The sequence below is a fragment of the Nocardia sp. NPDC057663 genome, assembly GCF_042799895.1.
GTDB lineage: Bacteria > Actinomycetota > Actinomycetes > Mycobacteriales > Mycobacteriaceae > Nocardia.
The window spans coordinates 52,887-109,947 of record NZ_JBHVHX010000019.1; the positions used below are offsets into that span (position 1 = coordinate 52,887).

Consider the following 57,061-nt stretch of genomic DNA (forward strand, 5'->3'; position numbering starts at 1 on the left):
TTTTTTTTTTTTTTTTTTTTTTTTAAAATTTTTATTTTGTTTTTTTTTTTTTTTTTGTTTGTTGGTTTTTTTTTTTTTTTATTCTTTACCACTTACTCGGCGTGTGTGTGGGTGCCGCCGCCCCCCGCCTCTCTCAGCCGTGCGGGTTCCGCGGTTCGACGCGGAAACCCCAGCTCATATCACTTCAGGGCGCGAGCCAGGTTCACGTCCAGCGCGCCCAGGAATTCCTCGGTGCTCAGGTAGCCCTGGTCGCCGCCGACGAGCAGCGCCAGGTCCTTGGTCATCTGCCCGCCTTCGACGGTCTTGATGACGACGTCCTCGAGTGCCTGCGCGAAGCCGATCACCTCGGGGCTGTTGTCCAGCTTGCCCCGGTGCTCCAGGCCACGGGTCCAGGCGAAGATCGACGCGATCGGGTTGGTCGAGGTCGGCTTGCCCTGCTGGTGCTGGCGGTAGTGCCGGGTGACGGTGCCGTGCGCGGCCTCGGCCTCACAGGTCTTGCCGTCCGGGGTGAGCAGCACCGAGGTCATCAGGCCCAGCGAGCCGAAGCCCTGCGCCACGGTGTCGGACTGCACGTCGCCGTCGTAGTTCTTGCAGGCCCAGACGTAGCCGCCCTCCCACTTCATGGAGGAGGCGACCATGTCGTCGATCAGGCGGTGCTCGTAGGTCAGGCCCGCCGCGTCGAACAGGCTCTTGAACTCGGTGTCGAAGATCTCCTGGAAGGTGTCCTTGAACATGCCGTCGTAGGCCTTCAGGATGGTGTTCTTCGTCGACATGTAGACCGGGTAGTTCTGCTGCAGCCCGTAGTTGAGCGAGGCGCGCGCGAAGTCTTCGATCGACTTCTTGAAGTTGTACATACCCATGACGACACCGCCGTCCTCGGGCATCTTCACGACCTCGTGCACGATCGGCTCGCTGCCGTCCTCCGGGGTGAAGGTCAGCGTGACGGTGCCCGCCTCGTAGACCTTGAAGTCGGTGGCGCGGTACTGGTCGCCGAAGGCGTGGCGGCCGATGATGATCGGCTTGGTCCAGCCGGGCACCAGGCGGGGCACGTTGGAGATGATGATCGGCGCGCGGAAGATGGTGCCACCCAGAATGTTACGGATGGTGCCGTTGGGCGAGCGCCACATCTTCTTGAGGCCGAACTCCTTCACCCGCGCTTCGTCGGGGGTGATGGTGGCGCACTTCACACCGACGCCGTGCTTCTTGATGGCATTCGCCGCGTCGACGGTGACTTGGTCGTCTGTCTTGTCGCGGTACTCGATGCCGAGGTCGTAGTACTCGAGGTTCACGTCGAGATACGGGTGGATCAGCTTGTCCTTGATGAACTGCCAGATGATCCGGGTCATCTCGTCGCCGTCGAGTTCTACGACGGTACCTTCAACCTTGATCTTGGACATGGATCTTCGTGTCCTCCTAGGATGGTGCCCTCATTGCACGGCCAGGCGAACACGCTTGTGAGCGGACCCCAGCTGTTCCAACAGACAACGTATATGCCCCGCGTTGTCTGCGGGACGTGTGGTGCAAACAAGACGAGCGTACTGCTGCCCTCTACCTCACCGCGATGGGAGGGCCCGCTGTGCGGGACTCCGCCGGGTAGCGGACGGCAAACAGGTCACAAGTGACCGCGGGCACTGTCGGGTCATGACCGACATACGCTCGACTCCCAACCTACTCGGCATGCGCCTGGCCCATCGCGCAATGCTCGCCGATACCGCCCGGTTCGCCGTCCTGGCCGGGGAGCTCGCCACCACCCGGACACCGTGTCCGCCACGGCGGGCCCGCGCGATCGCCGACTATCTCGGCCTGCTGTGTGACTCCATCCACCATCACCATCGCATCGAGGACGAGGTTCTCTGGCCGACGCTGACCGCCGCCGCGGGCGACGCGGTCGAGCTCAGGGAGCTCACCGACGACCACGCCCAGCTCGACCCGGTGCTGGCCGAGATCAGGACGACCTGCGCCGAGCTGGTCGCCCGGCGCCCGGGAGCCGCCGCCGACCTGGCCGAGCGGCTGACCCGGCTGCACACCGTGCTCGACGAGCACATCGCCGACGAGGAGCGGACGATCTTCCCGATCGTCACCGAGTACGTGACCACCGCGCAGTGGGAGAAGGTCGAGGCGGCGGCCCGCGGCGGCGCGGTGATGAGTTTCGAACTGCCGCGCATGGTCGCGGTCTGCACGCAGGCGGAACTCGCCGAGGTGATGGCCGACGGTGGACTGCCGTTGCGGGTGATGCTGACGGTGTTCGGTATCGGATACCGCCGTCGGGAACGTGTGCTGGCAGGTAGGTGAACCGGTGGGCTACGCGGTCGCCGACGGCCTGCTGGTAGAGATCGGCGCGGTGCCGATGTCGTCGAGAGCGGCCAGTTCGGCCGCGATGGCGGCGAGTACGCCCTCGGCCGCGGCGCGGTGCGCGGTTGCGGCGGCGTGGTCACCCAGCCGGTCGGCCAGCTCGGCGAGGACGGTGTCGACCGGGCCGAAGGCGACCGACCCGGAGTCCATACCCGCGATGGTGCCCGCTCTCGGCAGCAGGTCCTGATAGAGCCGCCGGGCCGCCTCGACCGTGCCGATCCGGGTGACCACCCTGGCCTCGAACACCGACATCGCGCACCAGTAGTAGTCACGCAGGACCGGGGTGCCCGCGCCGAGCACAGCGGCCGCTCGCTCGGTGTCTCCCGCGTCGAGCAGGGCCAGCATGTACGCGGACCGGAGCGCGTGCGGTGCGGCCGCGTTCAGCGCGGCGTATCCGTCGAGGCCGGGTGCGAGGTCGCCGAGCGCCCAGCCGGTCATCATCTCGGCCAGCAGGGTCAGTTCGGCGCCGTTGGCGTGGCCTGCCGCGATCATCTTCGCGCTGAGGTCGGCATCGATTGCTTTGGCGGTCGCGAAGTCGCCGCGCAGTGCGGCGAGCACAGCCAGATGCGCGGTGGAGACGACCAGCAGCGGGCCGAGCTGGCCGCCCTCGGCGCAGTCGAGTGCCTTGGCGATCTCGGCCCGCGCGGCGACGAGCCGGCCCGCACCCGAGGCGACGAGGAAGCGCAGAAAATGCGCGACCGCCTGGTACTCCGGCAGACCAGCCTCGGTCGACACGCGCAGCAGTTCGTCGGCCAGGTCGCCGCGTTCCGGCCACAGGTCGGGACCGAGCGCGACGAAAGCCCTGGCATTGAGTGCGGCGCACAACAATTCGGGATCATCGAGTTCGCGCGCTGCGCGCAAGGCCTCGGCGGAGCAGGCGAAGGCGTGCGGGTTGTCGAAGCCGACGACTTCGAAGGCGGTGGTGACGAGCAGTCGGATCCGCAGGTCCGGCGCTGTCGTGCGCGTCGACGCGGAGGCCAGCTCGGCCCACATGCCACGGTCGGGAAGGCCGCGTTCGCGGCTGGTCCAGATCGTGGGGGCGCGCCAGCAGGTGAGGACGGCGACGACGGGATCGGTGATGATCTGGGCATCGTCACCGCGCGCGGTAGCGGGGTGAGTGTCGGTGCCGGGCATGAGGGCGCGGGCTGTTGCCAGGGCTTCGATGCGCAGGATGCGGGCCTGTTCGTCGTTGCCGCCGTAGGCGAGGGCGTTGACCAGTGCGCAGGTGGTCGACAGGGCCGCCAGGCGGTCCGCACGCGGCGCCGTGGCGTTGACGTGTCCTGCGCACATGTGTAATTCGAGGGCGGAGCGCCACAGTGGCTCGGCGTCCTGGTGGGCGCGGCGGGCCGTGCGCCTGCGGGCAGCGGCGAGGACGTAGCGCAGCGCACGGGCGGCGTTCGCGGTGCCCGCACCGGCGATGGCGTGGTGGGCCATGGCGTCGAGGTCGACTGTGCTGGTATCGGATTCGAGGTCGGCCGTGGTCACGCCGGTGCGGCGTTCGAGGAGTTCCAGGGCCGACCAGTGCAGCCGGGCGCGACGCAGGGCGGGGATGTCGCCGTAGACCGCGTCGCGAATGAGCGCGTGGGCGAACGTGATTCGATCGGTGCCCGCGATTCGGACGAGCCCGGCCACGGTGACGGTGTCGACCAGGTCGACCAAGGTGTCTTCCGGCTCGGCGGTCAGTTCGAGCAGGGTGTCGAAGTCGATGTCGTCGCCCCACACCGCGGCTAGGCGCAGCGCCCGGGCCGCGCCCGCGGGCAGCCGGGCGATTCGGCGGCTCAGCACATCGCACACACCATCCGGCACGGCATGCAGATCGCCCACCGCCGCAGCGAGTTTGGCGACCTCGCGGACGAACAGTGGGTTTCCACCGGTCCGCTCGCGCAACCGCTCGGCGGTGTCGTCATCGATGGACCCCAACCCGGCACGGGCCGCGACCGCGCGCACGGCCGCGGTATCCAGACCACCCAGCTCCAACCGGCGACCGGTCGTGGCCGCCAGCGCCGCAGCCGTAGCCCGCACCCCCGCGTCCGCCTCGGACCCACGAGCGGTGACCAGGACCAGCACCGGCCGATGTGCCAGCCAGGCCACCAGCTGCCGCAGGATCTGCAAGGTAGCGCTGTCGGCACGATGGACATCTTCGAGAACCACCAGCACAGGCCCGTCGGCCAGTCGCTGCCCACACGCCCGGGCCACCGCCTGCGCGATGGCGAACGGCCCCGCCTGCGCGCCGAACCCATCCGGCACCGGACCTGCCGACGCCCGCGCGCCAAGCCCATCGAGCAGATGTACCCAAGCCCAGGCGGCGGGCGCGCCGTCGACTTCGGGACACGCCGCGCTCACGACGGTCCACCCGTCGGCGGCGAGTGCCCAGGCCAGCGATTCGGCCTGGGTGGTCTTGCCCGCGCCCGCTTCCCCTTCCAGCCACACCACCCTGGCTCGCCCGTGCGCCACCACCTCTCCCGCCTCGGCGAGCAGCGCCGCCCGTTCGGCGTCATAACCGACCGCCGCGCCCGCGGATCGCGACCGCGTGCCGGCCAGATCCGCGCGACTGCCGTCCCCGGGCCGATCCACCGCCGCACCCACGCCGGCACCATGCACGCCGACAACCGGAGCCCCATCGCCGACTGGACCCGTGGACCGAGCAGCTGCCACCCGACCGCTCGCCGACCTGGCCGATTCCCCTCCGTCGGCAGCCCGCGCAGACTCCGCAATCCGGTCAGCGGCATCGGCAAGGTGCTGGTTGGGGAACGCCGGATCGGACTTCGGTGAGACGGTGATCGATGTTGTCGGCGCCTCTGGCCGCGTCGAACCGGGCGATCGGGGCGGGTCGGCTGGTACCGGGGGCTGATCCAATTCTGGTGCGTGGGTGAGGATCGCGGTTTCCAGTGCGCCGAGGGCGGGGCCGGGGAGGACGCCGAATTCGGTGTCCAGGTAGGTGCGGACTCGGCGGAGAGTGGCCAGGGCGTCGAGTTGGCGACCGAGGCGGTATTGGGTGAGGGCCAGTAGGCGGGCGGCGTTTTCGCGGTCCGGGTGGTCGGCCGCGTGGGGGTGCAGGAGGGCGAAGGCCTCGTCGGGGTGGCCGAGGGCCAGGGCCGCTTCGGCGCGGCGTTCGACGGCGAGGCGGCGGAGTTCGTGCAGGCGGGCCGCTTCCGGGATGACCCAGTGGGCCGTCACGAAGGGGGCGTACGGCTCGCCGTGCCAGCACGCGAGTGCGTCGCCGAGGACGTGATAGCGCCGGCCGGGGTCGGGGTCGCCGTCGGCGAGCAGGCGCTCGAACTGCCACGCGTCGACCGCGGACCGGTCGAGGCGCAGGGCGTAGCCGGGGGCCTCGGAGATCAGGACGGTGGCGGGCGCGCGGGGTGGGCGGTCGGGTTCGATGGCGCGGCGCAGGTAGGAGATGTGGGCCTGGAGTGCGCCGAGGGCCTTCGGTGGTGGGTCACCCGCCCAGAGGTCGTCGATCAGGCGATCGGTCGACACCACCTCGCCGCCCGCGAGTACCAGGCGGGCCAGGAGCGCGCGCTGACGCGGTCCACCCAGATCGGCGGGCCGGTCACCCACCTCGACCCGCAAGGGGCCGAGTACTTCGATACGTACGGCGGGCGTGCCGCCGTACGGTCCTTCGTGTTCGATGCGGTCAATTTACCTGGCGATACGCACTCCCGCGATGCCGATCGCGAGACCCTGGGCGACGGTTCCGGGGATGATCCACCACCCTTCGGCACCCGGCAGCACCCCGGGCAGCATCGCCGCGACCGTCATGGACAGCGTGCCGAGGATGATCAGCACACCCGACCAGCGGCCGAACACCGCGGCGGGCCGGATCAGCGCGTACACCGCGAGCAGCACGAACCCGAGCAGCAGCGCCAGCGACAGCGGCGCGAGCACCGCGGCCGAGGCGTCGGAGATCTCGGCCGCGGTGTGGTGGTCGAGATGGGTGCTGACGAACACCTCGTGATAGGCCCCGATCGGGATCACCACCGCCAGCCCGGCGAACAGCAAACCGTGCGCGAGGGTGAGGATCTTGCCCGCCCGGTCGTCGCCCGGCCCGCGGATGGCGCGGACCAGCGCGGGTAGCCCGACCGCCATCAACACCGCACCGACGGCGAAGGTGAGATGCGCGGCTTCCCAGGTCGGCGCCTGCTCGGACGACTCGGCGTGTTCCAGCGGATGCAGGAGGTTACCCACCGCCCACAGGGCCGCGCCGACGGCCAGGACCCACGCCCTGCCCCGGTCCCGACTCCCCGGCGGGACGAGGCTCGACGCCGGATCGACTGGATGCGGCGCGGCCGCGACGGTGTTGTTCGCCTCATCGGCGGTCTCGATAGTCATGAGCCGAGGGTGACCGCGACCGATTGGCTCCCACTTGCGAACGAATTGCGGCCGCCTCGAACCGGCGGTCTCCGCGGCGTGATCCGCCGAACGGCCCGCTGTGGCGCGATCACAGGCGAGGCAGCCCCGCACGCCGGAAAGGCATGCGGGGCTCGGCGATCCGGCACTCAGACCGCGATCGGCACCCGGGTGGCGTGCTCGTCGCCTTCGATCAGGTTCTCCGGCTTGTCCCTGATCATCAGCGCGATCACCACGGCGGCGACCAGGAAGAACCCGGCGCCGACAGAGAACGCCACGTCGTAGCTGTAGATCGACGCGCGCTCGACGAGATGGTCGACAGCCGGATTGTCGGTCGCGTAGTTCTTCGCCGCCTGCACCGAGATCGTGGTGAGCAAGGCGGTGCCGACCGCGCCGCCGACCTGCTGGGCGGCGTTGAGCAGGGCGCTGGCCACGCCGGAGTCGTCGGCGTCGACCTGGTGCAGGGCGACGGCCTGCATGCCGACGAACAGCGGGCCCATGCCGAGCGCGATCAGCAGCTGGGCGGGCAGCACGCTCAGCGCGTACCCGTCGCCGTAGCCGAGCTGGGCCAGCCACAGCAGGCCGACGGTGCCGAGCAGCGCGCCGACGACCATCAGCGGACGCGGGCCGAGCTTGGGCATCAACGCGCTGGTGACACCGGCCGAGACCGCGATGCCGACCGGGAACGGCAGGAACGCGACACCCGCTTTCAGCGGCGAGTAGCCGAGGGTGTTCTGGTAGTAGAAGCTCAGGAACAGGAACATCGCGAACATGGCGATCGGGATCAGCAGCGCGGCCAGCAGCGCCCCACCGCGGTTGATCTCCCCCGGAATCCGCAGCGGCAGGAGCGGATTCGCCGTGCGCGCCTCGATGACGACGAAGGCGATCAGCAGCGCGAAGCCCGCGCCGAGCAGGGTCAGGGTGCTCCCGGCCAGCCAGCCGTCTTCGGCGGCGCGGCTGAATCCGTAGACGATCGACACCAGGCCCGCCGTCACCGTGACGGCGCCGGGCAGGTCGTAACCGCCGACCCGCGGCACCGGCACATCGCGCACGATGACCGCCAGCGCGCCCAGCAGCGCGACGATCGCGACCGGCGTGTTCATCAGCAGCGTCCAGCGCCAGGACACGTACTCGGTGAGCGCGCCGCCCACGATCAGCCCGAACGCGACACCACCCGCCGAGATGCCGGCGAACACGGCGAACGCGCGGGCCCGCTCCTTGACGTCGGTGAAGGTCACCGACAGCAGCGACAGCGCCGAGGGCGCGAGCAGCGCGGCGAACGCGCCCTGCAAGCCGCGCCCGAGGAACAGCTGCAACCCGTCCTGAGCCAGCCCCGCCAGCGCCGAGGCGGCGGCGAAGCCGACCAGGCCGATCAGGAAGATGCGCCTGCGCCCGAGGTAGTCGGCCATCCGGCCGCCGAGCAGCAGCAGGCCGCCGAAGATCAGGGTGTAGGCGGTCAGGGCCCACTGTTTGTCGCCCTCGCTGATGCCGAGGTCCTTCTGGGCGAACGGGAGCGCGATCGTCACGACGGTGGCGTCGAGGATCACCATCAGCTGTGCGGAGGCGAGCACGGCCAGCGCCCACCAGCGTCTCGAATTCGATTGCTTATCAGTTGGTTTCGCGTCTGTCTCGATGCCGGTCACCACGGACTCCTAGTTACTCGAAGGCTCGCGCTCAATCCTGGCACCATGGGACAATTGGCGTCAAGAGAAAAATGTCTGACTGCGCCATTTGGCGCAAAAAGACAGGCAAATCGGAGGGGGCGGTAGGCTGGAGAGATGCTGGACTCGACCACTCCGATCACCGGCGACCGGATGACCGAACCGGCAGGCCCGATCGCGGCCCGCCACGCGCCGACGGGCCTGCGCGAACGCAAGAAGCGCCAGACCAGGGCAGCGATCGTCGAGGTCGGGCTGAGCCTGTGCGACGCGCAGGGATTCGACGCCACGACGGTCGAGCAGATCGCCGCGGGCGCCGACGTCTCCCCGCGCACGGTCAACCGGTACTTCCCGATGAAGGAAGACATCGTGCTCGCCCCGATCGACGACTTCGGGCTCACCGTGGCCGAGGCGCTCGGCGAGCAGCCGCGCACCGGCGACGAACTCGGCGCGCTGTGCGGCGCCTACCTGCAGGTCGTCGATACCGAGGCCGACGCCGACGGCGTGCGCTTCCTGCGCCAGTTCCTGCAGATGCAGCGGATCATGCGGTCCAGCCAGGCCGTGAACGCGCGGGCGCTCGAGTACGCCGAGAAGAAGAACATCGCGGTCTGCGCCCAGCTGGCCGAGCGGATGTCGACCACGCCCGACGACTTCTCGGTCCGGCTGGTGGCGGGCACCTGGCAGATGCTGTGCCACCTCTCGATCGCCGCGGTCGAGGACGGGCTGCTGAGCTCGACCCCGGAGGCCGCCGCCCAGGTCACCAAGGACGCCGTGCTGCGCGCCTACCACGAGCTCCGCCGCATCTGCGGCGCCCGGCCCGAGGCCGACACGCCAGGGATCGGCACACCGACGGCGGAGTGATCCAGGCGACGAAACCGGGGGAAGTTTCCGCGCGGACGCAATGGCCGGTTAACATGACGGCAAGGTCATGAGTACCAGCGCCAAGCCCCGGCTCGCTGGTCGGCAACCCTCCAGCTGCGGTGGGGTGCTCCGGGTGATGACCGGGCTCTCGAAGGTCGAGAGCAAGCGCGCACTGCAGGAGGCCCCCATGTGTTGTTGTCCGTCGATCCGACCCAGCTGACGCGATACACCGGCGAACAACCCTGGAGCATTTCATGACCGACTCTGCCCTGCCCGAGAACTGGTCCTTCGAGACCAAGCAGATCCACGCGGGCCAGGCCCCCGACGCGAGCACCAACGCGCGGGCACTGCCGATCTACCAGACCACCTCCTACACCTTCCGCGACACCGACCACGCCGCCGCGCTGTTCGGCCTCGCCGAACCGGGCAACATCTACACCCGGATCATGAACCCCACCCAGGACGCGGTCGAGCAGCGCATCGCCGCGCTCGAAGGTGGCGTCGCGGCGCTGCTGGTGGCCTCCGGCCAGGCCGCCGAGACCTACGCGATCCTGAACCTGGCCGGCGCCGGTGACCACATCGTGTCGAGCCCGCACCTCTACGGCGGCACGTACAACCTGTTCCACTACTCGCTGCCCAAGCTCGGCATCGAGGTCTCCTTCGTCGAGGATCCCGACGACCTGGCGCAGTGGCAGGCCGCCATCCGGCCCAACACCAAGGCCTTCTACGGCGAGACCATCGCCAACCCGAGCAGCGCCGTGTTCGACATCCCCGGCATCGCCGAGGTGGCGCACACGGCGGGCATCCCGCTGATCGTCGACAACACCGTCGCGACCCCGTACCTGATCCAGCCGCTGGCCCACGGCGCCGACATCGTCGTGCACTCGGCCACGAAGTACCTGGGCGGGCACGGCGCCGCGGTCGCGGGCGCGATCGTCGACGGCGGGACCTTCGACTGGACCGTGCGCGACGCCGACGGCAACGCCCGCTTCCCCGGTTTCACCGAGCCCGATCCCAGCTACCACGGTGCGGTGTTCGCCGACCTGGGCGCGCCCGCCTTCGCGCTGAAGGCGCGCGTGCAGCTGCTGCGGGATCTGGGTGCGGCGGTGTCGCCGTTCAACGCGTTCCTCATCGCCCAGGGCATCGAGACGCTGAGCCTGCGGGTCGAGCGGCACGTGTCCAATGCCGAGGCCGTGGCACAGTTCGTCGCCGCGCAGCCGGGGGTCGAGGCCGTGCACTACGCCGGGCTCGAGACCTCGCCCTGGTACGCGCGGGCCAAGCAGCTCGCACCCAAGGGCGCGGGCGCGATCGTCGCGTTCGAGCTGCATGGCGGTGTCGACGCGGGCAAGAAGTTCGTGGACGCGTTAACCCTGCACAGCCATGTCGCTAACATCGGTGATGTGCGTTCTCTCGTGATTCACCCGGCGTCGACCACGCACTCGCAGTTGACGCCCGAGGAGCAACTGGCCTCCGGCGTCACCCCGGGGCTGGTTCGGCTCGCCGTGGGCATCGAGGGAATCGACGACATCCTGGCCGATCTGCGCGCAGGTTTCGCGGCGGCGACGACGTGACTGTGAGCACCGAATCGCCGATCACTCGTCCCGCAACCGGTGTGGCCCTGCTGCCACCGCCGGACGGGCGACTCGGCGTGGTCGCCATCGGGGACGTGTCGCTGGAGAACGGCGCCGTGCTCCCCGATGTGCGGCTGGCGGTGCAACGCTGGGGCGAGCTCTCGCCCACGCTCGACAACGTGGTGCTCGTCGAGCACGCGCTGACCGGTGACTCGCATGTCATCGCGAGCGCGGACAACGCGCAGCCCGGCTGGTGGGAGGGCATGGTCGGGCCCGGCGCGCCGATCGACACCGACGAGTGGTGTGTCCTCGCGACCAATGTGCTCGGCGGTTGCAAGGGCAGTACCGGGCCGTCCTCGCTCGCGCCCGACGGCACGCCGTGGGGCTCGCGTTTTCCCGATCTGACCATCCGTGACCAGGTGACCGCCGAGGCGCAGCTGCTCGATCTGCTCGGGATCGAGCGGCTGGCCGCCGTCGTCGGCGGGTCGATGGGCGGCATGCGGGTGCTGGAGTGGATCGTCGGTCAGCCCGAGCGGGTCGCGGCCGCGCTCGTGCTGGCCGTCGGCGCCCGCGCCACCGCTGATCAGATCGGCACCCAGACCACCCAGATGGCCGTCATCACCGCCGACCCGGATTGGCAGGGCGGCGACTATCACGGCACCGGCCGCGCCCCGATGACCGGCATGGGCCTGGCCCGGCGCATCGCGCACCTGACCTACCGCACCGACGGCGAGCTCGATCACCGCTTCACCAATCGGCCCCAGGGCGACGAGGACCCGTGGACGGGCGGGCGCTACGCGGTGCAGAGCTACCTGGAGCACCAGGCCGAGAAGCTCTGTCAGCGGTTCGATCCGGCCACCTATGTGCTGCTCAGCGAGGCCATGAACCGGCACGACATCGGCCGGGGCCGGGGCGGGGTCGCCGCGGCGCTGGCCGCGACGACGGTGCCGGTCGTGGTGGGCGGCGTCGACTCCGATCGGCTCTACCCGCTGCCCACCCAGGCCGAGCTGGCCGAGGGGCTGCCGGGCTGCGCCGGTCTCGAGATCGTGCACTCACGCGACGGGCACGACGGTTTCCTCACCGAGGCCGCCGCGGTGTCCAAGCTGCTCACCGAGACGATGCGGCTCGCCCGCGAGAACCGCTGACCGTTCAGCTTTTCGTCGTGCCGGCCAGCAGGGTGACGATCGAGCGGACGTAATCCTGGAGCCGTTCGCGCGGATACTCCTGCGGCTCGCTGACCGCGAGCCTGCCGAGCATCTCGGCGACGGTGAGCGTCGAGTTCGCGAGCAGTCCCGCGTCCATCGCCGACCACCGCGGTGACATTGCGATGCCGACGCGGACAAGGGATTCCGCGCGGTCCAGGATGTCGGCGCGGGCCGCGCGCAGCGCGGCACGGTATTCGTCGGGAGCGCTGGCCGGGGTCGCCAGGATCAGGCGCCAGCGCGTCGGATTCGCCAGTGCCACACCGACGAACGCCTCGACCGTGGCCGAGGCGGCGGCGATCGGATCGGTGTCGAGCAGGTTTTCCGGCAGGGTCTCGGCGATCTGGTCCAGGCCACGTTCACGTTCGCGTTCCAGCAGCGCCTCGACGAGTTCGGCGCGGGTCTTGAACACGGTGTAGAGCACCGGCTTGCCGACGCCCGCCTCCTGCGCGACGGCCTCCATGCTCAGCTCGTGCAGTTCCATCCGGCCGAGCACGGTGAACGCGGCATCGAGGAGCTGGGCCCGCCGCTCGTGCGGCGGCAGGCGCGGGGCATAGCGGCGCCGCGGCCGTTGCTCCTGCGTTGCGGTCACGCCCGCACCTCCTCCGTTTCCTGGACGATACCCCGGCGGTGGACTCTCGGCATCAATCCTACGCAACCGTTGTATTCGTTGTGCACCATTGCTACGGTGGCGTTGTATTCACCGACGAGGTTCGCCTCGGCACTGCAAAGGAGCATGTGCAATGGCTTTCGATCCGTCCACCCTGCGCCGCGACGACTACGGTTTCTTCGGGCCGGGCTCCCCCAGCTGGAAGGTGTGGGCGTCGCCGACCGCGCTGATCGGTTTCCAGCGCGCGGTCACCCTCGAGCACTTCGACCCGTTCCTGACCGCCGCAGTCGCCGACTCACAGGGCATCTACGACAACCCGGCGACCCGCCTCGACCACACGCTGGCCTATTTCGTGCTGGTCGCGCTCGGCGACGGCCGCACCGCCATCGAGGCTGCCGAGCACCTGATGCGGGTGCACGCGCCGATGACGGGCATCGAACCGATCAGCGGCAAGCGCTACAGCGCCAACAACCCGGAATCCCAGCTGTGGATCCACGTCACCGGCTGGCATTCGGTGCTCAAGAGCTACGAGATGTACGGACCGGGACCGCTGAGCGCCGAGGAGGAGGACCGCTACTGGGCCGAGTGCGCGATCGCCGCCGAATTGCAGACCTGCAAGCCGGCCGACGTGCCGCGCAACCGCGACGAGGTGCACGCCTACTTCGAGCGGGTCCGGCCGCAACTGTGCGTGTCCGAGCGCGCGATCGAGGGCATGCACTACCTGCTGTGGACGCCGCCGAGCAAGGGCTGGCATTTCGCGATCGGCAGCAGGCTGCTCTCGCTGGCCACCATCCCGTCCCTGCCGATGTGGATGCGCAAGCTCGGCCGCTTCGCGCTGCCACGCGTCGTCGATCCCCTGGTCCGGATCCCGGCGAAGGTGATCGCCTGGACCGCCGCCCGCCGGGACAACTGGGTCCTGATCAAGGCAGGCCCGTTCATCGCTCCGATGACCGGCGCGATCTTCGCCGCCCACGCCCACTCCGCGCCGCCGCAGACCCTGTCGACGATCACGCCGCAGCAGGCCCGTGAGCTGTACGGCAGCCAGGCCGGCCGCAGCCTGTGGGAGCAGCGCACCGCGATCACCGAATCCGCCTGACCCGCACGCGAAGCCGGCCACGTCGACGATGCCGTGGCCGGACTTGCACAGTCAGGACGACCTGCGCACCCGGCCGTATCCAACGCACTTTCGGGTGCCCACTTCCCATTGGAGAGTTACTCTCCGATAGTAGATTTCATGATCACGCAGACGCTGTCAGTCACCGAAGCCATCCGCACCCGTCGCACCGTCCGCCACTATCGGCCTGATCCGATCGCTCCCGAACTGCTCGAGGAACTGCTCGACCTGGCCGTGCAGGCACCGAGCGCGTGGAACATGCAGGACCGCTCGATCGTCGTGGTGACCAGCGACGAGGGCCGGAAAGCCTTGTCGGCGGCCGCTTTCGGTCAGCCGCAGCCGCTGGAGGCGCCCGCCGTGCTGGTGTTCGTCGCCGATCCGGCGGCCTGGTCGGCGACCAATGCCGATATCGCCGAACAAGCGGTGGCCAGCGGCGCGTGGAACGAGCGATTCCAAGCGATGTTCGACTCCAGGGCCGAGTACCACGCGCTCCGCGAGCACGGGCTGCTGCGGGAGAACGCCGTGAAGAACGCGATGATCGCCGCCACCTATGTGATGCTCGCCGCGACCGGTCTCGGACTCGCCTCGGCGCCGATGAACGGGTGGGACGCCGAGCTGGTGAAGCAGGCGATCGGCATCGATCCCGACGCCGATCTGGCGATCGCGGTAATGGTCACCGTCGGCTACGGCACGGGTACGCCGCCGCATCCCGGCCGCAGGCCGCGGGAGCGCGCGGTGTTCGCCGAGCGCTATCTCAGCTGACGCCGAGGGTGTTGATGGTGGCGGCGAGGAAGACGATGGCGCTGCCCAGCGCGGTGAGGGTGGCCACGTCGAAGGGACGGCTGCGGACCGCGAGCAGGCCGACCTGCACGGTCGGCAGGCACAGCCGGAACGCCGCGGCCACCAGGGCCGCGCTGCCGAAGATGATCGCGCCGCGCCGCCACCGATCCCAGGCGACGAACACGACGGCGACCAGGATCAGTGCGCTCACCACGGTCATCGGCAGATGACTGCGCAGGTACTGCTGCCCCGCGCTCAACCGCACGACCCGATGCTTCCCGGTCGTCTCCGCCTTGTTCACGGCCCCGATTGTTCCAGATGCCGCGGGCGCGCGGGCGTCGCGGCATGAGAGAGTGGTCCGCTGTGCTGCACCTGATCTTTCACGAGCCCGTGATTCCGCCCAATACCGGTAATGCGATCCGGCTCGCCGCGGGGACCGGTTGCGCGCTGCATCTGATCGAACCGCTCGGCTTCGACCTCTCGGAGTCGAAGCTGCGCCGGGCCGGACTGGACTATCACGACCTCGCGGTGGTGACGGTGCATCCCGACCTGGCGACGGCGTGGGCGGCCATCGCGCCGGGGCGGGTGTTCGCGTTCACCACCCAGGCCACCACCCGCTTCACCGATGTCGCCTATCGCGACAACGACGCCCTGCTGTTCGGCACCGAACCCACCGGTCTACCCGCCGAGGTCCTCACCGACCCTCACATCACCGACCAGGTCCGCATCCCGATGCTGCCGGGGCGCCGCTCGATGAATCTGTCCAATGCGGCCGCGGTGTCGGTGTACGAGGCGTGGCGCCAGCTGGGGTTCCCCGGCGCGGTATGAGCTGTCGTCGCCGTCGTCCACGCCGTACAATAAGACACGTATCGCACGTAATACGTGTCTTTTCTGTCGCTCCCTAGAACGAGGTGGTGCGCGGTGCGCTTGAACAGCAAGGGACAAGTCACGATTCCCGCCGAGCTCCGACGAAAGTTCGCTTTCGAAGAGGGCGATGAGGTCGAGGTCATCGAGGTCGGCAACGCACTGCAGATCGTGCGCCGCGAGGGCGCGCAGCGCCGCGGGAAGCGGCTGACCGGACACATGCGCGGCCGGGCGACGACGAGCATGAGCACAGACGAGCTCATGGAGCTCTTCCGTGGCGACTAGCGGTCGCGGAGCAGGTCGTACGCTGCGAGTGGCTGATGAGCAGCCCATCACCTTGGTGGACTCCTGCGTCCTACTCGATGTGCTCACCGACGACCCCCAGTGGGCGGATTGGTCGGATGACGCACTGGCCGAAGCAAGAGATGCCGGACCGACGGTCATCAATCCGATCATCTATGCCGAGGTCGCCGGGGGTTTCGACACCATCGAGGACCTCGACGAAGCCATTCCGGAGACCGACCTCGAGCGAATCCCACTGCCGTTCCAGGCAGGATTCGTGGCCAGTAAGGCGTTCGTCGCCTACCGACGGCGCGGCGGGGAGAAACGCAGCCCACTCCCGGACTTCTACATCGGAGCGCACGCGGCGTATTCGGGCTACCGACTGCTCACTCGCGACGCTGCCCGATTCCGCACCTACTTCCCGCGGGTGCCGCTGATCACTCCCGACGGGGAGTAGTCAGAGATCGACGTCGAAGCGTTTGAAGCGTGAAGTCGCGCCCGCCGACAATCGCACAGCAGATTTGGCCACGCCGAAATGCTCGGCGAGGAGTTCGATGGCGGCCTTGTTCGCCTTGCCCTCGACGGCAGGAGCGCGGACGTAGAGGGTGAGGGTGCCGTCGTCGGCGATCTCGACCAGCGGGCCTTTACGGCTGTTCGGTTTGATCGTCGCCCGTACCGTCGGCACCGGTCTGCTCCTTCGTCGGATCCTGTTCCGCGCCTGCGGTCTTCGCAGCAGCGGGCGGCGCACCCGCGGTGCGCGCCCTGCCACGCCCGCGCAGCACACGCACGACCGCCCAGAGCACGCCGCCGATCACCGCGAGGAAGCCGAGCCACGGGACCGCCTTGCCCGCGAAGACGACCGCGTCGCGCAACCAGTCGACGAGCGAATTCCAGCCCGCGACGATGCCGTCCCAGAAGTTGTCCGGGTCGCCGGGCGCCTTCTTGTCGTCGGCGGTGAGAGTGATGGTGAGCGTGGACAGCGCGACCTGGTCGTCGAGGGAACGCTTCTGCGCGGTGAGGCTGTCGAGCTCGCCCTGCCTGCTCGACAGCGCCTCCTCGGCGGCGATCAGGTCGGCGGTGTTGGTCGCGCCCGCGATGAGCGCGCGCAACCGGTCGACGGAGGCCTGCAGTGCGCGGATGCGGGCGTCGAGGTCCTCCCACTGCATGGTGACGTCGTCGCGGTTGGTGCTGACTTCGGTGACGGTGCCGATCCCGCCGAGCCCGGTGATGAAGGCATCGGTCTTGTCGGCGGGCACCCGCACGCTGAGCACCGCGCGCGCCGTGCGGTCGTCGGTGCCCGGCTGTTCGGTGCGGCTGTCGATCCGGCCGTCCATGGCGCGCACCTGCTCGGTGACAGTCGCCGCGGCGCCGATCGGATCATCGGCAGTGACGTCGACCGACCCGGTGATCACCTCTTTCCGGTTCACCGAATCCGACGGCGCAGGACCCTCTTTCGACGGCGCCCCCTCCCGGAACCCCGGAGCCACCGCGGCAGCCGGGCCCGAAACACTCGGCGAGGACGCGTGATCGGCCTGACTCTCGCTCGCGTCCTCCCCGCACCCGGCCAGGAACAACAGCCCGAACACCCCGACCATTACCACGGCAAGCTTGCGCATGTTCGCAGCGTAGTGCGCCGACGCCGCGAGCGGGCGCAGCTGCTGGAGGTCGGCCGGAAGGATGCGGAACGCATCGACGCCGGGGGTGAGCGGTTCGATCGCGCGGAAGTCGCGCTGGTCCTCCAGCTCGGTCAGGACGAGCGGGTTCGGTGGGCGTAGCGGTCGAGTGCAGCGAGGCGGTCGTCGAGGCGGGGATGGGTGGAGAGCAGGGTGGGGACCTCGGTGGCGTGGGCGGTGGAACCGGGAACCTTCGAACGGTCGTACACGAGTTGCAGGACGTAGCGGAAGTCGTCGAGGTAGCCGAGGTCGACGACAACGCGGTCGGCCAGGTATTCGAGGCGGTGTGACAGCCGGGGCCGGGTCACCAGCTGGGTGGCGGCCAGGGCCAGGGCGAGTACGGAGCCCCAGGGGCCGAGGAGGAGGGCGAGTGCCGCGAAGAGCAGGCAGGCGGCGGTGCCGTAGGCCAGGACGGCCGGGGCGACGAGCAGCGTGGTCGCGGCGGCCGCGCCGAGAGAGGAGTAGCGCAGGGCCGCCATCACGCGGTTCGAGAGTCGCAACAGGCGCGGGTGCAACGGAACCATCAACCAGTCCGCCGGCGCGAAAACAGCGCGTACCAGCAACTCGAAGGGCCACCGATACCACCGGATCACCGACCGCCAGGTGGCGGTGCCCTGCAGGCGATGTCCGAGCTCGTGGGCGATCAGCGCTTCGAGCTGACGCTCGGTGAGTGCCTCGACGGCAGACCGGGTGACACTGATATAGCCGCTGGCGTTGACGGCTCCGTTGACGGCATCGGAACGCATGACCCACACCGTGGTCGTGGCGGCGGGCAGACCGGCGGCATCGGTGACATTCGCCCACGCGCGATTCACCCGGTCGTGTTCGTCCGGCAGGTTCCGTTCGGACGACAGCGCCATCGCCCCCAACATGAGCCGTTGCCAGCCCAGCACCACCGGACCCGACGCGGCCCACAGCACGGCGACCAGCACCGCGGCCCAGTTCGCCGGCAGCGCTGCGGTTCCCACCAGCAGCCAACCGCTCAGCACGAGCGATGGCAGCGATGCCAGCAGATCCACCACGGCCCAGTGGTAACCCTGCCGGTAGGTCACCGACAGTGTGTTCAGTTCGGAGTGCGACATGTGGCCCCCACGATTCGATGCTCCACTTCCCTTGATACCGCAGCGTCTCCCGGATGTCCGGCATCGATTCGGCTACTGATCAACGGAAGTCGCGAGAGCGGGCGGCGATGGTGAGGTCGAGGTGTTCGAGGTGGTCGGCGAGGACACTAGCCGCGCCCTCGGCGTTCTGGACGCGGCCGCGGATCAGCAGGGCGGTGGCGTTCTGGGCCAGGCGGCGGTAGCGGGCCCAAAGACCCACCGAGCAGACGACATTGACCATGCCGGTCTCGTCCTCCAGATTGAGGAAGGTGACGCCGGCCGCGGTGGCGGGGCGCTGGCGGTGGGTGACTGCGCCTGCGACCAGGATGCGAGTGCCGTCTTCGACGAGCAGCAGGTCGGCGGCGGGGATCACGCCCAGCGAGTTCAGGTGTGCGCGCAGGAATTCGGTGGGATAACTGCCGGGCGAGATGCCGCTGGCCCAGACGTCGGCGGCGGCGAGTTCGAGTGCGCTCATGCCGGGGAGTGACGGGGCGACGGTCGCCGGGCCGGTGCCGGGCAGGAGATGCAGACGCTCGCCCGCCGCAGCGCCGGCAGCCCACAGCGCGGCCCGGCGCACGCTACTACCGCGACCGGTGACCGGTGGTTCATCCGCCCGATCGGCCGGGTTCGGTGATACGCGCGTTCGCTCCACCGGCGTGACATCGTCGACCAGGCGGTTCAACGCACCGGCGGTGGCCAGCGATTCCGCCTGCGCGACAGTCAGTTCCACTCGCCCGGTCAGGTCGAGCATCGAGGTGTACGGACCCGACGCACCGCGCTCGGCGACGATGCGGTCGGCGAGATCGGCGCCGATGTGGCGGACGCCCGACAGGCCGAGCCGGATCTCGGTGCCCACGTTCTCCAACGTGGGTTCGGCGCGGCTGGCATTGATGTCGGGGCCGTGCACGCGCACACCGTGGCGGCGGGCGTCGGCGACCAGCGACTGCGGTGAGTAAAAGCCCATCGGCTGGGCTCGCAGCAGTCCCGCGCAGAACGCGGCGGGATGGTGCAGCTTGAACCAGGACGAGTAGAACACGATCGAAGCGAAGCTCTGCGAATGGCTTTCCGGGAAGCCGAAATTGGCGAAGGCATAGAGCTTCTCGTAGATGCGGTCGGCGACCGCGCCGGTGATGCCGTGCAGGTCGCGCATACCCTGGTAGAGGCGGTCCTTGAGCCGTTCCATCTTCTCCGGTGACCGCTTGGAGCCCATGGCCCGGCGCAGCTGATCGGCTTCGGCGGGGGTGAACCCGGCGACGTCTACGGCCATCTGCATCAGCTGCTCCTGGAACAGCGGGACGCCGAGGGTGCGTTCGAGCGAATTCGCCAGCGCCGGATGGTCATAGACGACCGGCTCTTTCCCGTTGCGCCTGCGGATGTAGGGATGCACCGAGCCGCCCTGGATGGGACCGGGCCGGATCAACGCCACCTCGACCACCAGGTCGTAGAAGGTGCGCGGCTTCAAGCGCGGCAGGGTCGCCATCTGCGCGCGGGACTCCACCTGGAACACCCCGATCGAGTCGGCGCGCTGCAACATCTCGTAGACGGCCGGTTCGGCGAGGTCGAGCGCGTGCAGTTCGACCGTCTCACCTTTGTGCTCGCGCACCAGGTCGATCATGTAGTGCAGCGCCGAGAGCATGCCGAGGCCGAGCAGGTCGAACTTGACCAGGCCGACCGCGGCGCAATCGTCCTTGTCCCACTGCAGGACACTGCGCCCGGCCATCCGCGCCCACTCCACCGGGCACACGTCGGCGATCGGCCGATCGCAGATCACCATGCCGCCGGAGTGGATGCCCAGATGCCGTGGCAGGCCGTCGAGTTCACCGGCGAGTTCGAGCACCGGCGCCGGGATATCGGTGCCGGTCTCCGCCGACACCCCGGACCAGCGGCTCACCTGCTTGCTCCACGCGTCCTGCTGACCAGGCGAAAAGCCCAGTGCCCGTGCGGCATCGCGCACCGAGGACTTGCCGCGATAGGTGATCACATTGGCCACCTGGGCGGCGTAGTCGCGGCCGTACTTGGCGTAGACGTGCTGGATGGCCTCCTCGCGCCGGTCGGATTCGATGTCGACGTCGATGTCGGGCGGTCCGTCGCGCTCCGGCGAGAGGAACCGTTCGAACAGCAGTTTGTTGCCCACCGGGTCCACATTGGTGATGCCGATGGCGTAGCAGACCGCGGAGTTGGCCGCCGAGCCCCGGCCCTGGCACAGGATGTCGTTGTCCTTGCAGAACCGGACGATGTCGTGCACCACCAGGAAGTAGCCGGGGAAGGTCATCTTCTCGATCACGGCGAGCTCGTGCTCGATCTGCCGGTACGCCTGCGGATTCCGCTCCGGTGGGCCGTAACGCTCGGCGGCGCCGCGCAGCGTCAGCTCGCGCAGCCACGAGTCCTCGTCATGCTCGGCGGGCACGTCGAACGGAGGCAACTTCGGGGCGATCAGGCGCAGGTCGAACGCGCATTCCCGGGCCAGGGTCACGGCATTGGCCACCGCCTGCGGATGGTCGGCGAACAGCTGCGCCATCTCCGCACCCGAGCGCAGATGCGCACCGCCGGTGGGCGCGAGCCAGCCCGCCATCTCGTCGAGGCTGCTCCTGGACCGGATCGCGGCCAGCGCCATCGCGCGACGGCGCTGGGACGGGCCGGCGAAGTGCGCGCCGGTGGTGGCCAAGACCGGCAGACCGAGGCGATCGGCGAGCGCGATCAGCGACGCGTTGCGTTCGTCGTCGGTGGCGATGCCGTGGTGGGTGAGCTCGACACTCACCCGGTCGTCGCCGAAGCGCTCGATCAGATCACGCAGGGCCGCTTCGGCTTTCGGCAGATTCGTCGCACCGTCGTGTAGATCCTGCGCCAGCGCGCTGCGCAGGTGGCCCTTCCGGCAGCCGGTGAGGATGTGCCAGTGTCCGCCCGCCGTCGCGGTGAGCGTGTCGAAGTCGTAGCGCAGCACGCCCTTCTCCCCCGCGGCCAGGTGCGCGGCCGCCATCTCCCTGGACAGGCGGCGATAGCCCTCTTCCCCGCGCGCCAGCACCAGCAGGTGCGGGCCGCGTGGGTCGGGAGAACCGGTGCGCGGCACGGAATCCGGGGCGCCGACATGACCGATCGCGTCGCTGTCCGCCGCGAGGCCGGCGATATCGGCGCGCAGGCCGCCGCGGGGAACAGAACGGCGCCTGACCGCATCCCCTCGGCCAGGCGCCGCCTCCGCATCGGTTCCCAGTGACAGTTCGGCACCGAAAACCGTTGGCATTCCCCATTCTCTGGCCGCCTCGGCGAACCGGACGGTCCCGTAGAACCCGTTGTGGTCGGTGAGCGCGAGCGCCGACAACCCCAAGCGCACCGCCTCCTCCACCAGCTCCTCCGGCTGACTCGCGCCGTCGAGGAAGCTGTAGGCGGAGTGGGCGTGCAGCTCAGCGTAGGGCACCGTCGGCGCGGCGGGCGGTTCGATCGAATCCGCCTCGTAGGCACCGCGCTTGCGTGACCACGCCGGACTGTCGCCGCCGTCGCCCGGATGCATGTCCGCCGCAGGCCGGCGACTCGGCTTGCCCGAGAGCACCCGCTCCAATTCCGACCAGGTCGGCGGACCGTTGCTCCAGCCCACGCGCCTCTCCTCTCACGACCCCCGCATCACATCCACCTCCCACTCGATTGCGATTGCCCGACCCCTCAACTCGCGGGCAATCGCTCCATCGACCGCGATTCCAGCGCGGCCTCCACATGCCCCAGACCCGACCGGATCACCGCGCCGTAGGCATCGTTGGCGAGCACGTCCAGGTGCCCGCGCGCGATGGCCAGCTGCATCCGCGCCATCTCGAAGTCACCGACGCGGCGGTGACTGTCGGCCAGGTTCAGATACAGCGAGGGCAGAAACCCGCGCAGTCCCTCGTCCAGCGGGATGCCGGGCCCGAACACCGCGCCCAGCGCCCGCTGATCCCAGAGCAGCGCGCCCTCCGGCAACTCCTGCACATCCGCCAGGTGATGTGCGATCACGCAGCGATGCAACGGGTCGCCGCCTTCCCCTACCTCGTCCCAGAGCCTGGTCAGCGCCGCGCGCGCCGCATCCGGGTCGCCACCGCCGAGCCGCACCGCGGCATAGATATCCGCCATCCGATCGTCCGCCATGGGCAAAGTATCGCACATACGTTCGAACATTGGCGAGAGGTGTTCGAACATATTTTCGAGTTTCTCGCCAGGCCTGGTCCCAGAACTTACTTTGGAGTAAGTTCGAGGGAACGAGCTGCAAAGGAGCAGTGATGTCACAGGTTTCTTCCGGTGCGCACGGTCGTCGCGGTCGGCGGCGGCGCGATCTGACCGGCAGCCATGTCGTGATCACGGGCGCGTCGTCCGGGATCGGGCGGGCCGCCGCGCTGGCGGTCGCCGACAAGGGCGCCGTCGTCTTCCTCCTCGCCCGCCGCGGTGACGAACTGGCCGCCGTGGTCGCCGAGATCGTCGACGCGGGCGGCCAGGCCCACGGCTACCAGTGCGATGTCACCGACGCCGAATCCGTCGAGTCGACCGTCAAGGCGATCCTCGATCAGCACGGTCACGTGGACATGCTGGTGAACAACGCGGGCCGCTCCATCCGGCGCGCCATCCACCGCTCCACCGACCGCATGCACGACTTCGAACGCACCATGGCGGTCAACTACTTCGGCGCGCTGCGGATGACCCTGGCCCTGCTACCGCAGATGCGCGAACGCGGCTCCGGCCACATCGTCAACATCTCCAGCGCCGGCGTCCAGGTCGCCACCCCGCGCTTCTCCGCCTACCTCGCCAGCAAGGCGGCCCTGGACAAGTTCACCGAGGTCGCCGCCATCGAAACCCTCGCCGACGGCGTCACTTTCACCACCATCCATATGCCACTCGTGCGCACCCCGATGATCGCCCCGAGCGGCGACCAGGGCCCCTCCAAGCCACCGGAATGGGCCGCGGCCACCATCGTCCGCGCCCTCACCGAACGCCCCAAGCGCATCGACGTCCCCCTCGGCACCTTCGCCGAATACGGCGCTCTGCTCACCCCCAAACTCCACGACCGCCTCATGCACCGCTACTACCGCGCACTGCCGGATTCCCCCGCGGCCAAGGGCGAGTCGGTCGACCCCACCGAAGAGCCCGCGAAACCCCCACTCCCCCACCGTGAACCGAAACCGAAGTCGCCCGCCCGCAAAGCCACCGGCAACGCCCTCCGCCGCGCCGCCCGCTGGGTACCCGGCACCCATTGGTGAGGTAGTCAGCTGGACCGTTGATCACCACGCTCTGGTGTGAGCATCACCCGAGAGCAGACCGCCACCAGCGCGTGGTGATCTTGAACTAGGCATGCGTACCCGGCGTGGATCCTCAGGCTTGTCTACCGCAATCGGCGAACGCGGGGAGTTGTTCCACCGCGGCGGGTTCCAGGTAGGTGGCGGGTTTGGGGGCGGCGCCGCAGCTCGCCTGGCGGGGGGTGGCGGCGACGGTGCGGGCGGTGACGCGCCAGCGGCGGCCGTCGTGGTGGGTGACAATGGCGGCGCCCGCGAGGGTCGGGTCGGCGGTGGGGGTCGGGTCGGGGGCGACGGTGAGGGCGTCGGCGGGGAGGGGCGGGAGTTGTTCGCGGACGGCCACTTCGGCGAGTTGGGCAATGGGGTCGTAGCAGCTGCGGCCGCGCAGGCCGGTCAGGGAGACCTCGCCGGTGTCGGCGGCGGCGAGGAGAGCCGCGGCGGCGGGGGTGTCGACGCGGCCGTAGGTGAGGCCGGACGGGAGCAGGACTACGGCGGGGGCGAAGCGGTGGCCGCCGGTGTGGGAGGCCTCCCAGACGCGGCCGGGGTGGGCGGCGGCGAGCGCGGCGGCGATGGGGCGGCCGAGCAGGGCGCAGCACTGGTCGCGTTTGCCGTGCGCGCAGACCAGGACGAGCGGATCGTCCACGCGCGCACCGATTCCCGGCGGTGGACCGTCGACGAGGTGCAGATCGATGTCGAAGAGCTGGCGCAGGTCGGTGATCTCGAACCGCTCGCACCACGAGCACTCGGGACGTGAGCTGACCAGCAGCACGGTGCGGGTGCCGGTGAACTCGTGGCGGCCGGGACGGCGGATCAGCGTCGGACGGACCTTGGCCGCCGTGGTGCGCGCCGCCAGTTCGGCGGTGATCTCCGGACCGAGCACCTCGTCGCCGATCACGTCGCGACCCCACGCGCCGGGATGCTCGATGCACAACCAGCCGGTGACGTGGGCCGCGGTACCGAGCAGCGGGAGGTCGGTCGCGGCCGCCGAGCACGGCATGCCCTCGAACGGGTTCATGACGGCTCCCTCCGCGACCGTACCGTCCGGCCGATCCGGAACAGACATCGTTTCACTGTAGAACCGGCGCTGCGGTCAGTGGTGGGGAAACCCTGTGACCTGGGCCGCAGCCCGGTACGCCTGCCTCATTCGTAGACGCCCTCCGCGTGCCAGGCGGCGGCGTCGTAGACGAGCAGGACGGCCCTGATCTCGGTCGGTTCGGCATCGAGCTGGACCTGGGCACGGGCGGCGGGACCCGCCTGCTCGACAGCGGCCCACCAGCGCTCGTCCACCGGCCACGGGCCCGCCCAGCCGAGCAGCGCCCACTGCCTGCGGCCCCAGTGCAGGCGGACCGGGTCGGCGGTGAACAGGCCACGGTCGGTGACCTCGACGGCGGTGCCGTCGGCGGCGGTCAGGTGCACGGTGGGGCGGTGCAGGAGCAGCAGGGTCGGCGCCGGTTCGGGGAGCCTGCCGGGCCAGGGCTGGGACGGGTCGGCGGCCGGGGTGAGCTCGTCGCCGAGGGCGATCATGGTGATGCGTTCGGCGGGGCCGCGGCCCCCGCTGAGCACCCCGACGCGCACCGCCTCGCCACCGAGCAGGCCCTGCACCCGGACCAGCGCGCGGCGGGCGCGTTCGGTCTCTTCACCCTCCCCGCCCCACAGCCCGAGCTGCAGCGCGCCCGCGGCGACCACCTCGACCGGCTCCAGGCGCAGCGCGACGATCGGGGCGGTCGGCCGGTCACGGTGGGTGAGCCAGCCGTCGAGTTGCCAGCGGATGCGGTCGGCGGTGTCGGGTGGGGTGAGCGGGCGGGCACACCGCCAGATGCGCGAGAGCTCCTCCCCCGCCTCGGTGCGCGCGGTGACGGCGAGGCGGGTGCAGGCGACACCGGCGGCGGTGAGGGCGGTGTGCAGCCGGGTCGCGAGGGTGCGACCCGCGAACGCGGCGGCGTCGACCCGATCGATCGGCGGATCGCAGTCGAGTTCCACGCTCAGTTCCGGCGGTGGCTGCCGCGCCGACGGCGGACGCTCCGGCAGCGCGCGGGCGAGGCGATGGGCTCCGACCGCGTCGGCGCCGAAGCGGGAGGCGACTTCGGCGGGGGTGAGCCGGGCGAAGTCACCGATGCGGCGTAATCCCAAGCGGTGTAACAGGTCGACCAGCTCGGCGCGTTCCGGTGGGGCCAGAGCCGGTTCGGCGGCCAGCTCGGCCACCGGCAGCGGCGCCAGGTAGCGCGCGCCCTCGCCGACCGGAACGAGCGCGGCGCGGCGAGCGGCAAGCACCGCGGTCGACATGGTGTCGGCGATGCCGATCTGCGCCTCGGCGCCCGCCACGGCCACAGCGTCGATCAGTTGCACCGCTGCCGCTTCCTCGGAGCCGAAAAACCGGGTGGCGCCACGTGCTCCGAGGACCAGGAGTCCAGGGCGCAGCACTTCTACGCCGGGCACCGTCGCGTCGACGGCGCCCGCGACCGGTTCGAACAGGCGGGCATCGCGGTCCGGATCAGCTTGGGCGACAACCAGGTCGGGGCAGCGCGACTGCGCCTCCCTGCGGGTCACACCCGTTCGCACTCCCTCGGCACGGGCGATCGCCGAGCACGACACCACCCGATTTCCGTGCAACACCGCAACCGGACGATCCGCGGGCACCCCGGCCACGGCGGCCGCCGCCACCGCGGACCAATCAGGGCACAGCAGTGCCAGTACGCGATCCTTGCTCGTCATCGCCCGTCACCGGAACGGGTGCGAACACCGCCTACCGACGACACTGCCGGCCCACGGTCACCGCGGGTCGGCGACCACCCGCATCGGGCCACTCGTCGCGCAGACCCGTCATCCGGCCCCCGGAAGGCCTCCCCGGCGACGAGTTGAGCCCGACATCTCCTGGCACCCACCGTGATCGGCGGGGCAGCCGCCCGGTGACCCGTCGTTGGCGGTGCCGTCGGACAGGCGATCGGCACCTGACCGGATGGCCACCGCCGGCCGGTCACGACACAGCCTCCCTGAGGTCGGCCACCTCGGCGACGCGCGTCTCCGCTTCGCGCGCAAGCCATTCGGTGCGACCGGCCTGGGCGCAGAGGTCGATGCGCCCGTGCCGGGGTGGGCCCGCCTTGGCGCTGACGCGCACGTCCAGGCAGACCGAGCGCAGACGGCCACGGCCCGCGCCGAGGCCGCGGTAGCCGGTGACGCGGGTGTCCAGGCGCAGCGACGGATTGGTCCAGGTCCCGCCCGCGACGACCAGGGTGGCGCCGCGGTTGCGGGCGCGGGCGGCGAGGACCCGGCAGCGGGCGGGTGGGACGGCGAGGCCACCGAGGCCGAGGACAACCAGGTCGAGCCCGTCGAGCAGGACGGCGGCCACTTCGGCCGGATCGGGACCGGGGTCGGCGATCACCGCCAGCCGGGACAGCTGAGCGCCCATCTCGGCGGCGGCCAGCAAACCAAGCCTGGGCAGCCCGACCACCGCGGCGTGACCACCGCTGCCGGTCACCGCGGCGAGCAGGCCCGAGAGCATCGAGTGCGCGCCGGAGTAGGCGACCACGGCACCTTTGGGCAGTCCGCCGTCGGGCAACAGTTCGGCCAGCGGTTCGGGCACCGGCAGCAGATCGCGACATAGCGGCTGCTCACGCGGTATGTGACCGGTGGCAGACTCGCCACGTCCCGGCACCGTCGCCATCCGCCGACGCAAGTCGTCGAGCGTGCGCTCACGGGCCGCCACCTCGGGCGACAACGCATCCGAACCCATCAACACCACCTACTTCCACGATGGACCCGCGAGCGGAGAACCGCCCAGCGCCGGAACGGCAGCACCGTTCCAGCTATCGATCGTATTCGAATATACGTTCGATCGCGACCGGGGTGGCATCCACCCCCATCTCGTGTCCACAGCGGGGCCCCCTTATACCCGTGCGTCGGGATACCGGCCAGTCATCGGCATATTCGACTACCCTCGCACCCGTGACCGAACGTGCTCGTCCCCATATCGGCCCCGACTACCTCGTCGCGGGTCGCTACCGCCTGCAGTCGAAATTGGGCGGCGGTGGCATGGGTGCGGTCTGGCTCGCGACGGACCGGCTGCTGAACCGGGAAGTCGCGATCAAGCAGGTGCTCTCCACGGCCGGGCTGAGCGAGGCCGAGGCCGAGCGGATCCGCAGCAGCATCGTGCACGAGGGCCGGGTGGCGGCGAAGCTGTCGCACGAGCACGCGATCGCCGTCTACGACGTGGTGATCGAGGCGGGCGAACCCTGGCTCGTCATGGAGTACTTACCCTCGCGCAGCGTGGCCAAGGCGCTCGCGCTGGCCGATACGCTGCCCGCGGTCGAGGTCGCCCAGATCGGCGCGCAGGTGGCCGACGCGCTCGCCGCCGCACACGCCGCGGGCATCGTGCACCGCGACATCAAGCCGGGCAACATCCTCGTCGCCGATCGCGGTCCCGATCTCGGCAAGGCCAAGCTCAGCGACTTCGGCATCTCCCGCGGCGCGGGCGACACCCACGGCGAGGACCCCGAGGGCACCATCACCGGCACCCCCGCCTACCTGCCGCCCGAGGTGGCCCGCGGCGCCCAGCCCACCGAGGCCAGCGACGTGTTCTCCCTCGGCGCGACGCTCTACACCGCGCTCGAGGGCCAGCCGCCGTTCGGTTTCGACGAGGACGAGAACGACGTCGTCACCCGGGCCGCGATGGGCCGGATCATCCCGCCCAGCCGCAGCGGCGTCCTCACCCAGCCGCTGCTGCACATGCTCGAGCCCGCGCCGCAGCGCCGCCCGACGATGGCCCAGGCCCGCGACGAGATCCTCGCCGCGGCTTTCGGTCCCGGCACCGCCGCCTACATCCTCGGCGTGCCGCTACGCACCGAGGACGGCACCATTCCCTCCTGGGCGGCCCGCAACTCCGCCAGCGGCCTGCGCAGCCCCCACGCCGCACCGCTGCCGCGCCCGCAGCGCGCGCCCCTCACTGCCCCGCCCGCGCAGCAGCGTCAGCAGCGCACCGGCAGCTTCGTGGACAACCTGCCCAACGGCGCCCCGCTGGCCATCGGCGCCGGTGTGCTGATCGGCCTGGTCATCCTGATCGCGCTCATCATCGCGGTGATGTAGGACCCGCTCACTCGATACGGCGGCGATGTGCCCATCGGGTCAGAGCGTTGCGGTTGGACTGCTGGGTTTTGCGGAGCACGTTGGACGCGTGGGTTTCCACGGTCTTCACCGAGATGAACAGGGTTTCGGCGATCTCGCGGTAGGTGTAGCCGCGGGCGAGCAGGCGCAGGACCTCGAGTTCGCGCGGGGTGAGCGAGTCCAGCTCGGGATCGAGCGGCGGTTCGGGGACCGGGGAGCGGCCGGTGAACGAGTCGAGGACGAAACCGGCCAGGCGGGGGCTGAATACGGCGTCACCGCCGGCGACGCGGCGGATGCCGTCGGCCAGTTCGGCGCCGGAGATGGTCTTGGTGACATACCCGCGCGCGCCCGCCCTGATCACCGCGATCACGTCCTCGGCGGCATCGGACACGCTCAGCGCCAGGCACACCGGACCGTCGGCGATCCCGGTCAGCACGGCGACGCCGCCGCCGTCGGGCATGTGCACATCCAGCAGCACCACATCGGGACGCGCGGCATCGATCCCGGCGACCGCCTCGGCCACCGCCCCCGCCTCGCCGACGATCTCCATGTCGGCCTCGCGGCTCAGCTCGGCGCGCACGCCCGAGCGGAACACCGCGTGATCGTCGACCAGGAACACCCGAACACTCACTGACAGCTCTCCTCATCCCACCCGTGCGATCGACTTGCTCATCGGTACCACAGTTCTCGCGCGGGTTCGCGCGTCGGCACCGCGCTCAGTGCTGCCCGTGCGCGTTGTCGCGCGTTCCTCGGCGGGCGGCCTGCGGGTCCGGTCCGCCGACGCCCTGGTCGGCGCTCTCGGCGGGCGCGACATCATCGGACGTGACCTCGTCGATGCTGCCGGAGTCGGTGCGCGGCATCACGATCCGCACCTCGGTGCCGCGGCCGATCGTGGAGTCGATCTCGGCGGTGCCGCCGCGGCGTTCGATTCTGGCGCGGATGGATTTCGCGAGCCCGCGCCGATCGTCGGCCACCTTCGAGACGTCGAAACCGGCGCCGCGGTCGCGGACGAAGATGCTCACCTGATGCGCCTCGGCCTCGGCGAACAGATCGATCTCGGGGACGCCCGCGTGCTTGGCCGCGTTGACCAGCGCCTCCCGGCTCGCGCCGAGCAGGGCGGTGAAGTGTTCCTTGGGCAGGCCCGCGCCGGTCTCGCCGGGGTCCATCGCGACATCGCCGACCGTCACCGGGGTGACCTTCACGCCGTGCTGGTCCTCCACCTCGCCCGCGATGGTGCGCAGCGCCGCGGCCAGGCTGGACTGGGCGGGGGCGGTGTCGTCGAACAGCCATTTGCGCAGTTCGCGTTCCTGGCTGCGGGCCAGTCGCAGCACCTCCTGCGGGTCCTCGGCCTGCCGCTGGATCAGGGCGAGGGTCTGCAGCACCGAATCGTGCAGGTGCGAGGCGATCTCCTCGCGTTCCTCGTTGCGGATGCGGGCGCCGCGCTCGGCATTGAGCGCGCGGACCATGCGCAGCCACAGCGGCACCGTCAGCAGGCCCGCGCCGACCAGCGTGACCGCGACCGCGATCAGCGCCGAGCCGAGTGAACTCAGATCGATCCTGGCCAGCACGACCACGCCGAGGCCGACGACGATCAGCGTCGCCCCGGCCACGATCCGCGACCAGGTGACCACCGACGGTCGCGCGGGCAGCCCGAACAGCGCGCGCGGACCCGGCGCGGCGACGTCGTACTCGCGCCAGACCAGCGCGGCGCCGACCGCGATCACGACGATCGGGGCGATCACCTTCGCCGCGGTGCCCTGGAACAGCCACGACACCGTCACGGCCAGGCCGAGGCCGAGCAGGGCCAGCCCGATCGCCTGCCTGCGCTCGTCACCGGTCGGCTTCGCCGCGTCGCCGCCGGCCGGGGTGAAGATCCACAGCAGGCCGTAGGCCACCAGACCCGCGCCGACCAGCGCGGACAGCAGCACGAACGCCATCCGCACCTTGAACACGTCGACACCGAGATGATCGGCCAGACCACCCGCGACACCACCGACCACCCGGCCACCGGTCCGGCGGACCAGCCGCGGGGTCTCGGGCAGCGGTGCGCCGACCGGCTCCGGACCCGGCGTGGGCAGCATGCCGGGCCGGTAGCCGCGCGGGACACCGTAACCCGTCGGCGGCGCGGCACCCGGATAGCCGGGGTACGGCCCGTACGCCTGGGCACCGCGGTACGGGGGCTGCGGGATATAAGGCTGTGGTGTCCCGTAGACGGCACGCCCATTGCCGAGCGCGCGCGCGACGAAACGCTGCGGCCCCTTCGGCCGGTGCCCACCGCGCGGATCCACCGCGGCGCCGGGCCCACCCACACCGCCGTACGGTGCGACATTGCCGAGCGGGCGGTTGCCACCGTTCGATGCGAGCCGCCCGTTGGGCGTGACGCCCTGGTTGGGCGGGGCATAACCGTTGGGCGGAGCCCACGAGCCGAGCGCGACGTAGCCGTTGGACGGACCGAGCCGTGCGGGGTTGCCGTGCGGCGCGGAACTGCCCTGGGCAGGGGTGTGTGGAGCGGCGTTCCCGGCGGTAGCGCCGGACCCCGGTGGGGTGGCGGGCCCCTGGGCGGGGCCGCGAGTGGGAACAGACGGATCCATCCTTCGATACTGGCACGCATGACCCGGTGCCGACATCAGGAAACTCCCTGATCTCCTCCCCGAAGTGCACGATTCGCCGCCGACCTGGGGTGTGACGTGTCCGGTCCGGACGGAAAACACGCTCCACCAGGGCATTCGCCGACCTCGCCGATCGGCGGAACCGGCGTGCTGCGGCGCCGGACCGGATAACCGGTCACAGCGCTCTCACCTGCGATTCTCAGCTCTTCAACAAGGAAAGCACCAGCTCACTCCAAGGCCGATTTCCTACGTTGATGTCGGGCCGGAACTCACGGCCTCACTTCAGGGGAGGAAACATTGAACGTCATCACCACCGTGCTGGGTGCCACCGCTGTCGCACTGACCACCGTCGGGATCACCCCCGTCGCGTCGGCGACACCGATGGCCCCGCACGAGACGACCTATCTCGGGCCCGCCGGCTTCGAGCTGACCCTCGGCCACACCGATCAGTCCTACCGGCAGGTCCCCGCACTCAATGCCATGCCGACCAACCGCGAGGTGTTCCTGAACAACACCGCGTACGTCATGGCGCCGGCCGAGGCGACCGGCACGCTCGAGTCCGGCTATCTCGTCGCCTGCGCGGTGGACGTGACGCTGTCGGTCGGGCTGGACGGCGGGATCTCGGTCGGCGCGGGGGCCACCGTCGGGTTCGGTTCGTCGGGGCCGGATGCGTCCGCCGATATCGGTCCGTCGATCTCGGCGGGGATGGATCTGAGCCTGTCGCTGGCGCCCGGCGAGATCAAGAAGATCGATGTCGGGAGCATGCCGCTGAGCTCGGGCACCACCTACCTGGTGAACCGCGACTTCCATCTGATGGTCGGCAACTGCGGCGGGCCGCTCAACATCTACTCCTGGGCGACGGTCACCGCGACCACGCCACAGGTGAGCGCGACCAACTCGGTCTTCGGGGACACCATGTTCCTCTGAGGCGGATCGGGACCCGGCCTCGTGCCGGGTCCCGATCGACCAAATATCATTCCCCTCGGTCGTTTTCATCGAACGGGGGGTTCCTTGACCATCACCGAGCCGGAAAGTGCTTCGCCGCGTGCGATTTTCGCCCAGAGATTCGCCGAACTCTATGCCGCGGCAGGCAATCCGACCCTGCGCCGGGTCGCCACGGCTACCGAGCGGCGCATGCGAAATACCCAGGCGGGCACGCCGTCACCCCAGCGGATCAGCGACTGGAAGGCCGGGCGCAATGTGCCCGCCCGCTTCGAATCACTACTACCGGTGGTCCTGACCCTGGTCGACCTGACCGAGAAGGCACAGCGTGAACTCCCCCGCAGACTCGCCGATCCGCACGAATGGCGCCGCCTGTGGCAGGAATCGGTGACCTGGACCGCGGCGGCGGGCGAAGGCGACACCTGCCCCTACCCCGGCCTGCGCGCCTTCCGGGCCGAGGAACGCGCCCTGTTCTTCGGCCGGGAACAGGCCACCACCGAATTCGTCGACCTGGTTCGCGCCACCACCGGCATCGTCGTGCTGATCGGCGTGTCGGGCGCGGGCAAGTCCTCGCTGCTGGCCGCGGGCCTGCGCCCCGCCCTCGACCTGCCCGCCGCCGCCATGACACCGGGCACGACGCCGACCGCCGCCCTCGCCGCCGCACTCACCGACGACCTCCGGATCCTGATCGTCGACCAGTTCGAGGAACTGTTCACCCTCTGCCCCGACGAGGCCGAACGCTCGGCCTTCCTCACCGCACTCGCCGATCTGACCACCCGCCCACACGATCCGCTCACCGTCGTCCTGGCGCTGCGCGCCGACTTCTACGAACGCTGCCTGCACCACCCGGTGCTGCGGGACAGCTTGCAGCACAACAACTATCTGCTCGGCCCGATGTCGCTGGACGAGGTGTCGCGCGCGATCACCGGACCATCGGCGGCCGCCGGACTCGCCCTCGAACAGGGCCTGGAAGAACTGGTGCTGACCGAACTGCGCGGGCTCGGCGGACACACCAACGCCGACGCCTACGATCCCGGCACGCTGCCGTTGCTGTCGCACGTGATGGCCGCGACCTGGCAGCAGCGCGAAGGTCGCAAACTCACCGTCGCCGGTTATCGCAAGGTTGGCGGGGTGGCGGGCTCGGTCGCCGAGACCGCCGAGCTGGCCTGGAGCGAGCTCTCCCCAGCCCAGCAGGCCACCGCCCAGGAGATGCTGGGATCGCTGGTCACCGTCGGGCAAGACGCACGCGATACCCGGCGCATCGTCGACCGCACCGAATTGCTCACTCGCAGCAGCGATCCCGATGGCGCCATGGAGTCGCTGGAAGTTCTGGCCGCCAGCCGCCTGATCGCGCTCGACGCGGACTCGGTCCAGTTCTCCCACGAGATCGTGCTGACCGCCTGGCCCCGGCTGCGCGGATGGATCGAGGCCGATCGAGTCGGACACCTGGTGCGGCAGCGGCTGGAGAGCGACGCCACCGAATGGGAAACCGCCGCACGCGATCCCGCGCTGCTCTATCGCGGTACGCGGCTCGACAGTGCCGGTGCGCACGCGCGCGCCGCCGCGAGCCCACGCGCACGCGCCTTCCTACACGCCTCCGAACGGTCGGCACGACTCGGCAGACACTGGCGAGCCGGGGTGGGCGTGGTTGTAGCCGCGCTCCTGGCCACCGGTGTGGTGGCCTTCGACCGCAGCAGACTCGCCGATCAGCGCACCGCGGACCGCGACTACATCGAGTTGGTCGCCGCCGCACAGCGGACCAGGAGCAGCGACCCGTCACTGTCGGCGCAGTTGTCGCTGGCCGCGTATCGGATGCGGCCCGACGACTCGGCGCGCACCCAGCTGCTGAACAGCCAGGACCTGCCGCTCGCGGTGACCATGCCGATGCACGAACGGGGAATCACCACGCTGGTCACCCGGCCGCAGGACGACCTGCTCGTCGCCCTCGATAACGCAGGCGAAGCCATCTTCTGGAACGTCAGCGATCCCATGCAGCCACGGCGCGTCGGTGCCGACTCCGCACTGCGGGCCGAGCGCCTGGTTTTCGTCCCCGGTACCACAGACGCGGTCACCGACGGAGCATCGGGAATCCAGCTCTGGGATCTCGCGCGGCCGGAATCACCGCGGCTGACACACACTTTCGGAACCAGCCGACGGCAATCTATCTCGGTCAGTCCGGACGGAACCCGGCTCGCCGAGACAAGCACGTCAGCTCTGACGGTCTGGGACATCAGCGACCGGGCCAACCCCACGCGCCCGGTGACCATCGCACTGCCGACCGGACAGCAGCAACACACTGTCATGTTCAGCCCCGACGGGAACATGCTCGCCGTCGGCCGCGTCGCCTTCGATGCCGGTGACTCGGACACGGTGCAACTATGGGACGTCCGTGATCCGGCCGCGCCGCGTCCGGTTGGGCCTCCGATCACGACTGTGCCAACCGAACACCTCAGAAAGTTCGCGTTCAGCCCGAACAGCGCCACTATGGCGGTGGCCACCTACGGATCGCGCGATGCCCAGAGTGCGCAGTCGAGCCGAGTGGAGCTCTGGAATATCGGCGATCCGCACAACCCGCGGCGGTACGGCAGCCCGATCCGGGTCGACAACGACCTGCTGAACTCGATCGCCTTCCATGAGGACGGGAACATTCTCGCGACGAGTTCCCATATGGCGGGACGATTGTGGAACATCACCGACCCGACCCAGCCGACTCAGGCCGGGCCCGCCCTTTCGGTGAGCCCCCTGCGCTGCCCGGACAAGCTGCCCTACCCCTGCAACGGCGGACCGCTGTCGCTGATCTTTCTCGCAGACGAGCCGATCCTGGCCGCCGCGGGCAACGACGGGTCGGTCCGCATCTGGTCGATGCCACGGTCTGTGCTCGACGTTGTCCCCGGCGCGCCGCAGCGGCCCGTGTTCGACCGAGCAGGCAATCGGATGGCCGTCCTAAACGGCGGCGGGGAGATAGCGGTATGGGACACCACTGACCCGCATCGCCCCGCCCGGTTGAGCACGGTCCCCGGTGCGCCAGGGCGGTCGGCGGTTGCCCTGAGCCCGGACGGCCGCACGCTGTCGGTCCATGACCGTCCCGGCAGGCAGCGCCTCGTTTTCGACCTCGACGACCCACGTCAGCCGCGTCCGCTGCCCGCCTGGCCCGCCGCCGGGGCCGAACGCTCGGTTGTCCAGGACGACCGGATGCTGGTGGCCGGCGAGTCCTTGGTCCGGCTGTGGGATGTGACCGACCGGAGCGCGCCCGTGCCGCTCGGGCCACCGATCGGCACTACCGACGCCATGATTTCGACCAGCGCGATCACGGCCGATGGCGCCAGGCTGGAATTGGTGTACCACAACCGGCCGGACAGCGTGCAGCAGCGCTACTTCCGCCAGATCTGGAATCTGGACGATCCAGGTCACCCGGTGCTGACTACCGAAGTCGAGCTCGACTTCATGGTCACCTTTCAGCCGTCGCGGTTCCTGCCGGACAACCGGACCCTCGTCACGACCGGGTTCGACAGCTTCCGCCTGTGGGACTCCGGCGGCCCCGGCGAGCTCGCACCGCGGTCCGATGAGATCCGCACCGATATCACGCCGATCATCTCGATATCCGCACCCGCGACCGGCACCACCCTGGCAGTGTCGAGGGATGACGGTTCGACCGTGCTGTGGGACCTCGCCGATCCGCGCACACCCCGACGCGTCATCGGGCCGATCGGGCCGGCCGAAGAACGCAATCGCCGCGTCGTCGTACATCCCGGTGGGGAATCGCTCACCATCCTCACCGACAACGGCCAGCTCGGCATCTGGGACCTTGGCCCCGAGCGGGTCGCCGAGCGGATCTGCACGGCCACCGGCGACGTACTCACCGAACCCGTCTGGCGGCGTCAGGTCCCGAACGTGCCCTACCGCCCACCCTGCGCCTGACCGGGGAACCCGGGCAAACCTCAGGGTTCACCCCGATGTGCGAAAGGGCTGGTCCGGCACACCATGGATGGCATGAGCAGAGCGAGCTTCGGCGACCAGATCCAGCAGATGTGGCACACGCGGCCCGTCCGGCTGCCTCGGCAGGGGCCGATCGCGGGGGTCGCGGCCGGGTTCGGGTTGCGCTACGGCGTCGATCCGGTGCTGCTGCGGGTGGCGTTCGTCGTGTCGACCATTTTCGGTGGCGCGGGCATCGTGCTGTACCTGCTGGCGTGGCTGATCTTGAGTTCGGCGGGGAACGAGGCGTCGGCGGCCGAGGCGCTGACCGATCACGCCCGCGGCACGCACTCGCAGACCAAGACGATCGTGCTGATCGTGGCGCTGGCGATCGCCGTGTCGACCATGGGTCCGATGGGGCTGGGGCTCGGCGGGTCCGGGGTGGTCAGTATGGGCCTGATGCTCGCGGGCTGGTGGATGCTCTACATCCGGCACCCCGAACTGCCGACCGGTTTCGACACCGTCCGCGCCGGGTCGCTGGGCACGGGGAGCTACCCCGCCGCCACCGGCTATCCGACCGGCGTGCCGGTCCGCGGCTACCCGTATATCCCGGACGTGCCGCCGACCGGGATGTACACGCCCTACACCAAGCTGCCCGACGCCTACGTTCCCGATCCGGCGACGACGGTCCTTCCGCGCGAGGAAAACCGCACGGACGCAGCGGAATCCACCCCGCTGCTCCGGGTCGACGCCGCCGAGACGGTCGTCCTGCACAAGAACGCCGCCGACGCGTCGGCGGGCGCCGCGGTCACCGACGAGCCCGCCTCCGCACCGGCCGAACCGGCTTCCGCCACACCGGCGGACGCGGCCACCGCCGCGACGGACTCGGGCGTGACGAGCGAATCATCCTCGGCCGCAACAACAGACGTCACCACGGACCAACCCACGGCGATCCTGCCGGAGCCGCCGGTCGAATCGGCTTCTGCCATCCCGGCACACGCGGCCACCCCGTTCACTCCCGCAGCGGAATCCACACCGATGCAGGCCGTCGCACCGAGCGACACCTCGACCGATCTCGGCCGCCCGGTGGATGATTCGAGCGAATCCGGCTCGACCATCGACCTCGGCAAGCGCGACGCCGAATCGTCCGAGCTCGTCGCCGCGTCGGCCGAGGACGAGCAGACCCCGCCCGCCGGGCCCGAAGCCGGCACCGCCGTCCTGCGCAAAGACCTCCCCCAGCCCGTACCTGGTTCTCCCGCACCAGGATTCCCCCGCATCGGCGCGCAGGTCCCCAGTGGCGTCGACCCGCTCGGCATCGCACCGCTCGCCTGGGAACTCCCCGAGATGGCGCCCCGCTATGTCGTGCCCGCACCTCCGCCGCCGAAACGCCCACGCTCGCGGCTCACCCCGATCACCATCGGCCTGGCGATCCTGGCGGCGGCAGTCGCCGGTGCGGCGGCGGCCTCGGGTGTGGAATGGATGACCCCCGCGCGGATCGCGGCCTTCGCCCTGGCTGTCGTCGGCCTCGGACTCATCGCGGGCGCCTTCCTCCGGCGCGGATACGGACTGCTGGTGCTCACCGCACCGCTGGCCGGGTTCGTGCTGCTGGCCTCGCTGATCGGCCCGATCCACTTCGACGAAGCCACCATGGGCGACCACACGTGGGCGCCGACCACGACCGCCGAACTGCAACCGCGGTACGCGCTGAACATGGGTTCAGGCACGCTGGACCTGCGCGGGATGACGCTCACCGAGTCCCGCACCGTCGAGGTGTCGGTGAACATGGGTGAGGCCAAGGTGCTGCTGCCCGAAGGAATGACCGTCAACACCACCTGCGATGTCCGCGCGGGCGAGGCCAGGTGCGACGAAGGCCTCACCGGACCGAAGACCCCCGGCGCACCGGTCCTCGACCTGCGCATCGACATGAAGATGGGCGACCTGGAGGTGACCCGTGGCTGATCAGAACAGCGTCGACACGCGACGCCGACCCGCGTTCTCCCTGCTCTGCACCGGCCTGATCGCGCTGGCCGTGAGCGTGTGGGCACTGCTCGGCGCACCGACGCCCGGGGGCGGCGGCATCCTGCCGATCGGCTGGGGCGTGGTGATCGCGGCGATCGTCATCGGCCTGCTGCTGACCATCTCCCCGCGCCGCAAACAGCACTGACGAAAGACCACCGAACACACCGAGACACGACAATGGCCCGTCACCGTGACGGGCCATTGTTGTCGGAGGGAGGACAACGGCAATGGACGACCACACCGCAGACCGGCAACCCACGCCGCTGGCGAAAGCGCTGCCACCGGCCACACACCGGCCGACCGGCGGCGGCTTCCTCCTGGGCAGGCTCCTGCTCACCCAGGCGGCGGCGCCGCAACGACCCGCTTAGCGCGTCACTCCCATTCGATGGTGCCCGGCGGCTTGCTCGTCACATCGAGCACGACGCGGTTGACGTCCTTCACCTCGTTGGTGATCCGGGTGGAGATGCGCTCCAGCACGTCGTAGGGCAGGCGAGTCCAGTCCGCGGTCATCGCGTCCTCGCTCGACACCGGGCGCAGCACGATCGGGTGACCGTAGGTGCGGCCGTCGCCCTGCACGCCGACCGAGCGCACGTCGGCCAGCAGCACGACCGGGCACTGCCAGATCTGCTTGTCCAGGCCGGCGGCGGTGAGTTCCTCGCGGGCGATGGCGTCGGCCTGACGGAGCAGGTCGAGCCGGTCGGCGGTCACCTCGCCGACGATGCGGATGGCCAGGCCGGGGCCCGGGAAGGGCTGGCGGGCAACGATTTCCTCGGGCAGGCCCAGCTCGCGGCCGACCGCGCGGACCTCGTCCTTGAACAGCAGCCGCAGCGGCTCGACCAGGTCGAACTCGAGGTCGTCGGGCAGACCGCCGACATTGTGGTGGCTCTTGATGTTGGCGGTGCCGGTACCGCCGCCGGACTCGACGACGTCCGGGTACAGGGTGCCCTGCACCAGGAACTCGACCTTCGGGGCAGCGCCCGCGGCAGCGCCCTCCTCGAGCACGATGCCCGCGACCGCGTCCTCGAAGGAGCGGATGAACTCGCGGCCGATGATCTTGCGCTTCTCCTCCGGGTCGGAGACGCCCTTCAGCTCGCCGAGGAACTTGTCCACCGCGTCGACGGTCACCAGCTTGGCGCCGGTCGCGGCGACGAAGTCCTGCTGCACCTGCTCGCGCTCGCCCGCCCGCAGCAGACCGTGGTCGACGAACACACAGGTGAGCCGGTCACCGATCGCGCGCTGCACCAGGGCCGCGGCGACGGCGGAGTCGACGCCACCGGACAGGCCGCAGATCGCGTGGCCGTCACCGATCTGCGCGCGCACGTCCTCGATCAGCGCGTCGGCGATATTGGCCGCGGTCCACGCCGCGGGGATGCCTGCCAGCTCGTGCAGGAAGCGGCTCAGCACCTGCTGGCCGTGCGGGGAGTGCAGCACCTCGGGGTGGTACTGGACGCCGGCCAGGCGGCGCGCGCGATCCTCGAACGCGGCGACCGGGGCGCCCGCGGTGGTGCCGGTGACCTCGAAGCCCTCCGGGGCGTCGGTCACGGCGTCACCGTGGCTCATCCACACCGGCTGCACCGTCGGCAGGCCGCCGTGCAGCACACCGCCGTCGATACTGAGCTCGGTGCGGCCGTACTCGCGGGTGCCGGTGTGCGACACCGTGCCGCCGAGCGCCTGCGCCATCGCCTGGAAGCCGTAGCAGATGCCGAACACCGGCACGTCCAGGTCGAACAGCCGCGCGTCGAGCTGCGGTGCGCCCTCGGCGTACACGCTGGCCGGGCCGCCGGACAGGATCACGGCCAGAGGCTGCTTGTCGGCGATCTCCTCCACCGTCATGGTGTGTGGAATCACCTCGGAGAACACCCGCGCCTCACGCACCCGGCGGGCGATCAGCTGGGCGTACTGTGCGCCGAAGTCGACGACGAGGACCGGTCTCTGAGTTTCTGCCACGGCCACAGTTTAGTGACGGCGAACGACGAGCGAGCAACGGGCATCGATCCGTGCCTACGCGTTGGGAGAACATTGCGCAATACCCGGTCGACCTGGCTATCCTCGTGCACGTGCCATTCGCCCGCGCGATCGATGCCGACATCTACTACGAGGACAGCGGTGGCACGGGGCCGGTGGTGTTGCTCGCCCACGAATTCTTCATGGACCGCACCATGTTCGCCTCCCAGCAGGCCGCTCTCGCTCCCGAATTCCGCATCGTGGCCTGGGACGCGCGCGGGCACGGCCGCACCAAGGATCAGCGGCTGCCCTTCACCTACTGGACCGCCGCGCGCGACGCCCTGACCGTGCTGGACAGCATCGGCACCGAACGCGCCGTCGTCGGCGGCACCGCGCAAGGGGGCTTCACGGCATTGCGGACCGCGCTGGTCGCGCCGGAACGCGTCGCCGCGCTCATCCTCATCAGCACCGAGGCCCACGGGCCGACCAGGGAACAGTCCACCGCGACCCAGCGCTTCCTCGACGAATGGCACGACAAGGGTTCGCGGGAAGAAGCCGCGGGCCGCCTGGCTGACTGGCTGATCGGCGACGACGACTGGTATCGCAACATCTGGACCAAGCGCTGGGTCGGTGACGCGCACAACGGCCTCGACGCCGCCGTCGGCTGCCTGCTCGGCCGCGACTCGGTGCTGGACCGGCTGCGCGAAATCACCTGCCCGGCATTGATCATCCACGCCACTCACAGCGGCATCGCGGGCGATCGCGCCCGCACGCTGGCCGACGGGCTCACCGCCTCCACCTTCGTGGAGATCGATGGCGCCCGCCTGGCCGTCACGATGACCCACCCGGAACCGGTCAACGCGGCGATCGCGCGGTTCCTGCGGGACCGGGTCTCACTGACCCACGTGCGTTAGCGGACGCTGAGCCCGACCTTCTGGAATTCCTTGAGGTCGGAGTAGCCTGCCTTGGCCATCGAGCGGCGCAGGCCGCCGACCAGGTTCAGCGAACCGAACGGATCGTCGGAGGGGCCGTAGAGCACGCGCTCGAGGCTCGGGCGCGTCACGGTGCCGTCGGCGCCGTCCAGCCAGGACTCGTCGACCGGCAGGAACGAGCCGCGCGGCACCGAGGGGTGCGCGGTCGCCGACGGCCAGTACCAGCCGCGACCGGGCGCCTCGGCCGCCACCGACAGCGGCACGCCCAGCATCACGGCGTCGGCGCCACAGGCGATGGCCTTGGCCAGCTGGCCGGAGGTGGCCACATCGCCGTCGGCGATGACGTGCACGTAGCGGCCGCCGGTCTCGTCCAGGTAGTCGCGGCGGGCCGCGGCGGCGTCGGCGATCGCGGTCGCCATCGGGACGCCGATGCCGAGCACCTCGCCGGTGGTGGTGGCGCCGGGGTAGGAGCCGTAGCCGACGATGACGCCCGCGGCGCCGGTGCGCATCAGGTGCAGCGCGGTGCGGTGATCGCTCACGCCACCGGCGACGACCGGCACGTCCAGCTCGGCGATGAAGGTCTTCAGGTTCAGCGGCTCACCGTCGCCGACATGCTCGGCGGAGATGATGGTGCCCTGCACGACCAGCAGGTCGACACCGGCCTGCACCAGCGCCGGGGTGAGGGCGCGCGCGTTCTGCGGGCTCACCCGCACCGCGGTGGTCACGCCCGCGGCGCGCACCTGCGCGACGGCGGCCGCGAGCAGGTCGGGCTGCATGGGCGCGGCGTGTAATTCCTGGAGCAGGGAGATCGCGCGTTCGTAACCCCCCTTGTCGACGAGATCGATCAGCTGATCGATCTTGTCCTGCACATCGGCGTGCCGGGCCCACAGGCCCTCACCGTTGATCACCCCGAGGCCGCCGAGGCGACCCAGCTCGATCGCGAACTCCGGCGAGACCAGCGCGTCGGTGGGGTGCGAGAGCACCGGGACCTCGAAGCGGTAGGCGTCGAGCTGCCAGGCCAGCGAGACCTGCTTGGACGAGCGCGTCCGCCGCGAGGGGACGATGTCGACGTCATCCAGCTCGTAGGTGCGACGGGCGACGCGGCCCATGCCGATTTCCACCATGTCACGCACAGTTGCTCCCTGTGTTCGGGCGCGCGTGTGCGCGCGTTGTCGCGGCCCTGAACGACCGCATGGCTGTGCGCCGGGAGCGTACCTCCCGGCGCACAAACGCATCTATTGTACTCAGCCGCGCCCGGTGTAGTTCGGGGCCTCGACGGTCATGGTGATGTCGTGCGGGTGGCTCTCCTTGAGGCCCGCCGCGGTGATCTGCACGAACTGAGCGCCCTGCAGGTGCTCGATGTTCTGCGAACCGGTGTAGCCCATGGCCGCGCGCAGGCCACCGACGAGCTGGTGGATCACCTGGTTGACCGGGCCGCGGAACGGGACGCGACCCTCGATGCCCTCGGGGACCAGCTTGTCCTCGGCGAGCACGTCGTCCTGGAAGTAGCGGTCCTTGGAGTACGACTTGGCCTGGCCGCGGCCCTGCATGGCGCCGAGGGAGCCCATGCCGCGGTAGCTCTTGAACTGCTTGCCGTTGACCAGGATCAGGTCACCGGGGGCCTCGGCGGTACCCGCGAGCAGCGAGCCGAGCATCACGGTGGACGCGCCTGCCGCGATGGCCTTGGCGACGTCACCGGAGTACTGCACGCCACCGTCGGCGATCACCGGCACACCGGCGGCCTTGCACGCGGCCACGGCCTCGAGGATCGCGGTGATCTGCGGCGCGCCGACACCGGCGACCACGCGGGTGGTGCAGATGGAGCCGGGACCGACACCCACCTTGACAGCGTCGACGCCCGCCTCGACGAGCGCCGCGGCGCCCGCGCGGGTCGCGACGTTGCCGCCGACGATCTGGATGCGGTCGCCGACCTCGGCCTTGACCTTGGCGACCATCTGCAGCACCTGCGACTGGTGGCCGTGCGCGGTGTCGACGATCAGCACGTCGACCTGGGCGTCGGCCAGCGTCATCGCGCGCGACCAGGAGTCCTGGCCGACACCGATCGCGGCACCGACCAGCAGGCGGCCGTCGCGGTCCTTGGTGGCGTTGGGGTACTGATCGGTCTTGACGAAGTCCTTGACCGTGATCAGGCCGCGCAGCCTGCCGTTGCCGTCGACGATCGGCAGCTTCTCGATCTTGTGGCGGCGCAGCAGACCCAGCGCGGCCTCGGCGGTGACACCCTCCTGCGCGGTGATCAGCGGCGCCTTGGTCATCACTTCGTCGACGCGGCGGTCCTGATCGACCTCGAAGCGCATGTCACGGTTGGTGATGATGCCGACCAGCGCGCCGGTCTCGTCCACCACGGGCAGGCCCGAGATGCGGAACCGGGCACACATCGCGTCGACCTCGGCGAGGGTGTCGGTGGGACGACAGGTGACCGGGTCGGTCACCATGCCCGCCTCGGAGCGCTTCACCGTCTCCACCTGAGCGGCCTGATCGGCGGCCGACAGGTTGCGGTGCAGCACGCCCATACCGCCGGCACGCGCCATGGCGATGGCCATGCGGGCCTCGGTGACGGTGTCCATGGCCGAACTCACCAGCGGGGTGCGCAGGGTGATGTCCCTGGTGAGCCTGCTGGAGGTCTCGACGGAACTGGGGATGAGATCCGAGGCGGCAGGCAGCAACAGCACGTCGTCGAACGTGAGGCCGAGCATGGCGATCTTGGTCGGATCGTCGCCACCCGTAGGAGGGCGCACCGCGATTCGTTCGCCCGACACGGGATTACTCATTCGGATCGACCCCTCCTGGTCGTCGGTAGCAACCGACGCCGGAGATACAGCGCGACGGTGCTGAGCGGAAAGATTGGATGGTCGGTGAGAACAAGCTCGCCGACGCCTGCATTCCATGGTATCCGGCGGGCGATCGCGCCTGTGAAGTGAGCCCTGCGGCAAACTTGCCCGGTGCATCGCTGGCGCAGACCCACCAGTACTGCGTACCGTGGGGATGTGCGTGACCATCTACCACCTGGCCTGCCGCCGGATCCCTTCGCCGGAGACCCCTCCGACCCGTCTGCCGCGCTCGATGCCATCGAGCCCGGTGAGCCGCTGGATCCTCATGAGCGCCTCGCGGTCGAGGAAGATCTCGCCGACCTCGCGGTGTACGAAGCCCTGCTGGCCCATCGCGGTATCCGCGGGCTGGTCGTCAGCTGCGAGGATTGTCGGCAAGATCACTACCACGACTGGGACATGCTGCGGGCGAACCTGCTCCAGCTACTCGTCGACGGTACCGTCCGTCCGCACGAGCCCGCCTACGACCCGACGCCTGAGGCGTACGTCACCTGGGACTACTGCCGCGGTTACGCGGACGCGTCGATGAACGAGGCGTTCCACGGCGACGGATTCGACGGCTTCGACAACTGAGCCGCCGGCCAGGCCCACTCCCCCGCTCCGGTCACGCATGCGCGGGGGACGATGGCGCCCGGACCCACACAACGACGAAGGCCCCGAACTGAGGTTCGGGGCCTTCGTCGTGGGGGGAAGCGATCAGGATGACGGCACCGCGGGCGGCGCGGGCAGGATCGACATGGCCGGCGGGGTCTGCAGCGTCGACGGAACCGTCGGCGGCGGCTGATACGACGTCGGGACCACCGTCGGCGCGGTGATGACCGGCGGTGGTTCGACGATGGTGGTCTGCGGTGTGGTCGGGTCGACCGTCGCCGGGGGCGTGGCCGGCACGGTGGTCACCGGCGGCACCGTCGGTTCGACGGTCTCCGGCGGGACGACCGGCTTGGTCTCCGGACCCGGCGACTGCAGGATCACCGGCGGCTGGGACGACGGATCGGTGGTACCTGACCCGGGGGTACCCGGCGCCACTGGAGCAGTGGTGCCCGGGCTGGGCGACGGCGAGGCCGGGGAGGTCGAACCCGGCTTGGTCTGGGAAGGCGAGGCCGGGGTCGACGGCGCCAGTTGCGCGGCGATCTCGGGGGCCCGCTTCGCCAGCTCATCACGCAGCAGATTCCAGCGTGCGACCAGATCTTCACGCTTACCCTGGTCGTTGACCTGAGTAGCGGTGGCCGACGCCTGTTCCAGCATGACCCGCGCCTGCTCCGGATTGCCTGCCTCGAGCTGGTTCTGCGCGGCGACCAGATCGTCGTCGACACGTGCCACGACGGTCGACTGGGCCTGCTCGCTGAACACGACCTCCTTGACCCGCCACAGCGGATCGCCGGGGGCGGCGCTGTAGGAGAACGCCGTGAGACCGCCGAAGACAACGGCAAGCGCCGCAGCCGCTCCGAGAATGGGGCGTACCAGCCGTAGACGTCCGCGCGAGGAAGCTCCGACCCGAACCTGCCGCGCGCCGATCTCCTGATTGACCGCCGCGAACACGGTGTCCAGATCAGGGCCCGCGGGCATCGGCTCGGCCAAGAGATCGGCCCGCCAATCCGCGAGTAACGACGCCAGCTGGAACTCCTCGGGGCTGTCGGTACGCACCGGGCCGTCGCTCGCGATCGCGTCGATCAGCGCATCGTCGCTGCGCACCGCCGCAATGTCGACCGGACCGGAATCACCGGCATCCTCGGCGGCGTAGGGACCGCTGTCGTGCGACCCACGCCAGACCTTCCGGTCGCCTCGACCGCGCTCGCCATCCCTAGCCATACATTTCACCTGCCCTCGCCACTTGTGACTTCAGTTTTGCGAGTGCCCTGTGCTGGGCCACCCGTATCGCCCCCGCCGTGCTGCCCACGGCGACTGCAGTCTCTTCTGCTGACAGACCCATGACCAAGCGCAAGATCAGGATTTCCCGATGTTTCTCGGGGAGCGTGGCCAGCAGAGTGTTCATCTGCCTGCTCGTCTCCGAGTCGAGAGCTCGCTGCTCCGGTCCCTGGTCGGTGGATATGACATCTGGTACTTCGGCCATCGCCTCCGCCTTGTTACGGGCGGCGTTGCGATGGGCGTCAGCGACCTTGTGCGAAGCGATCCCGTATACGAAGGCCATGAAGGGCCGACCCTGATCCTGATAGCGGGGCAGGGCGGTCATCACAGCCAGACAGACCTCTTGCGCAACGTCATCCGCGGAGAGCTGCCCGCGCTCCGCGGCTCCGATCCGAGCTCGGCAGTAGCGGACTACCAACGGCCGGATCAGTTCCAGTACCTGAGCTAAAGCGGTCCTGTCGCCCTGCGCAGCCGCAGCGACGGCGAGGTCCAACTCTTCGCCCATATGCGTCATCGTCAGAGATTTTCCTGGCGTTACGAGTGGCGCGGTCAGATGTGACCGAGCTTCCACCGAAGTGGCGGAACGGGACTAACAATAGCGACCCGTTGATCACCCGCCAGCGGGCCTGGCCCCTTCTAGGCGAGCTCTCAGGAAGATCACCAGAACCGGGTCACGAGGACAGCAGCGTGAAATCCCCACCCCACCCGCGGATTCGGGCGGCATGATCTGCGGCTTCGTCCGCGGCGGTCCGCGCTTCCGCCTTCTCACAGACCCCGGCGCGCAGCATCGCGGTGGCCCATCGCAGGGGCAGCAAAGCGTGTTCGCGGCAGTCGGCGTCGACCGCGCGAGCCAGTTCCGCCGAGCGGTTCGCGTCGCCGGCGGCGGCGGTGGCCGCGGCGACGAGCAGAGCCGATTTCACCCGATGCCGCACCGACGGCAGGGCGGCGGCGAGCGCGACCGCGATCTCGGCGTCGCGCAGCGCGGGCGGGGCCTCACCGCCGGCGAGCGCGGTCTCCGCGCGCACCCAGCGCCACCGCACCGCGCAGCGGGCTGGAGCCTGCGCCAGGAGCGGTTCCACCCGGCCGAGCAGCCTGCGGGCCAGTGCGAGTCTGCCGGTGCCGAGGGCGTCGGCGGCCAGGCCGGTGAAGGCGTCGGCCAGTGCCTCGGCGCGGGCCGGACCGGCGGCGCCGAGCGCGAGATTCGCCGCGCGGCCGTCGTATGCGGCGGCGGCGGCATGCCCACCGAGCTGACGCAGCAGCGATCCGCGGGTGCTCTCGACGCGTGATTTCAGCGCGGGATCTATCCGGCTTCCGGCGAGCACCCCCAGGTCGGCACGGGCGGCGGCGTAACGGCCCTGACCACCGAGTGCGACGGCGCGGTACCACCGCTGCTCGGGGTCGGCCGGCTCCGGCAACTCCGTAGCGGCCCGTCCGGGAGTGGGCCCGAAAGCTGTCGAAGCGAGTATTTCGGAACCGATATCCGCGGGTGACGCCGTTCTCTGCACGACGAGACTGTAGCCGCCACCGCGGGCCCGTGGTTGTCGTGATATGTCCCGACAGCACCGCCCCAGCTATCGATCAGCTTTTCCTCCGGCGGCCGATGTTGCCATCAGGTAAATCTCCGCCCGCAGCGGCCTCTACCGCAAAGTTTCGAATTCACATGCGTTTCGCGCAATTAACCTCGACGCCCTGTTTCCGCCATCTCCGCGGAGTCCACGGACAGAGGTCGCTGTGATCCGCACCACCCGGCCGACAGCGGGGTCTCCTGGCCGAAGCGGCCCCTGACCGGCGCGACCTGGGAGAATGCCGACTGCCGCGGACGCCGCGCGATGACCGATCCATAGCCAACCGAACAGTATGGACGGACCGAGTGTGAAATGTAAACAGTGCGCAGGTTAAATTTCAGCGTTGCAGATTTGCGGAACCTATGCGCGGAACTATTGACGGAATTTCCCGCCTGCACCTAACGTAGCTCATCGCCGGGGTCGGCGCCGCGCGAAATTGCAGCGACCATCCAACGGCACCGTCAGGCACCGTCGAGCCGGCCACCTCTACCGAGGTGGCGCGAAGACCTGCCGCACCACTTCGCTCGACAACGCTGACGAGCTCGCACCACAAGGAGTTCACCATGCCCATGCCCACTCACCTCCCCGGTCCGAACGCCGACGTCTGGGATTGGCAGATGCGTGGCTCGTGCCGCGGTCAGGACTCCGCCGTCTTCTTCCATCCCGACGGCGAGCGCGGCCGCGCCCGTACCGCGCGCGAGATGCGCGCCAAGGAGATCTGCCGGGCCTGCCCGGTGCTGATGCAGTGCCGCACCCACGCGCTCAAGGTCAGTGAGCCCTATGGCATCTGGGGCGGGATGTCGGAGACCGAACGCGAGATGCACGCGCGCCGCAACCGGCGCCGCATGGCCGTCTAGCCACCTCGGCAAATCCGAGCCCATCCGCCCGGCGTGGCGTGCCGAATCTCTAGCAAATAGTTGGCACGCGACCAAGGCACCCCCCGGGCGAAGGGAGGTCATAGCCGCGGGCTAGATTCGTGACCGATGACACAGAATGGGTTCCGAAGCGAAGCCTTCCCACCGAGCGTGGATTCTGCAGTTACCGCACGCGCGGCCGAAGGAGTCGAGCTAGCTGCACTATTGGAACGATGCGGCCTGTCCGACCAGCATGCCTTTGCCGAACTGTACGACCGGACGTCTGCGCGCGTCTTCGGCCTGATCCTGCGGGTCTTGCACGACCCGGGGTACGCGGAGGAGACTACGCAAGAGGTCTATCTCCAGATCTGGCGCACCGCAACGAGTTTCGACCCCACCAAGGGGTCGGCGGTGACCTGGCTGATGACGTTGGCGCACCGGCGGGCGGTCGACCGGGTTCGTGCCGAGCAAGCCCACTCCCAGCGCGAAGTCGCCTACGGGATAAGGGTTCTCGGCAACGAATTCGACGAGGTCACGGAGGAGGTGGAACGCAGACTCGAACAACAGGCCGTCCAGCGCGGGCTCTCGACATTGACCGAGACCCAACGCGAGGCGATCTCGCTCGCCTACTACGGCGGGCGGACCTACGCGGAGGTAGCTCAGCACCTCGGCATAGGTTTACCGACCGTTAAGTCCCGAATTCGGGACGGATTGACACGACTGAAGAAAAGTTTGGGGGTGACGTGAGATGAACGAAGCCCAGATCGATCTCGCGCACACCGTCGCGCTCGGATTGATCGACGACGAAGACCATCACGCGATCCAGACCATCATCGATACCGAAGATTCCGCTGTCTGTTCCGAGTTCCTGCGAGAGCTCCGCGGCACCCGCGAAGCTCTCGCCGTTCTCGGATCCAGCACACCCGCCCCACCGCCCACCTCCCTACGCCTACGCCTGCTGACCGCGATCCTCGCCGAGGAACCTCCGGTAGCGAGTTAGCGCACAACGAAAAGGCCCCCGAACCGCATTGCGGTCCAGGGGCCTTCGTCAGTTACCGCGTCAGTGCGCGTGACCGTGATGGCCGTGGTCGTCGGCCTCCTCGGCCGGCTTCTCCACGATGGCGCTCTCGGTGGTCAGGATCATCCGCGCGACCGAGGCGGCGTTCACCACGGCGGAGCGGGTCACCTTGACCGGGTCGACGACACCGTCGGTGAGCAGATCACCGTAGGTGAGGGTGGCGGCGTTGAAGCCCTCCTTGCCGTCGGCGACCTTGCTGACGACGACAGCGCCGTCGACACCGGCATTGGTGGCGATCCAGAACAGCGGCGCCTCGAGGCCCTTGCGGACCACCTCGACGCCGACGGCCTGGTCACCGGTCAGCGAGTCGCGCAGCTCGACCAGCGCGGTCGCGGCCTGCACCAGTGCGGAGCCGCCGCCGGGGACGATGCCCTCCTCGACCGCGGCCTTGGCCGCAGCGACCGCGTCGTCGACGCGGTACTTGCGCTCCTTGAGCGCGGTCTCGGTGGCCGCGCCGACGCGGATCACCGCGACGCCACCGGCCAGCTTCGCGAGGCGCTCCTCGAGCTTCTCGCGGTCCCAGTCGGAGTCGGTGGCCTCGATCTCGCGACGCAGCTGCGCGCTGCGCGCGGCGATGTCGTCCGCGGTGCCCGCACCGTCGATGAGCACGGTCTCGTCCTTGGTGACGACGACGCGACGCGCCTGACCGAGCTGCTCGATGGTGGCCTCGCGCAGGGTGACACCGAGATCGGGGTTGATCACGGTGCCGCCGGTGACGACGGCCAGGTCGTCGAGGAACGCCTTGCGGCGGTCACCGAAGAACGGCGCCTTGACCGCGACGGCCTTGATCGTCTTGCGGATCGAGTTGACCACCAGGGTGGACAGCGCCTCGCCCTCGATGTCCTCGGCGATGATCAGCACGGCCTTGCCGGACTCGGCGATCTTCTCGAGCAGCGGCAGCAGGTCGGGCAGCGAGCTGATCTTGTCGCGGTGCAGCAGGACGTAGGTGTCCTCCAGCACGGCCTGCTGGGTCTCGGGGTCGCTCACGAAGTAGGGCGAGAGGTAGCCCTTGTCGAACTGCACGCCCTCGGTGACGACCAGTTCGGTCTGCGTGGTCGAGGACTCCTCGACGGTGACGACGCCGTCCTTGCCGACGGTGGTCAGCGCCTTGCCGACCATGTCGCCGATCTCCTCGTCGCGCGAGGAGACGGTGGCGACCTGGGCGATGGCCTTCTCGCCGGAGACCGGGGTCGCCGCGGCGAGCAGCACCTCCGACACCTTCTCGGCGGCCAGCGCGATGCCCTGGCCGAGGGAGATCGGGTTGGCGCCCGCGGCGACGTTCTTCAGGCCCGCGCGCACGAACGCCTGGGCCAGCACGGTCGCGGTGGTGGTGCCGTCGCCGGCGACGTCGTTGGTCTTGGTGGCGACGCTCTTGACGAGCTGGGCGCCGAGGTTCTCGAAGGGATCTTCGAGATCGATGTCACGCGCGATGGTGACACCGTCGTTGGTCACGGTCGGGCCACCGAAGGCCTTCGCCAGCACGACGTGGCGGCCACGGGGACCGAGGGTCACCTTGACGGCGTCGGCGAGCTTGTCGACACCGCGTTCCAGAGCCCGGCGAGCCTTCTCGTCGAACTCGATCTGCTTTGCCATAGGGGATTCAGCTCCTGTGTGAGAACGCAATCCGCCCCGGGTCGGTTGACGACGCCGGGGCGGAAAGCGAATGCGGCGTTGGCCTACTTGGTGACGACGGCCAGGATGTCGCGCGCCGACAGGATGAGGTACTCCCCACCCTGGTACTTGATCTCGGTGCCGCCGTACTTGCTGTAGATGACGACGTCGCCTTCCTTGACGTCGACGGGGATGCGGTCACCCTTGTCGGTGATCCGGCCCTCGCCGACGGCGATGACGGTGCCCTCCTGCGGCTTCTCCTTGGCCGTGTCCGGGATGACCAGGCCGGAGGCCGTCGTCGTCTCGGCCTCGTTGGCCTGGACGAGGATCTTGTCCTCGAGCGGCTTGATGTTCACGCTCGCCACGTTGAGCCCTCCACTTTCAGGGGAAATTCGGTCGTCCGGAACTGTTGCCCCGGACCGGGTTTCGGTCTACATGCGACTCTGCGCGTCAGCCCCGTCGTCGCGGGTGCCGGGACCCGAAGCCCAGTAGTCGACTGGCACAAGTACAGCTACACAGTGCCGACTAGCACTCTATACGCGAGAGTGCCAGCGCTCAAGGCCGGGTTCTGCCAATGTCGCGTTTTCGACACGCCCACACTCGCCAGTGATCTTCACATCGCCTGCCAAGATCTGTAACGTTCGCATAACAGGCTGTGAAAGGATACGTATAGCGTTCCATCGAGATGGTCGGCGACACAGAACCATCCGCTCGAAGGGAGGTGAACATGCGAACATCCCTAGGCATCTCTGCAGGCAACGAGGTGGTGTGCTCAGCACTGGTCGCCACCGGACCGTCCGGTGAGCAGAACTTCGACTACCGGGTCGTCTCCGCCGATGAGGCGCATTCCGACCTCGGTGATCTCGTGTCGTCCTCGATCGAGTTGATGACCACGCAGCTTCCCGTCTCCCAGAGCTCGGGCATGGTCGGCGAACCGCTCGGGCGTTACTCCACCGGCGCGCACCGCAGGGCCGAGTCGGCCCGTTCGCGGCCACCGACCAGCGTCGCCGTCGCCTACCGGAACAAGGAGCAGGCCCAGGCCATTCGCGCGGCCACCACCCGGCACCGCGATCTGCGGCTGGTCCCCGAGGGCACCGCGGCGATGACCTACTTACGCGATACCGGCCTGTTGGACCGCTACGCCACCGTCGCGGTGGTCGACCTCGGCGCGACCGGACTCACCGTCACCGTCGTCGACTACGCCGACGGCGCGATCCTGCACACCGAGCGCACACCGACGCTGAGCGGCAACGCCATCGACGAGTTGATCTACCACCACCTCGTCGACCTGCACTACGCCCGCCGCGGCACCAGGCCCAACCGCGGCACCCTGACCAATCGGGGCAGGGCGGCCAAGGAGCACCTGTCGATCGCGCCCGCGGTCACCATCGACCACGTGGCCGGTCAGCCGCTCAAGCTCACCCGCTCCGATTTCGAGGAGCTGATCGGCGGGCTGCTGCGCAATATCGCGCTGTTCACCGCGTCGGTGTTCACCCGCGCGCCGAGGTATCCCGAGGCGGTCGCGGTGATCGGCGGCTGCGCCAACATCCCCGCCGTCGTCGACACGCTGCACGCGCGATTAGACATCCCGGTTCTCACCGTGCCGGATCCGGAAGCCGTGATCGCCAAGGGCGCGGCGCTGGTCGCCGCTGCCGCCGCGCCGTCGGCCCTGTTACCCGCCGCGCTCGGTGACGCGCCGAGCGGCACGTTCGCCAAGGTGGTCGGGACGCTGGCAGGCGCGGTCGTCGTCGTCGGCCTGGTGATCGGCTACGGCGTGCAGGCGATCACACCCGACACCCCCGATGTCACCCCGGCGGGCACCAACAGCACCGTGCGCCAGCCATTACCCGCGGCGCCGCAATTGTCGCCGACACCGCAGAACCGCGAGAGCAACGACCGCACCGGTGTCACCAATGCGCCGCCCACCACCGAGACCCAGGCGCCGAGCCCGATCGCGCCGACCACGCCTCAGCCACCCAGCTCGGCCACGGCCACCGCGCCAAGCCCCGCCGGGCCCAGCGCGACGGCCCCGACGCTGCGTCCCGATCCGAACCTGCCGCAGATCCCGTATCCGGAATCGCCCCTCGGCCCGATGGACAGTGGATCCGCAGGCCAGCAACAGCGTCCGTCGACGCCGAACACCTCCCCCACCCAGGCGCCCGCTCGCGGCGTCCTGCCGGTCCCGGTGCCGCCCGCCGCGAGCATGCCGAGTGAAGCACCGCTCCAGCTGATCGACTAGCTGCCGGACAGCACAGCTCGCCGCGCCGGATACATCGAGCAAGTAGGCCGCCGCGCCATGCGCATCAGGCTGCGGGCGCAGGCACATCGGCCGCGCATGCAGACCGCCGCATCAGGCTGCGGGCGCAGAGGCTGGAACGATCAGCCGCGCAGGGCACTCACCGACACCGGCAGACCCGGATCCGTAGCCACAGTCAGCTCGGCGGGTTGCGCACCCGCCGCGATCACATGGGCGCCGAGCGCCGCGATCATCACCCCGTTGTCGGTGCACAGCCGCGGCTTGGGCACCCGCAGCGTCAATCCCGCCGCGGTGCAACGCTCTTCGGCGAGCGAGCGGATGCGGGAGTTGGCGGTGGCGCCACCGCCGAGCACGATCGTGTCCACCCCGACGTCCTGCGCGGCGCGCACCGCCTTCATGGTGAGCACGTCGGCGACCGCTTCCTGGAAGGAGGCGGCGATATCCGGGATCGGCAGCCGCTCGGGCGTGATGCCCTGGCGCTGTGCCGCTTCGACATAGCGGGCGACCGCGGTCTTGAGGCCGGAGAAGGAGAAGTCGTAGCGGGCGTCACGCGGCCCGGTCATGCCGCGCGGGAACGCGATGGCGCGCGGATCGCCACCGGCGGCGGCCGCGTCCAGGTACGGCCCGCCCGGGTAGCCGAGGCCGAGCAGCCGGGCGACCTTGTCGAAGGCCTCGCCCGCGGCATCGTCGACGGTGCTGCCGAGTTCGGTGATCGGCTCGCCCAAATCGGTGACCTGCAGCAGATGGGTGTGCCCGCCCGAGACCAGCAGCGCCACCGCGGGCGGCAGCGGGCCGTGCTCGAGCGTGTCGACGGCGACATGCCCGCCGAGGTGGTTGAGCGCGTAGAACGGCACATCCCAGGCCGCCGCGTACGCCTTGGCCGCGGCGACACCGACCAGCAGCGCGCCGGCCAGGCCGGGGCCGATGGTGACGGCGAGCGCGTCGGGCTTGCTGATCCCGGCAGCGGCCAGCGCCCGGCGCATGGCGGGCACGATCGCCTCGAGATGCGCGCGCGAGGCGATCTCGGGGACCACGCCGCCGAAGCGGGCGTGCTGGTCGACGCTGGAGGCCACCTCGTCGGCGAGCAGGTGCAGCGATCCGTCCGGTTCGCGCCGGACGATGCCGACTCCTGTTTCGTCGCAAGAGCTTTCGATGCCCATGACGATCACGACAGCACCTCGTCCTGCCTGCCGCGCGCGGCCCATTCGTCGGCCGCGGCGGTGAGTTCGGGCCGCCGCATGGTGTACGCGTCGGCGCCGCTGGGGTGGTAGTAGTTCTTGCGCAGCCCGATGATGTGGAAGCCGTGCTTGGCGTAGAGCGCGATGGCGGGCGCGTTGTCGGTGCGCACCTCGAGGAACACCGGGCCGCCGCGTTCGGCCGCCGTGGCCAGCAGCGCTTCCAACAGCAGCGTGCCGATGCCGCCGCGATGACATTCCGGGTCGACGCCGATGGTGTGCACCTCGGCCTCGGGATGGGCGGCGTCACCGAGCAGCGCGATGCCCGCGTAGCCGACCATGACGCCGTTCGCGTCGCGGGCGGTGATGTAGCGGTTGTGCGCGCCCGCCAGTTCGGAACGGAACGACACCGCCTGCCACGGGTCGTCCTCGGGGAACAGCAGATGCTCGAGCTCGACGCAGCGGTCGATATCGGCAGAAATCATCGGTTCGATCCGGTACACGACGCTCACGCCCCGGTCCGGTCGAGGGTGCGGAAGCTGTTCTCGACGGCGTCGGGCCTGCGCAGATACAGCGGGACCAGCGCCTCGGGCACGGTTCCGGCCAGCAGCTCGCCCGCGGCGACCGACACCAGGCCCGTCGGCGACGGCGACTCGCTGGGCAGCACCGGCAGATCGAAGTAGTCGACGTGCGCGGCCGAGCCGGCGACCGCGACGGCGTCGCCGAGTGGCACCTCGGTGGGCTTGCACACCTCGGGACCGGCGATCCGCGCCCCGTTCAGGTAGCGGGCCCAGTACACCTCGCGCCTGCGCGCGTCGGTCACCACCAGCAGTTCCCCCGTCTCGCGCTGCTCGCCCGCGGCTTCGGCGGCGATGGCGTCGAGACTGCACACGCCGTGCACCGGCAGACCGAGCGCGTCACCGAAGGCGGCGGCGGTGGCCATCCCGACCCGCAGGCCGGTGAACGGGCCGGGCCCGACACCGACGACGAGCGCGTCGAGTTCGTCACGACGCACCCCGGCTTCGGCGAGGCATTCCAGAATCTGCGGGGTGAGCACTTCGGCGTGGGCGCGTGCGTCGACCTTCACTCGGGCAGCGAGCGTCGCCACGGCGGGCCGGGAGTCCGCGTCGGCGGCAGGTGACAGATGCACCAATCCCGCTGTAACGGCGGGTGTCGCGGTGTCGACTGCTAGTACGAGCATGATTGTCTCAACAATACCGGGTGGTATCAGGGCCCGGCGCGCAGCTGTGCCCGCCGGTGGGCCGGCTATTCGATCCACTCCCAGATCGCCGTGCGCACATCGGATTCCGGTTCCCGGGCGAGTTGCACCCGCAGATGCCGCTCCGAGAGGTGCTCGACGACACCTTTGCCCCACTCGACCACCACCACCGCGTGATGCAGGTCGGTGTCGAGGTCGAGTGCGTCCAGCTCGTCCAGGTCGCCCGCGAGCCGATACGCGTCGACGTGCACCAACGCCACCCCGGGTGTGCCGTCCGGCCGCTGCCCGGCCTTGTGCGCCCGCGCGATGATGAACGTCGGCGAGCTGACCCGGCCCAAGACGCCGAGCCCGGCCGCGATTCCCCTGGTCAGAGCCGTTTTACCGGCACCGAGCGGACCGTCGAGGACCACCAGGTCGCCCGCGCGCAGGGTCGCGGCGAGTTCCCGGCCGAACGCCTCGGTGTCCTCGACCGTGGTCAGGACACGCTGCTGTGGGTCAGCCACCGACGGCCTCCCCGCCCCGTGCGTCGCCGAAGCCGGCGCTCGCCAGCAGCCGGTCGAGTGCGTCCAGCGTCACGTCCGGGAACTGCAGGTGCGGCATGTGCGCGGCCTCGTTCACCCGCACCAGCTGGCTGTCGGGCAGTGCTCTGGCCAGCACGTGCGAGTTGCGGAACGGGATCACCATGTCGTGCGCGCCGGACAGGACCAGCACCGGCACGTTGGCCAGCACCGGCAGCGCGGCCGACTCGTCGTGCAGCTCAATCGCTTTCAGGAACTTCTCGATGGTGCCGACCGGGGTGCGGTCGATCATCATGGTGGTGAACCGCGACAGCGTCGGGCTCACCGGGCCGTGGAACGAGCTGACGTGCAGGATCGGCGTCAGCAGCTGCTTGCTCGCGGTCCGGCTCACCTGGACGACGGCGGGCGCGGTCCGCACGGCCATCCGGAATCCGTCGATCGCGGGATGGCGCAGCAACTGTGGCAACCCGGTCGCGGCCACCTCGGCGGCGGCGGTACTGAACAGACCGACCGCGATCACCCGCGATGCGATCAGGTCGGGGAACTGCGCCGCCGCCGCGAGCACGGCCATCCCGCCGAGCGAATGCCCGACCAGGACCACCGGTCCGGCAGGCGCGCACTCGCGCACCACGGCGGCGACATCGTGGCCGAGCTGTGCCACGGTGCAGCTCTCGGTGCTCGGGGTGCCGGAGCGGCCGTGGCCGCGCTGGTCGAAGAAGACCATCCGGACCCGATCGCCCCACTGCCGGGCGAGATCGCGGCGCTGGAAGTGGAAGGACTCCATGCTGTTGCAGAAGCCGTGCACGAAGACGATCGTCAGCTCGGCGGAGTCGTCGCCGTAGGTGCGGGTGGCCAGCGGCACACCGTCGTCGGCGATCACGACACCGGGTTCGTCCTCATCGATCAGGGCGAAGTTCTCGTCGCGATACTCGTCACGTTCGGCGGGCCACAGCA

General features: G+C 69.8%; 51 protein-coding genes and 1 riboswitch (1 of these 52 running past the window's edge). Of the genes, 22 read left to right on the plus strand and 29 right to left on the minus strand.

Going from position 1 to position 57,061, the window contains the following annotated elements; translation table 11 throughout:
* Positions 1-179: 179 nt before the first annotated feature.
* On the minus strand, positions 180-1,397 hold the full coding sequence (locus ACFVAV_RS28650; protein WP_379038643.1) for an NADP-dependent isocitrate dehydrogenase: 1,218 nt from the start codon (positions 1,395-1,397) through the stop codon (positions 180-182).
* A 244-nt stretch (positions 1,398-1,641) separates the two neighbouring features.
* Here ACFVAV_RS28650 and ACFVAV_RS28655 point away from each other — a divergent pair, with 244 nt between their 5' ends.
* Positions 1,642-2,292, plus strand: coding sequence for a hemerythrin domain-containing protein (locus tag ACFVAV_RS28655; RefSeq protein ID WP_379038644.1), 651 nt, complete (start codon positions 1,642-1,644; stop codon positions 2,290-2,292).
* Between the two features lie 9 nt (positions 2,293-2,301).
* Here ACFVAV_RS28655 and ACFVAV_RS28660 read toward each other — a convergent pair whose 3' ends face one another.
* The 3 genes from ACFVAV_RS28660 to ACFVAV_RS28670 all read right to left on the minus strand — a co-directional run bounded on the left by ACFVAV_RS28660 (position 2,302) and on the right by ACFVAV_RS28670 (position 8,345).
* Positions 2,302-5,925 (minus strand): BTAD domain-containing putative transcriptional regulator, encoded by a 3,624-nt coding sequence (locus ACFVAV_RS28660; RefSeq protein WP_379038645.1) that lies wholly within the window; start codon positions 5,923-5,925, stop codon positions 2,302-2,304.
* A 69-nt stretch (positions 5,926-5,994) separates the two neighbouring features.
* Positions 5,995-6,684, minus strand: a complete 690-nt coding sequence (locus ACFVAV_RS28665) for a hypothetical protein (protein WP_379038646.1) — start codon at positions 6,682-6,684, stop codon at positions 5,995-5,997.
* A gap of 167 nt (positions 6,685-6,851) precedes the next feature.
* Positions 6,852-8,345 (minus strand): MFS transporter, encoded by a 1,494-nt coding sequence (locus tag ACFVAV_RS28670; RefSeq protein ID WP_379038647.1) that lies wholly within the window; start codon positions 8,343-8,345, stop codon positions 6,852-6,854.
* A gap of 135 nt (positions 8,346-8,480) precedes the next feature.
* Between ACFVAV_RS28670 and ACFVAV_RS28675 the strand changes: the two genes are divergently transcribed.
* The 3 genes from ACFVAV_RS28675 to ACFVAV_RS28685 all read left to right on the plus strand — a co-directional run bounded on the left by ACFVAV_RS28675 (position 8,481) and on the right by ACFVAV_RS28685 (position 11,937).
* Positions 8,481-9,221, plus strand: coding sequence for a TetR family transcriptional regulator (locus ACFVAV_RS28675; protein ID WP_379038648.1), 741 nt, complete (start codon positions 8,481-8,483; stop codon positions 9,219-9,221).
* Positions 9,222-9,284: 63 nt separating this feature from the next.
* Positions 9,285-9,395: riboswitch (SAM riboswitch) on the plus strand.
* Positions 9,396-9,475: 80 nt separating this feature from the next.
* The gene (locus ACFVAV_RS28680) at positions 9,476-10,792 is read left to right on the plus strand and encodes a bifunctional o-acetylhomoserine/o-acetylserine sulfhydrylase (protein ID WP_379038650.1); all 1,317 of its coding nucleotides are present in this window, start codon (positions 9,476-9,478) and stop codon (positions 10,790-10,792) included.
* On the plus strand, positions 10,789-11,937 hold the full coding sequence (locus tag ACFVAV_RS28685) for a homoserine O-acetyltransferase (RefSeq protein ID WP_379038651.1): 1,149 nt from the start codon (positions 10,789-10,791) through the stop codon (positions 11,935-11,937). The genes ACFVAV_RS28680 and ACFVAV_RS28685 overlap by 4 nt, the downstream gene beginning before the upstream one ends.
* Before the next feature lie 4 nt (positions 11,938-11,941).
* Here ACFVAV_RS28685 and ACFVAV_RS28690 read toward each other — a convergent pair whose 3' ends face one another.
* Positions 11,942-12,586, minus strand: coding sequence for a TetR/AcrR family transcriptional regulator (locus ACFVAV_RS28690; RefSeq protein ID WP_379038652.1), 645 nt, complete (start codon positions 12,584-12,586; stop codon positions 11,942-11,944).
* Between the two features lie 151 nt (positions 12,587-12,737).
* Between ACFVAV_RS28690 and ACFVAV_RS28695 the strand changes: the two genes are divergently transcribed.
* On the plus strand, positions 12,738-13,700 hold the full coding sequence (locus ACFVAV_RS28695; protein WP_379038654.1) for an oxygenase MpaB family protein: 963 nt from the start codon (positions 12,738-12,740) through the stop codon (positions 13,698-13,700).
* Between the two features lie 138 nt (positions 13,701-13,838).
* Complete coding sequence (locus ACFVAV_RS28700; RefSeq protein WP_379038655.1) at positions 13,839-14,480, plus strand: nitroreductase family protein; 642 nt, start codon at positions 13,839-13,841, stop codon at positions 14,478-14,480.
* Here ACFVAV_RS28700 and ACFVAV_RS28705 read toward each other — a convergent pair.
* Entirely contained in the window at positions 14,473-14,799 is a 327-nt protein-coding gene (locus ACFVAV_RS28705) for a DUF3017 domain-containing protein (RefSeq protein WP_229739993.1), read from the minus strand. The two genes, ACFVAV_RS28700 and ACFVAV_RS28705, sit on opposite strands and share 8 nt — an antisense overlap.
* A gap of 44 nt (positions 14,800-14,843) precedes the next feature.
* Here ACFVAV_RS28705 and ACFVAV_RS28710 point away from each other — a divergent pair, with 44 nt between their 5' ends.
* The 3 genes from ACFVAV_RS28710 (at position 14,844) to ACFVAV_RS28720 (ending at position 16,101) form a co-directional block, all read left to right on the plus strand.
* Entirely contained in the window at positions 14,844-15,326 is a 483-nt protein-coding gene (locus ACFVAV_RS28710) for a tRNA (cytidine(34)-2'-O)-methyltransferase (protein WP_379038657.1), read from the plus strand.
* Positions 15,327-15,419: 93 nt separating this feature from the next.
* A complete protein-coding gene (locus ACFVAV_RS28715; RefSeq protein ID WP_379038658.1) occupies positions 15,420-15,647 on the plus strand; it encodes an AbrB/MazE/SpoVT family DNA-binding domain-containing protein in 228 nt (75 codons plus the stop codon).
* Positions 15,648-15,675: 28 nt separating this feature from the next.
* Positions 15,676-16,101 (plus strand): type II toxin-antitoxin system VapC family toxin, encoded by a 426-nt coding sequence (locus tag ACFVAV_RS28720; RefSeq protein ID WP_379038659.1) that lies wholly within the window; start codon positions 15,676-15,678, stop codon positions 16,099-16,101.
* On the opposite strand, the gene ACFVAV_RS28725 is transcribed toward ACFVAV_RS28720, so the two are convergent.
* From ACFVAV_RS28725 to ACFVAV_RS28745, 5 genes are all read right to left on the minus strand, one after another.
* Complete coding sequence (locus ACFVAV_RS28725; RefSeq protein ID WP_379038661.1) at positions 16,102-16,329, minus strand: DUF167 domain-containing protein; 228 nt, start codon at positions 16,327-16,329, stop codon at positions 16,102-16,104.
* Positions 16,289-17,260: a DUF4349 domain-containing protein gene (locus ACFVAV_RS28730; protein WP_379038662.1), complete on the minus strand. Its 972-nt coding sequence runs from the start codon at positions 17,258-17,260 to the stop codon at positions 16,289-16,291. The genes ACFVAV_RS28725 and ACFVAV_RS28730 overlap by 41 nt, the downstream gene beginning before the upstream one ends.
* 131 nt (positions 17,261-17,391) lie before the next feature.
* The gene (locus ACFVAV_RS28735) at positions 17,392-18,399 is read right to left on the minus strand and encodes a M48 family metalloprotease (protein ID WP_379038663.1); all 1,008 of its coding nucleotides are present in this window, start codon (positions 18,397-18,399) and stop codon (positions 17,392-17,394) included.
* Positions 18,400-18,478: 79 nt separating this feature from the next.
* Positions 18,479-22,006 (minus strand): error-prone DNA polymerase, encoded by a 3,528-nt coding sequence (locus ACFVAV_RS28740; RefSeq protein ID WP_379038664.1) that lies wholly within the window; start codon positions 22,004-22,006, stop codon positions 18,479-18,481.
* Positions 22,007-22,071: 65 nt separating this feature from the next.
* Positions 22,072-22,527, minus strand: a complete 456-nt coding sequence (locus ACFVAV_RS28745; RefSeq protein ID WP_379038665.1) for a hypothetical protein — start codon at positions 22,525-22,527, stop codon at positions 22,072-22,074.
* Positions 22,528-22,658: 131 nt separating this feature from the next.
* On the opposite strand from ACFVAV_RS28745, the gene ACFVAV_RS28750 reads away from it, so the two are divergent.
* A complete protein-coding gene (locus tag ACFVAV_RS28750; RefSeq protein ID WP_379038666.1) occupies positions 22,659-23,630 on the plus strand; it encodes an SDR family NAD(P)-dependent oxidoreductase in 972 nt (323 codons plus the stop codon).
* A gap of 112 nt (positions 23,631-23,742) precedes the next feature.
* Here the strand turns inward: ACFVAV_RS28750 and ACFVAV_RS28755 are convergent, their stop codons facing one another.
* From ACFVAV_RS28755 to ACFVAV_RS28765, 3 genes are all read right to left on the minus strand, one after another.
* Complete coding sequence (locus tag ACFVAV_RS28755) at positions 23,743-24,678, minus strand: sucrase ferredoxin (RefSeq protein ID WP_379038721.1); 936 nt, start codon at positions 24,676-24,678, stop codon at positions 23,743-23,745.
* Positions 24,679-24,803: 125 nt separating this feature from the next.
* Complete coding sequence (locus ACFVAV_RS28760; RefSeq protein ID WP_379038667.1) at positions 24,804-26,375, minus strand: DNA polymerase Y family protein; 1,572 nt, start codon at positions 26,373-26,375, stop codon at positions 24,804-24,806.
* A 262-nt stretch (positions 26,376-26,637) separates the two neighbouring features.
* On the minus strand, positions 26,638-27,393 hold the full coding sequence (locus tag ACFVAV_RS28765; RefSeq protein WP_379038668.1) for a hypothetical protein: 756 nt from the start codon (positions 27,391-27,393) through the stop codon (positions 26,638-26,640).
* Between the two features lie 212 nt (positions 27,394-27,605).
* On the opposite strand from ACFVAV_RS28765, the gene ACFVAV_RS28770 reads away from it, so the two are divergent.
* Positions 27,606-28,742 (plus strand): protein kinase, encoded by a 1,137-nt coding sequence (locus ACFVAV_RS28770; RefSeq protein ID WP_379038669.1) that lies wholly within the window; start codon positions 27,606-27,608, stop codon positions 28,740-28,742.
* Between the two features lie 7 nt (positions 28,743-28,749).
* Here the strand turns inward: ACFVAV_RS28770 and ACFVAV_RS28775 are convergent, their stop codons facing one another.
* A complete protein-coding gene (locus ACFVAV_RS28775; protein ID WP_379038670.1) occupies positions 28,750-29,391 on the minus strand; it encodes a response regulator in 642 nt (213 codons plus the stop codon).
* Positions 29,392-29,476: 85 nt separating this feature from the next.
* A complete protein-coding gene (locus ACFVAV_RS28780; protein ID WP_379038722.1) occupies positions 29,477-30,841 on the minus strand; it encodes a PspC domain-containing protein in 1,365 nt (454 codons plus the stop codon).
* Positions 30,842-31,666: 825 nt separating this feature from the next.
* Between ACFVAV_RS28780 and ACFVAV_RS28785 the strand changes: the two genes are divergently transcribed.
* From ACFVAV_RS28785 to ACFVAV_RS28805, 5 genes are all read left to right on the plus strand, one after another.
* A complete protein-coding gene (locus ACFVAV_RS28785) occupies positions 31,667-32,296 on the plus strand; it encodes an MspA family porin (protein ID WP_379038671.1) in 630 nt (209 codons plus the stop codon).
* 84 nt (positions 32,297-32,380) lie between these two features.
* Positions 32,381-36,229, plus strand: a complete 3,849-nt coding sequence (locus ACFVAV_RS28790; protein WP_379038672.1) for a WD40 repeat domain-containing protein — start codon at positions 32,381-32,383, stop codon at positions 36,227-36,229.
* Between the two features lie 72 nt (positions 36,230-36,301).
* Positions 36,302-38,182 carry a PspC domain-containing protein gene (locus ACFVAV_RS28795; protein WP_379038674.1) on the plus strand — a complete coding sequence of 627 codons (1,881 nt, stop codon included), beginning with the start codon at positions 36,302-36,304 and terminating at the stop codon, positions 38,180-38,182.
* On the plus strand, positions 38,175-38,387 hold the full coding sequence (locus ACFVAV_RS28800) for a hypothetical protein (RefSeq protein WP_379038675.1): 213 nt from the start codon (positions 38,175-38,177) through the stop codon (positions 38,385-38,387). The genes ACFVAV_RS28795 and ACFVAV_RS28800 overlap by 8 nt, the downstream gene beginning before the upstream one ends.
* Before the next feature lie 82 nt (positions 38,388-38,469).
* Positions 38,470-38,610, plus strand: a complete 141-nt coding sequence (locus tag ACFVAV_RS28805; protein ID WP_379038676.1) for a hypothetical protein — start codon at positions 38,470-38,472, stop codon at positions 38,608-38,610.
* 4 nt (positions 38,611-38,614) lie between these two features.
* Here the strand turns inward: ACFVAV_RS28805 and guaA are convergent, their stop codons facing one another.
* The gene (gene guaA / locus ACFVAV_RS28810) at positions 38,615-40,195 is read right to left on the minus strand and encodes a glutamine-hydrolyzing GMP synthase (RefSeq protein WP_379038677.1); all 1,581 of its coding nucleotides are present in this window, start codon (positions 40,193-40,195) and stop codon (positions 38,615-38,617) included.
* Positions 40,196-40,299: 104 nt separating this feature from the next.
* On the opposite strand from guaA, the gene ACFVAV_RS28815 reads away from it, so the two are divergent.
* A complete protein-coding gene (locus ACFVAV_RS28815) occupies positions 40,300-41,100 on the plus strand; it encodes an alpha/beta fold hydrolase (protein WP_379038678.1) in 801 nt (266 codons plus the stop codon).
* Here ACFVAV_RS28815 and ACFVAV_RS28820 read toward each other — a convergent pair.
* Both ACFVAV_RS28820 and guaB read right to left on the minus strand, forming a co-directional pair.
* Entirely contained in the window at positions 41,097-42,251 is a 1,155-nt protein-coding gene (locus ACFVAV_RS28820; protein WP_189030717.1) for a GuaB3 family IMP dehydrogenase-related protein, read from the minus strand. The genes ACFVAV_RS28815 and ACFVAV_RS28820 overlap by 4 nt on opposite strands.
* Positions 42,252-42,362: 111 nt before the next feature.
* The gene (guaB, locus tag ACFVAV_RS28825) at positions 42,363-43,907 is read right to left on the minus strand and encodes an IMP dehydrogenase (protein ID WP_379038679.1); all 1,545 of its coding nucleotides are present in this window, start codon (positions 43,905-43,907) and stop codon (positions 42,363-42,365) included.
* 216 nt (positions 43,908-44,123) lie between these two features.
* Here guaB and ACFVAV_RS28830 point away from each other — a divergent pair, with 216 nt between their 5' ends.
* Positions 44,124-44,537, plus strand: coding sequence for a DUF5319 domain-containing protein (locus ACFVAV_RS28830; protein ID WP_022567296.1), 414 nt, complete (start codon positions 44,124-44,126; stop codon positions 44,535-44,537).
* 123 nt (positions 44,538-44,660) lie between these two features.
* Here ACFVAV_RS28830 and ACFVAV_RS28835 read toward each other — a convergent pair whose 3' ends face one another.
* The 3 genes from ACFVAV_RS28835 to ACFVAV_RS28845 form a co-directional block, all read right to left on the minus strand.
* Positions 44,661-45,773: an anti-sigma-D factor RsdA gene (locus ACFVAV_RS28835; protein ID WP_379038680.1), complete on the minus strand. Its 1,113-nt coding sequence runs from the start codon at positions 45,771-45,773 to the stop codon at positions 44,661-44,663.
* Positions 45,766-46,344 carry a sigma-70 family RNA polymerase sigma factor gene (locus ACFVAV_RS28840; RefSeq protein WP_110037079.1) on the minus strand — a complete coding sequence of 193 codons (579 nt, stop codon included), beginning with the start codon at positions 46,342-46,344 and terminating at the stop codon, positions 45,766-45,768. Before ACFVAV_RS28840 ends, ACFVAV_RS28835 begins: the two co-directional genes overlap by 8 nt.
* 157 nt (positions 46,345-46,501) lie before the next feature.
* On the minus strand, positions 46,502-47,335 hold the full coding sequence (locus tag ACFVAV_RS28845; protein WP_379038681.1) for a hypothetical protein: 834 nt from the start codon (positions 47,333-47,335) through the stop codon (positions 46,502-46,504).
* A 623-nt stretch (positions 47,336-47,958) separates the two neighbouring features.
* Between ACFVAV_RS28845 and ACFVAV_RS28850 the strand changes: the two genes are divergently transcribed.
* The 3 genes from ACFVAV_RS28850 (at position 47,959) to ACFVAV_RS28860 (ending at position 49,249) form a co-directional block, all read left to right on the plus strand.
* Complete coding sequence (locus ACFVAV_RS28850; RefSeq protein ID WP_022567299.1) at positions 47,959-48,252, plus strand: WhiB family transcriptional regulator; 294 nt, start codon at positions 47,959-47,961, stop codon at positions 48,250-48,252.
* A 126-nt stretch (positions 48,253-48,378) separates the two neighbouring features.
* Positions 48,379-48,996: a sigma-70 family RNA polymerase sigma factor gene (locus ACFVAV_RS28855; RefSeq protein WP_379038682.1), complete on the plus strand. Its 618-nt coding sequence runs from the start codon at positions 48,379-48,381 to the stop codon at positions 48,994-48,996.
* A 1-nt stretch (position 48,997) separates the two neighbouring features.
* The gene (locus tag ACFVAV_RS28860) at positions 48,998-49,249 is read left to right on the plus strand and encodes a hypothetical protein (protein ID WP_379038683.1); all 252 of its coding nucleotides are present in this window, start codon (positions 48,998-49,000) and stop codon (positions 49,247-49,249) included.
* 60 nt (positions 49,250-49,309) lie between these two features.
* On the opposite strand, the gene groL is transcribed toward ACFVAV_RS28860, so the two are convergent.
* On the minus strand, positions 49,310-50,920 hold the full coding sequence (gene groL / locus ACFVAV_RS28865; protein WP_379038685.1) for a chaperonin GroEL: 1,611 nt from the start codon (positions 50,918-50,920) through the stop codon (positions 49,310-49,312).
* An 83-nt stretch (positions 50,921-51,003) separates the two neighbouring features.
* Positions 51,004-51,303, minus strand: a complete 300-nt coding sequence (groES, locus tag ACFVAV_RS28870; RefSeq protein WP_110037083.1) for a co-chaperone GroES — start codon at positions 51,301-51,303, stop codon at positions 51,004-51,006.
* Between the two features lie 362 nt (positions 51,304-51,665).
* On the opposite strand from groES, the gene ACFVAV_RS28875 reads away from it, so the two are divergent.
* Positions 51,666-53,177, plus strand: coding sequence for an Hsp70 family protein (locus tag ACFVAV_RS28875; protein ID WP_379038686.1), 1,512 nt, complete (start codon positions 51,666-51,668; stop codon positions 53,175-53,177).
* Positions 53,178-53,317: 140 nt separating this feature from the next.
* On the opposite strand, the gene tsaD is transcribed toward ACFVAV_RS28875, so the two are convergent.
* The 5 genes from tsaD to ACFVAV_RS28900 all read right to left on the minus strand — a co-directional run.
* The gene (tsaD, locus tag ACFVAV_RS28880; RefSeq protein WP_379038687.1) at positions 53,318-54,364 is read right to left on the minus strand and encodes a tRNA (adenosine(37)-N6)-threonylcarbamoyltransferase complex transferase subunit TsaD; all 1,047 of its coding nucleotides are present in this window, start codon (positions 54,362-54,364) and stop codon (positions 53,318-53,320) included.
* Entirely contained in the window at positions 54,361-54,855 is a 495-nt protein-coding gene (gene rimI / locus ACFVAV_RS28885) for a ribosomal protein S18-alanine N-acetyltransferase (RefSeq protein WP_379038688.1), read from the minus strand. Before rimI ends, tsaD begins: the two co-directional genes overlap by 4 nt.
* Before the next feature lie 23 nt (positions 54,856-54,878).
* Positions 54,879-55,571: a tRNA (adenosine(37)-N6)-threonylcarbamoyltransferase complex dimerization subunit type 1 TsaB gene (tsaB, locus tag ACFVAV_RS28890; protein ID WP_379038689.1), complete on the minus strand. Its 693-nt coding sequence runs from the start codon at positions 55,569-55,571 to the stop codon at positions 54,879-54,881.
* A gap of 65 nt (positions 55,572-55,636) precedes the next feature.
* Positions 55,637-56,092 carry a tRNA (adenosine(37)-N6)-threonylcarbamoyltransferase complex ATPase subunit type 1 TsaE gene (gene tsaE / locus ACFVAV_RS28895; RefSeq protein ID WP_379038691.1) on the minus strand — a complete coding sequence of 152 codons (456 nt, stop codon included), beginning with the start codon at positions 56,090-56,092 and terminating at the stop codon, positions 55,637-55,639.
* Positions 56,085-57,061 carry the 3' portion of an alpha/beta fold hydrolase gene (locus ACFVAV_RS28900; RefSeq protein ID WP_379038692.1) on the minus strand. The gene runs 100 nt beyond the window's last position, so the window shows 977 of its 1,077 coding nt (coding positions 101-1,077); its start codon lies beyond the right edge, outside the window; its stop codon occupies positions 56,085-56,087. The genes tsaE and ACFVAV_RS28900 overlap by 8 nt, the downstream gene beginning before the upstream one ends.

What these genes read in the sequence shown, in the direction of transcription:
- ACFVAV_RS28650 (WP_379038643.1), bottom strand. Translation starts at nt 1,397, where the DNA reads ATGTCCAAGATCAAGGTTGAAGGTACCGTCGTAGAACTCGACGGCGAC.
- ACFVAV_RS28655 (WP_379038644.1), top strand. Translation starts at nt 1,642, where the DNA reads ATGACCGACATACGCTCGACTCCCAACCTACTCGGCATGCGCCTGGCC.
- ACFVAV_RS28665 (WP_379038646.1), bottom strand. Translation starts at nt 6,684, where the DNA reads ATGACTATCGAGACCGCCGATGAGGCGAACAACACCGTCGCGGCCGCG.
- ACFVAV_RS28675 (WP_379038648.1), top strand. Translation starts at nt 8,481, where the DNA reads ATGCTGGACTCGACCACTCCGATCACCGGCGACCGGATGACCGAACCG.
- ACFVAV_RS28680 (WP_379038650.1), top strand. Translation starts at nt 9,476, where the DNA reads ATGACCGACTCTGCCCTGCCCGAGAACTGGTCCTTCGAGACCAAGCAG.
- ACFVAV_RS28695 (WP_379038654.1), top strand. Translation starts at nt 12,738, where the DNA reads ATGGCTTTCGATCCGTCCACCCTGCGCCGCGACGACTACGGTTTCTTC.
- ACFVAV_RS28700 (WP_379038655.1), top strand. Translation starts at nt 13,839, where the DNA reads ATGATCACGCAGACGCTGTCAGTCACCGAAGCCATCCGCACCCGTCGC.
- ACFVAV_RS28710 (WP_379038657.1), top strand. Translation starts at nt 14,844, where the DNA reads ATGAGAGAGTGGTCCGCTGTGCTGCACCTGATCTTTCACGAGCCCGTG.
- ACFVAV_RS28730 (WP_379038662.1), bottom strand. Translation starts at nt 17,260, where the DNA reads ATGCGCAAGCTTGCCGTGGTAATGGTCGGGGTGTTCGGGCTGTTGTTC.
- ACFVAV_RS28735 (WP_379038663.1), bottom strand. Translation starts at nt 18,399, where the DNA reads ATGTCGCACTCCGAACTGAACACACTGTCGGTGACCTACCGGCAGGGT.
- ACFVAV_RS28745 (WP_379038665.1), bottom strand. Translation starts at nt 22,527, where the DNA reads ATGGCGGACGATCGGATGGCGGATATCTATGCCGCGGTGCGGCTCGGC.
- ACFVAV_RS28750 (WP_379038666.1), top strand. Translation starts at nt 22,659, where the DNA reads ATGTCACAGGTTTCTTCCGGTGCGCACGGTCGTCGCGGTCGGCGGCGG.
- ACFVAV_RS28755 (WP_379038721.1), bottom strand. Translation starts at nt 24,678, where the DNA reads ATGAACCCGTTCGAGGGCATGCCGTGCTCGGCGGCCGCGACCGACCTC.
- ACFVAV_RS28760 (WP_379038667.1), bottom strand. Translation starts at nt 26,375, where the DNA reads ATGACGAGCAAGGATCGCGTACTGGCACTGCTGTGCCCTGATTGGTCC.
- ACFVAV_RS28765 (WP_379038668.1), bottom strand. Translation starts at nt 27,393, where the DNA reads ATGGGTTCGGATGCGTTGTCGCCCGAGGTGGCGGCCCGTGAGCGCACG.
- ACFVAV_RS28780 (WP_379038722.1), bottom strand. Translation starts at nt 30,841, where the DNA reads ATGCTGCCCACGCCGGGTCCGGAGCCGGTCGGCGCACCGCTGCCCGAG.
- ACFVAV_RS28795 (WP_379038674.1), top strand. Translation starts at nt 36,302, where the DNA reads ATGAGCAGAGCGAGCTTCGGCGACCAGATCCAGCAGATGTGGCACACG.
- ACFVAV_RS28805 (WP_379038676.1), top strand. Translation starts at nt 38,470, where the DNA reads ATGGACGACCACACCGCAGACCGGCAACCCACGCCGCTGGCGAAAGCG.
- guaB (WP_379038679.1), bottom strand. Translation starts at nt 43,907, where the DNA reads ATGAGTAATCCCGTGTCGGGCGAACGAATCGCGGTGCGCCCTCCTACG.
- ACFVAV_RS28835 (WP_379038680.1), bottom strand. Translation starts at nt 45,773, where the DNA reads ATGGCTAGGGATGGCGAGCGCGGTCGAGGCGACCGGAAGGTCTGGCGT.
- ACFVAV_RS28840 (WP_110037079.1), bottom strand. Translation starts at nt 46,344, where the DNA reads ATGACGCATATGGGCGAAGAGTTGGACCTCGCCGTCGCTGCGGCTGCG.
- ACFVAV_RS28850 (WP_022567299.1), top strand. Translation starts at nt 47,959, where the DNA reads ATGCCCATGCCCACTCACCTCCCCGGTCCGAACGCCGACGTCTGGGAT.
- ACFVAV_RS28855 (WP_379038682.1), top strand. Translation starts at nt 48,379, where the DNA reads ATGACACAGAATGGGTTCCGAAGCGAAGCCTTCCCACCGAGCGTGGAT.
- ACFVAV_RS28860 (WP_379038683.1), top strand. Translation starts at nt 48,998, where the DNA reads ATGAACGAAGCCCAGATCGATCTCGCGCACACCGTCGCGCTCGGATTG.
- groL (WP_379038685.1), bottom strand. Translation starts at nt 50,920, where the DNA reads ATGGCAAAGCAGATCGAGTTCGACGAGAAGGCTCGCCGGGCTCTGGAA.
- ACFVAV_RS28875 (WP_379038686.1), top strand. Translation starts at nt 51,666, where the DNA reads ATGCGAACATCCCTAGGCATCTCTGCAGGCAACGAGGTGGTGTGCTCA.
- rimI (WP_379038688.1), bottom strand. Translation starts at nt 54,855, where the DNA reads ATGATTTCTGCCGATATCGACCGCTGCGTCGAGCTCGAGCATCTGCTG.
- tsaB (WP_379038689.1), bottom strand. Translation starts at nt 55,571, where the DNA reads ATGCTCGTACTAGCAGTCGACACCGCGACACCCGCCGTTACAGCGGGA.